This is a genomic window from Delftia sp. ASV31 (genome assembly GCF_016428765.1).
GTDB classification, from domain to species: Bacteria; Pseudomonadota; Gammaproteobacteria; order Burkholderiales; family Burkholderiaceae_C; genus Comamonas; species Comamonas acidovorans.
The window spans coordinates 1-55,378 of record NZ_JAELTK010000037.1; the positions used below are offsets into that span (position 1 = coordinate 1).

A 55,378-nucleotide genomic window follows, 5' to 3' on the forward strand; every position below is an offset into this window, starting at 1 on the left:
TTCAACGTGTAGCCCACGACCGTGGGCTTGCCCGTGGTGCCCGAGGAGGCATGCACGCGCGCCACCTTCTGGCGCGGCACGGCGAACATGCCGAACGGGTAGTTCTCGCGCAGGTCCTTCTTGGTGGTGAAGGGAAAGCGGGCCAGGTCGGACAGCGTGCGCAGGTCGGACGGGTGCACGCCCTTCTCGTCGAACGCGCGGCGGTAGTGCGGCACATGGTCGTAGGCGTGCTGCAGCGACCAGCGCAGGCGCTGCAGCTGCAACGAGGCGATCTCGTCGCGGCTGGCGGTTTCGATGGGGTCGAGTTCGCCGGGGGCGGGGCGCAGGTCTTTGTTCATCGGGGTTCTGGCGTCGTGAGGCAAGGGGTTCAGAATAATTGACCGACCGGACGGTAGGATTATAAGATGCAGCTTTCTTGAGCAACAAGGCTTGTTGTCCGGTACTAACCCTGATAGCGACGCCACATTCCAACCCAGGAGACATCCCATGCCCGCCCACGCCCTCTACGAACGCCACCGCCCCCTGCTCGACGACGCGCTGCAGGCCCTGTCCCGCCGGGGCCACTGGTCGCCCTTCCCCGAGGCGCCCTCGCCCAAGGTGTATGGCGAGACCGCCCAGGCCCAGGGCCATGCCGCCGTGCAGGCGCTGTTCGGCAAGGACTATCCGCTGCAGCAGCCCGGTGAACGCGCCCGCGTGGCCACCGAGCAATCGCCCTATGGCGTGGCCCTGGACATCCGCTACCCCGAGTGCGATGCCCAGGCGCTGGTGGATGCCGCCCAGGCGGCCGAGCCCGCATGGCAGGCGCTGGGACCCCAGGGCCGCACCGGCGTGCTGCTGGAGGCGCTGACGCGCATCCACCAGCGCAGCTTCGAGATCGCGCATGCCGTGATGCTGACCACGGGCCAGGGCGCGATGATGGCCTTCCAGGCCGGCGGCCCCCATGCCCAGGACCGCGCCCTGGAAGCCATTGCCGTGGCCTGGAAGGCCATGGCCGACGTGCCTGCCGAGGCCGTCTGGGAAAAGCCCCAGGGCAAGCATGCGCCCGCCGTGCTGCACAAGCGCTTCGAGATCGTGGGGCGTGGCGTGGCCCTGGTCATCGGCTGCGCCACCTTCCCGACCTGGAACACCTACCCGGGCCTGTTCGCCGCGCTGGCCACGGGCAACCCCGTGATCGTCAAGCCCCACCCCAACGCCGTGCTGCCGGCCGCGCTCACCGTGAGCGTGCTGCGCGATGTGCTGACCGAGCAAGGCCTGGACCCCAACCTCGTGACCCTGGCCGTGAGCGACAAGCCCGAATTGACCCAGGCCCTGGCCACGCATGCGGCCGTGGCCTCCATCGACTTCACGGGCGGCAATGCCTTCGGCCAGTGGCTGCAGTCCAACGCGCCGCAGGCACGCCTGTACGCCGAGATGGCCGGCGTGAACCTGGTGGTGATCGAGTCCACCGATGCCTACGCAGGCATGCTGCGCAATCTGGCCCTGTCACTGTCGCTGTACAGCGGCCAGATGTGCACCACCACGCAGAACCTGCTGGTTCCGGCCGGCGGCATAGAGACTGACCAGGGCCACAAGAGCTTCGAGCAGTTCGGCGCCGATCTGGCCGCCGCCATCGACCAGTTGCTGGCCGATCCCAAGGTGGCCTTCACCGTGCTGGGCGCCATAGGCTCTGCGCAGACCGTGGAGCGCGTGGAACAGGCCGCCACCGTGGGCCGCGCCGTGCGCGCCTCGCAAAAGCTCACCCATCCCGAGTACCCGCAGGCCGAGGTGCGCACGCCCGCGCTGCGCGCGCTGGACGTGGCGGACGCTGCCATCTACGAGCGCGAATGCTTCGGCCCCGTCTCCTACCTGGTGGCCGTGCCCTCGGCCCAGGCCGCGCGCGAGCTGGCCGAGCGCAGCGTGCGCGCGCATGGCGCAATGACGCTGGGCCTGTACTCCACGGATGCGGCCTTTGTCGATGCCGTGGCGGCCTCGGCGCTGCGCTCGCGCGTGGCCCTGTCCATCAACCTCACGCAGGGCGTGATGGTCAACCAGTCGGCAGGCTTCTCGGACTTCCACGCCACGGGCGGCAATCCCGCGGCCAATGCCAGCTACACCACGCTGGCCTTCGTGGCCGACCGCTTCGTGGTCGTGCAGCGCAGGTGGTGATGGACCGGGCCGAGCCTAGGCCTGGCGGGCCTTGCGCGGCTTCTTGCCGTCAGGCACGCTGACCGCGCGCACGCCGCCGAAGAACAGCTGGGACACCATGGTGCCTATGGCGTCATGGTCCAGCGTGCCGCCCGGCTTGAGCCAGGTGAAGGTCCAGTTGATCATGCCGAACAGCAGCATGGCCAGGGGCTTGCCCAGGGCGCTGTCGGCGGGCTCGCCGCGCACCTGGGCAATGGTCTGCGCAAAGGCGGCGACCACGCGGCGCTCCACGTCCAGGATGCGCTGCTGGTCTTCCTCGCGCAGGAAGCGCACGTCCTCGGTCAGCACGCGATGGGCATTCTGGGCCTGGGCGTACTCCTGGCCGAAGCCGCGGATCAGCGCATGCAGGCGCTGCTCGGGATCGGCATGGGCCTGCAGGGTGTCGTTGACCAGGGCTTCGAGGCGCAGCACATGCTCTTCGGCAATGCGCACGGCCAGGTCGTGCTTGTCGATCACATAGTGGTAGAGCGTGGCCTTGGAGACGCCGCAGGCCGCAGCCACCTCGTTCATGGAGGTGCCCGCATAGCCGCGCTGCGCGAACAGCTGGGCGGCGTGGGAGAGGATCATTTCACGCTGGCCATCGTAGCCAGCAGGGTCACGTACGCGTGCCATGCGGCGGCGTCCTTTCGGTAGGTGTCGTTGCCAGGGTCCGCCCGTGCGGCCCGGGCCGGAATTATGGACGGCGCAGCGGCGCGCGCCCCCGCGATTACCAGTTTTCAGGGATATGCAAAGATGCGGGCTTCGCCCACAGTCGGGCGGCCATCCTGCCCCTTTTTACGCCCGCCGCTGCGCACGCCTTTTCCATGCCCGCCCACCTGCTTGTCCCAGAGTCCACGCTTCCGGCCCCGGTGCTGGTGGTGGAGGACGAGCCGCTGATCCGCCAGCGGCTGCAGTCCGTGCTGGGCCAGCTGGGCTACACGCCCGATGCCCTGCTGTTCGCCGGCTCCCTGGCCCAGGCCCGCGCCTGCCTGGCCGAGCCCGTGGCCCTGGCCCTGGTGGACCTGGGCCTGCCCGACGGCAGCGGCATCGACCTGATCGCCGAGATGCGCAGCGCAGACCCGGCCGTGGGCATCCTGGTGATCTCGGCCTGGAGCACGGAGGATGCCATCCTCGCGGCGCTGCGCGCAGGCGCCACCGGCTATGTGCTCAAGGAGCGCGACGACCTGGAAGTGTCGCTGTCCATCCGCAGCGTGCTGCGCGGCGGCGCGCCCATCGACCCCTTCATTGCGCGCCGCGTGATCGCCGAGCTGCAGGGCGCGGCACCGGCCACGCCGGAGAGCAGCGGCACCGAGTCCACGCTGAGCGCGCGCGAAAGCCAGATCCTGCGCCTGGTGGCCGATGGCCTGACCAACCGCGAGATCGCCGAGCAGTTGCACCTGTCGCGCTACACGGTGGAATGCCACATCAAGCACATCTACCGCAAGCTGGCCGTGTCCTCGCGCACGCGCGCCGTCAACACGGCACGCGTGCGCGGATTGCTGGGCTGACGGCCATGGGCGGGTGGCGCCGGTGGTTCGGCCCGGTGCGGCACCTCGCCCTGGGCCAGGCCCTGGGCCTGGGCCAGGGCCTGGCGGTCCTCCTGTGCAGTCCCTGCGCCCTGGCCCAGGCCTGCCTGCCGCAGATCCTGTCCATCCAGTCCGCCAAGGCCGCAGGCCTGGGACCGCCGCCCATCGCCAGCGCGGTACGCGACTGGCACAACGTGACCCTGCCCGACCACTGGCTGGACCGCTGGCCCGGCTACAGCGGCGCCGTCTGGTACCGCATCGACTGGCAGCGCGGCTGCCCTCACCCCGCTGCCACCGCTCCCACCGCCGCCGATCCCGTGGCGCTGGCCCTGCACTCCATGGTCATGGCCGGCGAGGTCTTCGTGAACGGCGACCTGCTGTGGCGCGACCGGCACCTGGTCGAGCCCCTGTCGCGCAGCTGGAACATGCCGCGCTTTTGGCTGCTGCCCGAATCCGCCCTGCATGCGGGCACCAACAGCGTGTGGATACGCGTGCACGGCCTGGCCGAGCAGACGCCCGGCCTGGGCGAGGTGCGCCTGGGCGAGCCCGAGGCGCTGCGCCGGTGGCACGAGCAGACCTGGTGGAACCAGCGCACGCTGTTTGCCATGAACATCGTGGTCTCGCTGGTGCTGGGCGTGCTGTTCGCCTTTGCCTGGCTGCAGCGGCGCGCCAGCAAGGCCTTTGGCTGGTACGCGCTCAATGCCTTCTGCTGGGCGCTGTTCCTGGCCAATATCCTGGCCACCGAGGCCTGGCCCTTCCCCGACACCCTGGCCGTGGCACGCGGCAATTTGCTGGTCTTTTTGCTGTTCGGCCAGAGCTTTTGCCTGTTCACCTGGCGCTTCGGCAGGCTGCACCTGCCCCGGCTGGAAAAGCTGCTGTGGGCGCTGACGCTGGCCGGCATGGCCGCCGCCATCTTCGCGCCCTGGTCGCTGGTGGACGGCGTGCTGCACATCGGCCTGGTGTACTTCGGCATCTGCGTGGCCGTGTCGCTGCACTTTCCGCTGCACGCCTGGCGCACGCGCGAGCCGGGCCACCTGGTCTACGCGGCCTGCCTGCTGGTCTTCCTGTGCGCGGGCCTGCACGACATGCTGGCGCTCAAGAAGGTGATCGGCCCCGCCACGCCCTGGATGCCCTATACCGCGCCGCTGACCATGCTGGCCCTGTCCATGGTGCTGGGCCGGCAGTTCGTGCTCAGCATGCGCCGCATCGAACAGTTCAACCAGGAGCTGACCGACAGCGTGGCGCGTGCCTGCGACGAGCTCGGCGGCACGCTGGCGCGCGAGCATGCGCTGGCGCTCAGCCACTCGCGGCTGCAGGAACGGATGCAGTTGGCGCACGACCTGCACGACAGCCTGGGCGGCTCCCTGGTGCGCTCCATCGCCATGGTGGAGCAGGCCGGCACCCCCATGCACAACCGCCAGTTCCTGTCCGTGCTCAAGCTGCTGCGCGACGACCTGCGCCAGATGATCGACAGCGGCACCAGCGTCTCCGTCACCGTGCCGGACACGCCCCAGGCCTGGATCGCGCCGCTGCGCCACCGCTTTGCCAGCCTGTTCGACGCGCTGGACATGCAGTCCGACTGGCAGGTGCCGGCCGCCTGGCCGCAGCCGCCCGGTGCGCTGCAGTGCCTGGCGCTGACGCGCGTGCTGGAGGAAGCGCTGGCCAATGTGATCAAGCACAGCCGCGCCCAGTGCGTGCAGGTGCAGCTGCAGTGGCCCGAGCCGCATTGGCTGATGCTGCGCATCACCGACGACGGCGCAGGCTTTGCCGTGGCCGCCGTGCAGCAGGCCGGCATGGGCGTGGGCCTGCGCAGCATGCAGGCGCGCCTGCAGCGCCTGGGCGGCCATCTGGACATGGATTCAGAACCCGGCGCCACCGTGCTGGCCGCCTGGCTGCCCGTGCCCGGCGATCCCCTGCCCGACGGCACGGAGCAGGACACCCTCAGCGGGAAAAGCGCCCTATCCCCGCACTGACGCCGGCCGGCGTCAGCACATCGTCGAAATACTCCAGCGTGAGCTGGTTGCCGTCGAACGTGGCCTTGGACAGGCTGCCCGGCGAATCGCCCTCGGGCACGAAGCTGAAGACCTCGCCATCCCAGTGGCTGAGCAGCATGCGCTGCGAACCCAGGCTGACCTGCAGCCCACCGCCGCCCGTCTGCAGGCTGACCTGGGCCGGCCCGTAGAAGCGGTTGGCGTAGCTGCCCACATAGGCGCCCAGCGGCCGGGGCGGGCGGGGAAAGCTGGGCCGGGTCTTGCCCACCAGCTCGCCATGTGGCTGCATGATGGGTGCCAGCCGCTTGGTCCAGATGCTCTCCCAGTCCTGGCGCTGGCGGCCCCATTCGACCTGGTCCAGGAACTGCGAGACCACGATCTCGGGCACGCCGATGGGCATGCCGTTGGTCAGCACCACGATGCCCAGCTTGAGCTCGGGCATGACGGTGAAGCTGGTCGCGCTGCCCGTGCCGAAGGCGCCCGAGTGGCTGTAGGTGGTGCGCCCCGCCTCGGACACGCCCACGTTGAAGCCGAAGCCGTAGTAGCGCGCAGGCTCGCCGCTGCCGGCCGGCGACTGCAGCATCTGCGGCGACAGCGCCGTGCGCAGCGCCTGCGCATCGACCACCTGGCGGCCCTCGAAGCGGCCCTCGTCCAGCAGCATGGTCATCCAGCGCGCCATGTCGCGCACCGTGGAGCTGACGCCGCCGGCAGCCGACTGCGCATCGGGCCGGCGCACCGGCCCCGCCTGCCACACGCCGTTGACGCGCAGGTGGCCGGCCGCGCGGTTGGCGCGCGCCTCGAAATCGGCAAACAGCGAACTGGTCTGCGTCATGCCCAGCGGGCCGTAGACGGCCTGCTGCGACAGCGCCGCCCAGGACTGGCCTGCGATGGCGGCCACGGCCTCGGCGCCCGTGGTCAGGCCGAAGTTGCTGTAGGCGTACTGGGTGCCCACGGGCCGCAGCGGCAGGTAGCGCAGGCGCTCCAGAATCTGGCGCTGGCTGAAGCCCAGCTCCTCCAGCGCATCGCCGGCCTGGCCGGGCAGGCCCGAGCGGTGGGCATACATGTCGCCCACGGTGATGCGCTGGGCGGCATCTGCGTCCTCCAGCGTCCACCAGGGCAGGCCCTGCTGCACGCGCGTGTCCCAGGACACGCGGCGCTGGCCCACCTGCTGCGCCACCACGGTGGCGCCCACGGACTTGGAGACGGAGGCGAGCTGGAACACCGTGTCCGCATCCACGGCCAGCGACGAGCCCAGACGGCGCACGCCCATGCCCTGGGCATAGACCAGGCGGCCTTCATGCACCACGGCCACGGCCACGCCGGGCACGCCCGTGCGCCGCATCTGCGCGCGCACCTGGCCGTCGAGCTGATCGAGCGCACGCTTGACGCGGTCCGTCACGGGCGGATCGATGGGATCGCCCCAGGACACCTCGCCGTTGCATCCGGCCGTGGCCACGGCGCCCAGGGCCGCTCCCAGAAAATGCCGGCGCGCAAGAATCGATGAAGCCATGGGGTCTCCTGTGGTGCTGTCGTGAAGAACAAAAGGAAAAAGAAAAAGGGGCGGTTGTGCCGCCCCCCGTGACGATAGCAAAACGCGACGGGCCGAATCCTGCCCGGCATCAATGCCGCATCAGTGCCGCGTCAGTGCTGCATCAGTGCGGATCCACCGCCGCGATGATGCCGCCGCCCAGGCACACGTCGCCGTCGTAGAGCACGGCCGACTGGCCGGGCGTGACGGCCCATTGCGGCTCGGGAAAATCCAGCCGGAAGCCCTCGGGCGTGGCGCCCGAGATCAGGGCCGGCGAGTCGGGCTGGCGGTAGCGCGTCTTGGAGCCGTAGGCCTTGCCCTCGGCGGGCGCGTGGCCGGCCACCCAGCTGACCTGGTCGGCCAGCAGCGACTGCGACAGCAGCCAGGGATGGTCATGGCCCTGCACCACGCGCAGCGTGTTGGTGTCCAGCTCCTTGCGCGCCACGAACCAGGGATCATGGTCGCCGCCGCCGCGCGGCGCGCCCTTTTCCTTGACGCCGCCGATGCCCAGGCCCGAGCGCTGGCCCAGCGTGTAGAACGACAGGCCCACATGCTTGCCCAGCTTGCGGTTGCGGTCGTCGAGGATGTTGCCGGGCTCCTTGCTGATGTAGCGGTTCAGGAAGTCGCGGAACGGCCGCTCGCCGATGAAGCAGATGCCCGTGGAGTCCTTCTTCTTCGCGTTGGGCAGGCCGATCTCCTCGGCAATGCGGCGCACCTCGGTCTTCTTCAGCTCGCCCACGGGGAACATGGCCTTGGACAGCTGGGCCTGGTTGAGGCGGTGCAGGAAGTAGCTCTGGTCCTTGGCCGGGTCCAGCCCCTTGAGCAGCTCGAACAGCTGCGTGCCGGGGTTCTGGCGCACGCGGGCGTAGTGGCCCGTGGCGATCTTCTCGGCGCCCAGGCGCATGGCGTGGTCCAGGAAGGCCTTGAACTTGATCTCGGCATTGCACAGCACGTCGGGGTTGGGCGTGCGGCCGGCCTGGTATTCGCGCAGGAACTCGGCGAAGACGCGGTCCTTGTACTCGGAGGCGAAGTTCACATGCTCGATCTCGATGCCGACCACGTCGGCCACGGCGGCGGCATCGACGAAATCGACATTGGACGAGCAGTATTCGCTGTCGTCGTCATCTTCCCAGTTCTTCATGAAGATGCCGACCACTTCATGGCCCTGTTGCTTGAGGAGATGGGCCGTGACAGCGGAGTCCACACCGCCCGACAGGCCCACCACGACGCGGTGTTTAGTCATGGCAGCGATTATCCCAGCGCCCTTCAAAGGCTGCGCGCCACGGGCTTTGCAGCCCTGCGCCAGCAGGAATAATGGCCCTCTTGCCCCTAGGAAACGCCCGCATGCGCTACGACCTGACCGATCTGAAGCTGTTCATGGCCATCGCCCAGGCCGGCAATCTCTCGCGTGCCAGCCAGGCGCGGCACCTGACGCCCTCGGCCGCCAGCCAGCGGCTGCGCAACCTGGAGCAGGCCCTGGGCTGCCAGCTGTTCACGCGCGAGCACAAGGGCATGCGGCTGACCGAGGAAGGCCACGCCATGCTCGAGCATGCGCGCGGCGTGTTCGCTGCCATCGACGGCATGGAGGCCGAGGCCGCCCTGCTGGGCTGCAGCCTGCAGGGCAAGGCAACGCTGGCGGCCAACAGCTCCTCGCTGCACGGCTTCATCGGCCCGCACATCGGCGAGTTCCTGACCGCCTTTCCCGAGGTGAACCTGACCCTGGTGGAGCAGACCAGCGAGACGATTGCCGCCAGCGTGGCCGAGGGCGAGGCCGACCTGGGCGTCTACGCGGGCGAGCCCATGGCGGGCGCCGTGGCCTGCGAGACCTTTGCACAGGACCGCCTGGTGGTGATCGCCCCGCCCGGCCATCCGCTGGTGCCCCAGCCGGGCGAGAGGCCAGACGACGGCGACGGCCCTTCCTGCCGCTTCTTCGACACCCTGGCCCATGCCTTCGTGGGCATGGCGCTGACCAGCAGCAACTACGCCTTTCTGCGCGAGCTGGCCAAGCGCCATGGCCGGCCGCTGCGCTGCCGCATCCACGTGGACGATTTCACCTCCATCGTGCGGCTGGTCTCGCAGGGCGTGGGCCTGGCCATCATTCCGCACAGCATCTACCGCAGGCTCGGCACCGCGCATGCGGTGGCCTGCCTGCCGCTGGAGGAAACCTGGGCACGGCGCCCGCTGCAGCTGGTGCGCTCCAGCGAACGGCCGCTGACGCCCACCGCGCAGCGGCTGCGCAGCTTTCTGAAAGGGCTGGCCGACAAGGCGTAGGTTCAGGGCTTGGGCTTGGGCTGGGGCTGGGGCTGGGCTTGGGCCTTGGCCTGCTTGCGCTCCAGGAAGGCATTCATGTGGTGCTGCGGCTCGCCCGTGTTGAAGGCCGCGCCGAACTCGGCCACGCTGTCGGTGATGGCCGAGTCCACGCCCATGCCCTCCCAGCGGCGCAGCAGGCGCTTTTGCTGGCGCAGCGCCTCGATGCCGATCCCGCCCAGCCCCTCGGCAATCTGCGCGATGCGCGCATCGAGCTGGTCGCCGGGCACGCATTCGTTGAGCAGGCCCCAGCGCTCGGCCTGCAGGGCGCCGATGTTCTCACCCGTGAGCAGCAGCCAGCTGGCGCGCGTGCCGCCGATCTGCGCGGGCATCATGGCCGCGTGGATCACCGAGGGAATGCCGACCTTGACCTCGGGCATGCCCACCACGGCATCATCGGCCGCGATGCGCAGGTCGGCCGCCATGGCCAGCTCCAGCCCGCCGCCCAGCGTATGGCCCTGCAGCCTGGCGATCACGGGCACGGGAAAATGCCGCACCGCGTTGCACAGGTCGCGCAGCCCGCTGATGAAGGCGCGTGCCGAGGCGGCGTTGAGCGACGCCATCTCGCGGATGTCGGCCCCCGCCACGAATGCGCGCGTGCCCGATCCGCGCAGCACCAGGCAGTGCAGATCGGGGCGCTCGGCCAGCTCGGCCAATTGCGCGGTCAGCGCGCGGATCACGGGCGTGCCCAGGATGTTCAGCGGCCCGCCGCCGGTGATGGTGAGCACGGCGGTCTGCGGGGTGGGAAAGGTCACTTGTGCATGCACGGCAGATCTCCTCAAAGTTTCTCGAATCCGATGTCGCGGATCAGCTGGGACCAGGCGCGGTTGGAGCGCTCCACCGTCTGCCTGAACTGCGCAGGCTCCTGGAAGTCCACGACGGCGCCCTGCTGCTCTATGGTCTTGATCAGCTCGGGCTTTTGCAAGGTCTTGCGCATGGCTTCGCTGAGCCTGGCAAGAATGGCGGGATCGAGCCTGGCAGGCGCGCCCAGGCCGTACCAGGACATGTCGTTCATGGGCTTGAGCCCGGCCTCGGCATAGGTGGGCACGCCCGGCAGGGCCGGCAGGCGCACGGGGCTGGACACGGCCAGGGCACGCAGCTGGCCGCCTGCGATCAGCGCGCCCGAGGACGGCATGTTGTCGAACACCACATCGAGCTGCCCCGCCATCAGGTCGTTGAGCGCCGGCCCCAGGCCCTTGTAGGGCACATGGGTGAGGGTGGTGCCGGTGGTGCTGCCGAACAGCGCACCGCTCAGGTGGCTGAGCCCGCCATTGCCCGAGGAGCCGTAGTTGAGCTTGCCCGGCGCGGCGCGCGCCGCGTCGCTCACATCCTTGGCGCTCTTGTAGGCCGAGCCTGCGCTGACCACCATCACGCCCGGCACGTTGGCGATGTTGGTGATGGGGGTGAAGTCCTTCACCGGGTCATACGCGGGCTTGGCGTAGACGTTGGGGTTCACGGCATGCGAGCTCTCCACCATCATCACCAGGGTGTAGCCGTCGGCCGGCTGCTTGGCCGCATAGGCCGAGCCCGTGCTGCCGCCCGCGCCGGGGCGGTTTTCCACCACCACGGGCTGGCCCAGCGTCTCGCCCAGGTAGCGGGCCGCCACGCGCGCGATCACATCGGTGGCGCCGCCCACCGCATAGGGCACGACCAGGCGTACGGGCCGGTCGGGATAGCTTCCTGCCCCCGCCGCCCCCGCTGCCCCCGCTGCATATGCCAGCGGCATCCCCGCCAGCGCGGCGGCTGCCACGGCGGCCTTCAGTGCTTTCATGCGTTTCGTCATCCTTGTCTCCTTCTTGGCTTGTCGATGTCTAGGGCTTCAGAGGTCCTGCGGCGCCGCACCGAGCACGGGCGGCGGCGGCACCTGGGCGCCGCTGCCGGCCGGCACCATGGGGTTGCGCACCAGCTTCAGCGTGCCCAGCTGCGGGTGCTCCACCGTCTGCAGCATCTGGCGGTGCCGTACCTGCGGATGGGCGAAGACCTGCTCCATGGTGTTGATGCAGCCCCAGGGCACCTGGGCGGTGTCCAGCGCATCGGTCAGGGCCTGCAGCGGCCAGCGGCCCAGCGCCGCGCGCAGCAGCGGGCGCAGCTGCGCCATGCCGGTCAGGCGCGCGGCATTGGTGGCAAAGCGTGCGTCCAGGTGCCAGTCCGTGCCCAGCACGGAGCACAGGGCGGCGAACTGCCCGTCATTGCCGATGGCCAGGATGAAATGCCCGTCTTCGCAGGCAAACACCTCGTAGGGCGCGCAATTGGGATGGGCGTTGCCCGTGCGGCGCGGGTTCTCGCCGCTGACCAGGTAGTTGGCCGCCTGGTTGGCATTCATGGCCACGGCCACGTCCAGCAGCGCCAGGTCGATGTGCTGGCCGCGCCCCGTGCGCTGGCGCTGCACCACGGCCGCCAGCACGGCGCTGGTGGCATACATGCCCGTCATCAGGTCCACCACGGCCACGCCCGTGCGCAGCGGGCCCGCGCCCTCCTCGCCATCGGCCACGCCCGTGTAGCCCATGAGGCCGCCCAGGCCCTGGAACACATAGTCGTAGCCGGGCTTGTGCGCAAACGGGCCGCTCTGGCCGAAGCCCGTGATCGACAGGTAGATCAGCCCGGGGTTGATGGCGGCCAGCGCCGCGTAGTCCAGGCCGTGGCGTGCCAGCGCGCCGGCCTTGTAGTTTTCCACCAGCACGTCGGCATCGCGGATCTGGCGCAGCAGCCAGGCATGCGAGGCCGGCTCGGTGAAGTCCAGCGCCACCGACTGCTTGCCGCGGTTGCAGGACAGGAAGTAGGCCGACACGGCCTCGCCACCGGGGGCCTGCACGAAGGGTGGCCCCCAGGCGCGCGTGTCGTCGCCCGTGCCGGGACGCTCGATCTTGAGCACCGATGCGCCCAGGTCGGCAAGGTTCTGGGTGCACCAGGGTCCCGCCAGGATGCGGGACAGGTCCACCACGCGCAGGCCGTCGAGGGCGCTGGACAATCCATGGGTTTGTTGCATGGACTCCATGCTCGCGGCATGGCGCGCGGTGGTCCATCGGTCATTGCTTCACGCAGCGTTCGCGGAAACTGCATGCCCCGCGTAGGGGATGGCCTCCTCCACCGTTTCCCAGATGAACCGGCCCGACGGGCTTTGCTGCTCCTCCACCACATGCGCCACCAGCCCCGCCGCCCGCGAGATGACGGCAAAGCCGCGCATCACGGCCGTGGGCACGCCGATCTCGCCCAGCAGGGCGGCCACGGCCCCCGTGGCATTGATGGTGATGGGCCGGCCCACCGCGGCGTCCACGGCGGCGGACAGGGTTTCGAGCGCGCGGATTCTGCTGCCCGCCAGTTCGGGTTCGGCGCGGCCCATGTCCAGCAGCTTGTAGGCGCGCGGGTCCACGGGCTTGTGCAGGTGGTGGCCAAAGCCGGGGACGGGGCTTTTCAACGCCTTGTGGTGCTGGGCGATGGCGCGGGCCTCGGCCTCGGGGTCGGCGGCGGCGGCGATGCGATCGAGCAGCGCGGCGCAGTTCTCCATGGTGCCCACGAAGGAGCTGCCCACGGCCAGCAGGCCGGCCGAGACGGCGCCCTGCAGGTTCTCCGGCGCGCTCATGTAGATGAGGCGCGTGGCGATGGCGCTGGGCGTGAGGCCATGCTCCATGAGCACGATGAGCACCACATCGGCGATGCGCAGGTCCACGGGGCGCGGCGTGCGGCCCAGGATCTGCATCAGCATCACCTCGGTGAAGGTCTTCTTGCCCATCAGGTCCTCGACCAGGTCGGCATCGCGGTAATGCAGGCTGGTGAGGGTGTGGGTGCACAGGCGGGTGACGGGGGGTTGGGGGGTTGCCATGGCCAGGGTCTCCTTGTGATGGTGTGCGGGATCAACGGGGTGCCAGCGCAAGCTCGCGCACGGCCGTCTTGAGCAGCTTGCCCACGGGCGAGCGCGGCAGGCTGGCGTGAAAGTGGATGCGCTTGGGTGTCTGCACGGGGCCCAGGCGCTGGCGCACGAAGGCGATCAGCTCGGCCTCGTCCGGCCGCTGGTCGGGGCGCAGTTCGGCGCGCAATTGCACGGCGGCCTGCACGGCCTCGCCCCAGTGATCGTCGGGGATACCGAAGACCACGCACTCGTGCACGGCCGGATGCTGGCCCAAGGCGTTTTCCACATCCACGGGATAGACGTTGAAGCCGCCCGTGATGACCAGGTCCTTCAGGCGGTCCTTGAGGTGCAGGTAGCCCTGCGCATCGATCAGGCCCCGGTCCCCCGTGTGCAGCCAGCCGTTCACCAGGGTCTCGGCCGTCTTGCCGGGCAGGCGCCAGTAGCCGCTCATCAGCAGATCGCCGCGCGCCACGACCTCGCCCACCTCGCCCCGGGGCAGCAGGCGGCCGTCGGGCGCCATGATGGCCAGGTCGCTGAACCAGGTGGCCCGGCCCACGGAGGTCCACAGGCCTTCGTCCTCGAAGTCCTCGGGCCGCATGGCCGTGAGGATCTGCGGGGCCTCGGTCTGGCCATAGGTGGTGGCCAGCACGGGGCCGAAGAAGGCGCGCACCTGGCGGATTTTCTCGGGCGGCATGGCGGCGCCGCCGTAGATGAGGCGGCGCAGGCCGGGGAAGTCCGCACGGCTGGCGCCCGGCAGCGCCATCAGCATGTAGATCAGGGTGGGCGGCATGAAGCACACGGTGCCGCCGCGCAGGGCAAAGGCGCTGCGCACGGCCTCGGCACCCGCACCGTCGAGCAGCACATGGCAGCCGCCCTGCGCCAGGATGGGCAGCAGGTAGGTGGACGTGCCATGCGTGATGGGCGCGGCCATGACGTAGCGGTCATGCTCATCGAACCCCCAGGCCTGGATCTGGTTGGCAATGCCGGCCATCCAGGCGCGGCAGGGCTGCATCACGCCCTTGGGCAGGCCCGTGGTGCCACCCGTGAACTTGATGGCCTGGATGGCATCGGCGGGCAGGTCGGGTGTCACAGGCAAAGCGCCGGTCTGCGCCTGCTCCAGCGCCGCCGTGCCCTCGCCCAGCACCAGGTGGATGCCCGGCGCCCCTTGCACCAGTGCAGCGCCACCCGCGTCGCACAGCACGATGGAAGGCTCGGTGGCATCGATGATGCGGCGCACCTCGGACTGCGTGCTCTTGGGATTGAGCGGCACCCAGACCTTGCCGCTGGCCATCACCGCCAGCAGGGCGGCGATATGGTCTGCGCTGTTGCCCGCGCAGATGCCCACGCGGCTTTGCACGGCGGGCTCCAGCGCCTGCAGGCCGGCCGCCAGCGCGGCCACCTTGCGGGCCAGCGCGTCATAGCGGATGCAGCCGCCCGGTGCGTCGATGGCGATGCGCTGCGGCCAGCGCTCGGCCGCGCGCCAGAAAAAATCAATGGGTTGCATGGGGGTCGTCTCCTTGTGGTGCGGTTGTGTCGAGCTTTTGCCGAACGTGTGTCGAACTACTGGGCGGTGGCGCCCGAGGCCTTGACCACCTCGCGCCAGCGCTTGATCTCCGACGCCGCAAAGCTGCGCATCTGCGCCGGGGTGCCGGGCTCGGGCGTGGCGGCCATCTCGCCCAGGCGCTGGCGCAGCTCGGGTGCGGCCAGGGCGGTGTTCAGGGCATGGTTCAGGCGCTCGATCACGGCCGGCGGCGTGCCCGCAGGGGCGGCCAGGCCGAACCACGACTGCACGTCGAAGCCCGCATAGCCTGACTCCGCCAACGTGGGCACATCGGGCAGCAGCGCCGAGCGCCGGGCGCTGGTGATGGCGATCGCGCGCAGCTTGCCTGCCTGCACATGGGGCAGGGCCGAGGGCGCGTTGTCGAACATGGAATCCACCTGCCCGCCCAGCAGGTCGGTGATGGCCGGTGCGCTGCCCCGGTAGGGCACGTGCAGCATGCGCAGGCCCGAGAGCTGCCGGAACATCTCGCCCGACAGGTGGATCGACGAGCCGCTGCCCGACGAGGCGAAGCTGATGCCCTGCGCACTCTGCCGGGCATGGCGCACATAGTCGGCCACGTTCTGTATGGGCAGGCGCGGGTTGACCACGAGGATGTTGGGAATCTTGGCGATCAGGCCTATGGGCTCGAAGTCCTTGACCGGGTCATAGCCGAGCCGGGGGTAGAGCGAGGCATTGATGGTGTTGGCAATGGTGTAGACATACAGCGTGTAGCCGTCCGCAGGCGCCCGCGCCACGGCCTCGGCGCCCACATTGCTGTTGGCGCCCGTGCGGTTGTCCACCACCACGCTCTGGCCCAGCTGCTCGCCCATCCGGGCGGCCACCAGGCGTGCGATCACGTCGGTGGCGCCGCCGGCCGCATAGCCCACCACGAGCCGCACGGGCCGGGCCGGCCAGGCCGCCGGCTGCGCCAGCACGGGCGCGGGCGCCAACGCCACGGTCGCGACGGTCGCGGCGGCCATGCCGGCCAGTGCGCAGGTGAAGGAGCAGGCCAGCAGGCGCCGGCGCGCCCACGGATTGAAACGGGCAGGGGTGGTCATGTCTTGTCTCCAGGTGATCGTTCTGATGTCTGCTTGTGTCCGCTTATGTCTGCTTGTGTGGGCTTTCGACGGCCTGCGGCACACTGCGCGCTGCACGCAGGCTCTTTTCTGTCCTGCTTGCAATCACCGGGAAATTCTTTTCCATGCCTTCGCGCAGCACCAATCCAAACGTCCGGCCAGCGGACATTCCAGTCTCCGCCGACGATGCCGGCAGCCGCACGCTGCGCCGTGGCCTGCAGGTGCTGGACGCCGTGCTGGCCGCAGGCCGCGAGGGCCTGCGCGTCGCTGACCTGTGCCGCGCCACGGGGCTGGAGCGCGCCACGGTGTACCGCCTGCTGTCCACCCTGGTGGACAGCGGCTATGTGGCGCACAGGGGGCGCTTCGGCTATGCGGCCGGCCACCGGCTGGCGGCCACGGCCGCCAGCGCAGGCCAGCCCAACATGGCCGTGCGGCTGCAGCCCGTGCTGGAGCGCGTGAGCGCGGGCTGCGCGGACGCGGCCTTTGCCATCGTGCGCGAAGGCGCGGCATCGCACTGCATCGCCCGCCATGTGGGCACGCATCCGGTGCAGATCCTGGTGATCCAGGTGGGCACGCGCCAGCCGCTGGGCGTGGGAGCGGCGGGCCTGGCCCTGCTGGCCGCCCTGCCCGATACCGAGGTGCAGGCCGCGATGGCGGCCAACGCGCCCGTGCTGGAGCAGTACGGCGGCATGACGCCCGAGCGCATGGCCCTGCTGGTGAAGGCCACGCGCCAGCGCGGCTGGTCCGTCATCGGCAACCACGCCACGCGCGGCGTGCTGGCCGTGGGCATGGCGGTGCGCAATGCCGAAGGCGAGCCCGTGGCCGCCGTCAGCGTGGCCTCCACGCTGGAGCGCATGCCCGGCGAGCGCCAGAAGCTGATTGCGCGCTCGATAGGCGAAGCCCTGGCGGCCCTGCTGCCGCGCGGCATCTGAGGCCAAGCCCCGGTCTGCACCGACAATCGGCGCTGCACACCACGAGCGCCGCCCCCATGGAACTGAGACAACTCCGCTACTTCGTCCGCATCGTCGAACTGGGCTCCATGAGCCGCGCCGCCCTGGACCTGGACATGGTCCAGTCCGCGCTGAGCCAGCAGGTCAGCCGCCTGGAAAGCGAGCTGTCCACCCGGCTGTTGCAGCGCACGCCGCGCGGCGTGGTGCCCACCGAGGCGGGCGTGGCCTTCTTCCGCGAGGCCCAGCTCACGCTGCGCCATGCCGAGCAGGCCGTGCGCAGCGCGCAGCAGGCACGGCTGTCGGGCTCGGTCAGCGTGGGCCTGGCGCCCACCACCTCGGCCATGCTGGGCCTGCCCATGATGCAGGCCATGCGCGCGCGCTACCCCGATGTGCGCCTGCACATGGTGGAAGGCATGTCAGGCCACCTGACCGACATGCTCAATGCGCGCGCGCTGGACATGGCCGTGCTGTTCGACGCCCGCCTGCACGGCGGTCAGGCCCGCGCAGGCGGGCGGCGCTGGCAGGTGCACCCGCTGATCGAGGAAGAGCTGTTCCTGATCCGCGCGCGCGGCCACCACCCCGAGCCGCTGCCGCCGCAGATGGCGCTGGCCGACCTGGCCGGCGAATCGCTGATCCTGCCCACGGGCCTGCACGGCCTGCGCAGCACGCTGGACACGGCCTTCTCGCAGGCGCGCTTCACGCCGCATCTGGTGCTGGAGGTGGATTCGCTGTCCATGGTCATGGCGGCCGTGGATGCGGGCCTGGGCAGCACGGTGCAGCCCTGGGCCTCCATGGGCCGCTATGCCGATGCCGCGCAGCGCTTCGAGTGGTCGCGTATCACGGACAAAGATGCCCTGCGCACCAACCTGCTGTGCAGCCTGTCCGAGGATGAGCTGTCGCCCGCCGCCCTGGCCGCGCGCGTGGTGCTGATCGACTGCGTGCGCCAGCTGCTGCGCGGCGGCGCCTGGGCTGGCACGGCCCTCATCCATCACGAAGACTGATACCCCCATGCCGGCGGGCCCCTGCCCGCCGCGCGGCGTTCTCCCTACATTCGCAATCCCCACGATGGCGAATGCAAGGAGAACTCCATGGACCCCGATGTCCTGGTCATAGGCGGCGGCAATGCCGCCCTGTGCGCGGCCCTGATGGCGCGCGAGGCAGGCCGCAGCGTGCTGCTGCTGGAGGCGGCGCCGCGCGACTGGCGCGGCGGCAATTCCGGCCACACGCGCAACCTGCGCTGCATGCACGACGCGCCCCAGGACGTGCTGGTCGAGGCCTACCCCGAAGAGGAGTTCTGGCAGGACCTGCTCAAGGTCACGGGCGGCATCACCAACGAGCACCTGGCGCGCATGGTGATCCGCGCCTCCTCCACCTGCCGCGACTGGATGCGCCGCCACGGCGTGCATTTCCAGCCGCCGCTGTCGGGCGCCCTGCATGTGGCGCGCACCAATGCCTTCTTCATGGGCGGCGGCAAGGCCCTGGTCAATGCCTACTACCGCAGCGCCGAACGGCTGGGTGTGCAGGTGCGCTACGCGTCGCCCGTGGACCGGCTGGAGATCGAGGACGGCGAGTTCAAGGCCGCCTGGGTGGGCGAGCAGCGCATCACCGCAAAGACCTGCGTGCTGGCGGCGGGCGGCTTCGAGTCCAACCGCGAGTGGCTGCGCGAGGCCTGGGGGCAGAACGCGCGCGGCGAGTGGCCGTCCGACAACTTCCTGATCCGCGGCACGGCCTTCAACCGCGGCGTGCTGCTGCGCCACCTGCTCGAAGACCATGGCGCCGACCGCATCGGCGACCCCACCCAGGCCCACATGGTGGCCATCGATGCGCGCGCGCCGCTGTACGACGGCGGCATCTGCACGCGCATCGACTGCGTCTCGCTGGGCGTGGTGGTCAACCGTGAGGCCGAGCGCTTCTACGACGAGGGCGAGGACTTCTGGCCCAAGCGCTATGCCATCTGGGGCCGCCTGGTGGCCCAGCAGCCGGGCCAGACCGCCTGGTCCGTCATCGACGCCAAGGCCATAGGCCGCTTCATGCCGCCGGTCTTCCCGGGCGTGCGCGCCGACTCCCTGCCCGAGCTGGCACGCAAGCTGGGCCTGGACGAGGAACGCTTCATGCAGACCCTGGATGCCTACAACGGCGCCTGCCGCGTCGGCCACTTCGACCACACGGCGCTGGACGACTGCCATACCGAGGGCCTGGCGCCCGCCAAGACCCACTGGGCCCGCCCCATCGACACGGCGCCCTTCTACGGCTACCAGCTGCGCCCCGGCGTGACCTTCACCTACCTGGGCCTGGAGACCGACGACACGGCGGCCGTGCGCTTTGCCGGCCAGCCCAGCACCAACCTGTTCGTGGCCGGCGAAATGATGGCCGGCAACGTGCTGGGCAAGGGCTATACGGCCGGCGTGGGCATGTCCATCGGCACGGCCTTCGGCCGCATCGCGGGCCGCAACGCAGCCCTGGCCGCCACGGGCCACCCCGCCGTGCGCGGCGCAGTGACAGAGAAGGCTTGACCGAGATGCAGACCCTGAACGCCCTGGCCCAAGAAGCCCAGGACCTGGCCGCAGGCCGGGTCATTCCCATCCTGCCGGTCTCCACCGAAACGGCCGCCGAAGGCGAGGTGGCGCGCGCCCTGCAGATCTGCAACGCCTGCCGCTACTGCGAAGGCTTTTGCGCGGTCTTCCCGGCCATGACGCGGCGGCTGGAGTTCGGCAAGGCCGATGTGCACTACCTGGCCAACCTGTGCCACAACTGCGGCGCCTGCCTGCATGCCTGCCAGTACGCGCCGCCGCATGAATTCGCCATCAACATCCCCAAGGCCATGGCCGAGGTGCGCGGCCAGACCTATGCCGACTACGCCTGGCCGCCCGCCCTGGGGCGCCTGTACCAGAGGAACGGGCTCACGCTGTCGCTGGCCCTGGCCGCAGGCCTGTCGCTGTTCCTGGTGCTGGCCGTGGCCCTGCAGGGCGGCCTGGGCCGGCTGTGGGGCGCCGACCTGGGCGCCAACTTCTACAACCTGTTCCCGCACAACCTGCTGGTGGGCATCTTCGCGCCCGTGTTCCTGTTCGTGGTGCTGGCACTGGCCATGGGCGTGCGCCGCTTCTGGAAGGACGTCAAGCCCGCCACCGGCGACGTGGACGTGGGCACGCCGGCGGCGGCCGAGGCCGCGCACGACGTGCTGCGCCTCAAATACCTGGACGGCGGCCACGGCGAGGGCTGCCACAACGAGGACGATGCCTACACCCTGAGCCGCAGGCGCTTTCACCACCTGACCTTCTACGGATTCATGCTGTGCTTTGCGGCCACGGCGCTGGCCACGGTCTACCACTACGTGTTCGGCTGGGCCGCGCCCTACGAATTCCCCAGCCTGCCCAAGCTGCTGGGCGCCGTGGGCGGCACCAGCCTCATGCTGGGCACCGCAGGCCTGTGGCACCTGAACCGCAGGCGCCACCCGCAGCATGGCGACGCGCGCCAGAAACCCATGGACCTGGGCTTCATCGCCCTGCTGTTCCTGGTCGCGGCCAGCGGCATGGCGCTGTGGCTGGGCCGCGGCACGCCGGCCCTGGCCCTGCTGCTGTGCCTGCACCTGGGCGCGGTGATCGCCCTGTTCGCCACCCTGCCCTACGGCAAGTTCGCGCACGGCGTGTTCCGCACGGCGTCCCTGCTGCGCCACAACACCGAAAAGCGCCAGCCCAGCCCCATCGGGCTGGGCGCCGACTAGCCGCATCCGCCCCGATTCCCAGCCAATGACGGAGACAACCCCATGATGAACAAGCGCAACTTCCTGCACGCCACCGCCCTGGCCGCCTCCCTGCTCGCACTGGCCGCCAGTGCGCAGGCCCAGGACTTTCCTCCCAAGAAGCCCGTGTCCCTGGTCGTGGGCTTCGCCGCCGGCGGCGCTGCCGATGCGGCCGCGCGCCTGATCGCCAAGAAGCTGGGCGAGAACATCGGCCAGAGCGTGGTGGTGGAGAACAAGGGCGGCGCGGGCGGCAACATCGCCCACCAGCAGGTGGCCAACGCGGCGGCCGACGGCTCGGTGCTGCTGTTCGGCTCGGTGGGGCCGCTGACCATTGCGCCGCACCTGATGAAGCTGCCCTACGACCCCTTCAAGGACCTGGCGCCCATCTCGGGCGGCGTGAACTTTCCCAACGTGCTGGTGGTGCACAAGGGCGCGGGCGTGAAGACCCTGGCCGAGTTCGTGGCCAAGGCCAGGAAGAACCCGGGCACGGTGGACTACGCCTCGACGGGCGCGGGCTCGGCCTCCCACCTGGCAGGCGAGCTGTTCAACCAGCGCGCGGGCATCGACATGGTGCACGTGCCCTACAAGGGCGGCGCGCCCGCGCTGCAGGACCTGCTGGGCGAGCGCGTGACCAGCTACTTCGCCGCGCCGCCCACGGCCCTGCCCCACATCGAGGCCGGCAAGCTGATCCCGCTGGCCACCACGGGGCTGACACGCCCGGCGTACATGCCCGACATCCCCACGGTGGCCGAAGCCGGCTATCCCGGCTTCGAGGCGCTGAACTGGTATGCCTTCGTGGCACCGGGCAAGACGCCCAAGCCGATGCTGGACCGCTGGAACACCGAGATCGTCAAGGTACTCAATGACCCCGGCGTCAAGGAGGCGCTGAACAAGCACGGCCTCACCCCCCAGCCCACCACGCGCGCCGAGTTCGCGGCCTTCATGAAGAAGGAGTACGAGCAGTGGGGCAGGCTGGTGAAGGAGCGAAAGCTCTCGGCGGAGTGAGCGGCTTGCAGGCGTTCAGAGCTTGATCGGCTTGCGTGCCACGGGCGCTGCAAAGCCCGCGCACAGGCGGTTCCAGACATTGATGCTGCCGATGGCATAGGTCAGCTCCACCATCTCGCGCTCGCTGAAATGCGGGCGCAGCGCCTCGAAGTCCTGCTGCTCGGGATGGGCCTGGCTCAGGCGCGTGCAGCGCTCGGCCCAGTTCAGGGCGGCGCGCTCGCGCCCGTCGTAGAAATCCACCTCGGGCCAGGTGACGATGCTGTTGATGCGCTGCAGGTCCTCGCCCCGGGACAGCAGTTCGCGCGTGTGCATGTCCACGCAGAAGGCGCAGCCGTTGATCTGCGAGACGCGCAGGAACACCAGCTCCAGCAGCTGGATGCCCAGGCTGGACTCGTTCAGCAGCGCGTTGATGCCGGCCTGGGCCTTGTACAGCTCGGGGGCGACGGCCTGGAAGTTCAGGCGCGGCGTGGGGGCGGCAAGAGGACGGGCGCCGGTGGCAGCGGAAGACGAAGCGGTCATGGAAAACACTCCTTGAGGGATGTAGCAGCCGGCCGGAATGGCTGGCCCATACCTTCAAGACGCACGGGGCGTGCGCGTTGTGACAGCGTTGGCGAAATTTTTTCGCAGGCCCCGGCCCCATCGCCCATTCCCGCCCCGGCGGCCCCTCAATCCGCCACGATGCGCCGCTCAGTGGCGATCTTGCGGTACAGGGCGTTCTCGGCCGCGATCTCGCGCGCGAACTCCTCGGGGCGGTTGCCGATCACGCGCGAGCCCGTGTCCTCGATCTGGCGGCGCACCTCGGGGCTGGCCAGCGCGCGCTGGGCGGCCGCATGCAGGCGCGCCACGATCTCGGGCGACAGCCCCTTGGGGCCGTAGATGCCATAGAAGGCGCTGCGGTTGACCGGCTCCAGCCCCAGCTCCTTGAAGGTGGGCACCTGGGGCAACTGGGCCAGGCGCTCTGGCGCGGCCACCGCCAGCGCGGTGAGCCGGCCCGCCTTGATGAAGGGCAGGGCCGAGGGCAGGTTGTCGAAGACGATGGGCACCTGGCCCGCCACCGCATCGTTGAGCGCGGGGCCCGATCCCCGGTAGGGCACATGCGTGAGCGACAGCCCCGAGCGGCTGGACATCAGCTCCATCAGCATGTGGCCTATGGAGCCCGTGCCCGCCGTGCCGTAGGCATGCTTGCCGGGGTTCTTCTTCACCTCCTCCACGAAGGCCGCAAAGCTCTGCGCCTTGAAGCCCGGATGCACGGCCAGCACATTGGGCGTGGCCGCAATGTTGGTGATGGGCGTGAAATCGGTGAGCGGGTTGTAGGGCAGGCGCGGGTTGATGGCCGGATTGGTGGCCGTGGTGGACACGGTGGCCACGCCCAGCGTGTAGCCGTCGGGCTGGGCGCGCGCGGCCTCGTGCGCGCCGATGGCGCCTCCGCCGCCGCCCTTGTTGTCCACCACCAGCGGCTGGCCCAGGGCCTCGGCCATGCGCGGCGCGATCGCGCGCGCCACGATGTCGGTGGTGCCGCCGGCCGCAAACGGCACGATCAGGCGCACCGGGCGCGTGGGATAGGCGCCGGCATCGGCCGCCATGGCGCCCGGTGCGGCGCCTGCGGCCAGCAGCAGGGCGCACAGGCTGCGGCGTGAAGTGAAGTGGCTCATGGAATGTCTCCTGGGAATGGCTGTGTTTTGAACGGACGGTGGAGGTTTCTGTCAGGCCGATGCGCGGCGCACGATGTGCGAGCGGTCCAGCGCGCCGCAGGAGGAGGCACCCAGCATGGCCAGGTTGCGGTCCACCTCGTCGCGCAGCAGGCCGATGGCGTGCAGCACGCCGGCCTCGCCGCCCACGGCGGCGGCATAGTTGAAGGGCCGGCCCACCAGCACCATGCGCGCGCCCAGCGCCACGGCCTTGAGCACATCGGAGCCGCGCCTGAAGCCCCCGTCGATCAGCACGGGATAGTCCGGCCCCAGGGCCGCCACCACGTCCTCAAGAATGCGCATGGCCGACACCGCGCCGTCGAGCTGCCGCCCGCCATGGTTGGACAGCACGATGCCGTCGGCCCCCACGCGCCGCGCCTGCAGCGCGTCCTCCACGCTGAGCACGCCCTTGATGACCAGCGGCCCCTTCCAGCGGCGGCGGATGGCCTCGATGTGGCGCCAGCTCAGGTGGTCGCGTGCCGAAAAATCGCGCATCACGCTGGACGACATGATGGGCGCGCCGCGCGTGGCAAAGGAGTTCTCGAAATGCGGCATGCCGTGGCGCAGCAGCGTGCGCAGGAACGTGCCCGCCACCCAGCCCGGGCGCACCATGCCGTCCCAGGCCAGGCGCAGGCTGGGCTTGAGCGGCGTGGAAAAGCCGGTGCGGATGTTGTTCTCGCGGTTGGCGGAGATCGGTATGTCCACCGTCACCACCAGGGTGCGAAAGCCTGCGCGCTCCACGCGGTCGATCAGCGCGTCGATGCGGGCCTGGTCACCGGGGATATAGGCCTGGAACCAGGTGGCCGGGCTCTCGCGCGCCACCTCCTCCATGGGGATCAGCGAAGTGCCGCTCATCACCGACACAATGCCCGCGCGCTGGGCCGCGCGGGCCAGCACCAGGTCGCCCCGGTAGGTGGACAGCGCATTGATGCCCATGGGCGCAATGCCGAAGGGACTGGCATAGCGCTCGCCGAACAGCTCCACGGCCTGCGAGCGCTGCGACACATCGGCCAGCACGCGCGTGGTCAGGCCCCATTCGCCGAACACCTCGCGGTTGTCGCGCAGCGAGGCGTTGTCCTCTGCCGCCCCGGCGATGTAGCCGAAGATGGGCCGGGGCAGCCTGCGGCGCGCGGCCTCCTCGAAATCATGCAGCGACAGCATGCGGCGCAGCACGGCCGGGGCGCGCGGCGCCGGCAGGGCGGTTGCCGAAGGCGTGGAGGCAGAGGAGGAAGCGATGGCGGCCATGGTGCGGACCTCGGAATGTTCAGGAACCGGCGCCACTGTAGGACGCGCATCCATTGAATGAAAGTGGATTATTTAGAATGCACTTGTTCGCTTTTTGCCAATGACAGCCCCATGTCCACACCCTCGGTCAAGCAGCTCGAAGCCTTCTGGTGGGCCGCCACCTGCAGCAACTTCGCCACGGCCGCGCAGCGCGTGCACCTGTCCGTGTCCTCGCTGTCCAAGCGCATCACGGAACTGGAGTCCGCGCTGGGCCAGCCGCTGTTCGACCGCAGCGGCCACCGCGCCGTGCTTACCGACGCCGGCCAGCGCCTGCTGCCCGCCGCGCTGGAGGTGCTCAACGCCATGGCCGCGCTGGGCCAGGCCCTGGACACGCGCGAGGCGCTGGCCGGGCATTGCCGCTTCGGCGTGGGCGACCTGTCGGCGCTGACCTGGCTGCCGGCCTTCGTGGCCGCCGCGCGCCAGGCCCATCCGCAACTGGTTCTGGAGCCCCATGTGGACGTGGGCGGCGTGCTGGAGCAGCGCCTGGACGACGGCGAGCTGGACTTTGCCGTCATCGCGGGCCGCTCCTCGCGCAGCAGCCTGCTGTCCCGCCCCGTGGGCGCCGCGCGCTTTGCCTGGGCCGTGGCCCCCGGCCTGGCAGGCGCGGGCCGCCTGGGCGCCACGGCCCTGCTGCAGCGCCATGCACTGGTCACCCTGCCCCCGCAGGCCGGCACCACGCGCCTGCTAGACGACTGGCTGCTCGCCCAGGGCGCCAGCGTGCGCGAGCGCATCCTGTGCAACAGCTGGGGCGCCGTGGCCGGCATGCTGCGCGCCGGCGTGGGCGTGGGCTTCCTGCCCACCGGCTGGATCGCCGCCCTGGGCCTGCGCGCCGTCGGGGGCGCCCATCCCAAGGCCGCCCTCGCACCTCTGCACTACGCCTTCCAATGGCGGCGCGGCGACGCCCGCGCCCTGATCCCGGCCATGCAGCAACTGGCGCAGGCGCAGGTGGATTTCACGGTGATGCCGGGGTTGGTGGGCGCAGGGCGATGAAGGCCAATGGATCCAGACGCAATACCCTTGATCGCGTTGATGCGATACAACATGCGTCAAGGCCGGCGCACTCCAGAATCAAAGGGCGAGCGCGGTTGTGACCAAGGGCAGGAGGTGAGCAGCGCCACTGCGCTGGCTGTCGGCAACTCCTGCACAAACAACATGAAAGGAGGAGAGGGTGGATAGTCTTGACGAGGCGGAGGCTCGCCAGATACTGTCAGAACGTCACTATTGCGACGACGCCGAGGCCGACGATTGGAAGTTACTGGACAAGCCACAGGGAGCGTTCAACTTTGAACAGGGCCTGGTAACGGACAGCGGCAAGGGGACAGGCCTTGTGGTCCAGTTGAACTTCTATCGCTCTTCGGATACTGGGCTCATCACCCTGAAGATGAGTGTGTTCCGTCACATGAAGAAGCAGCCCAAGGCAAGGGTTTACCAATTGCAGATCACAACGAAAAGCTACAACCCCGACAATTGGCACGATCAGGCGCATGAGCATCTGGGAGATGCACGAAACCCTGTTCCAGAGTGGAAGTCATGGCGGACTTTCCATGACGTTTTCGCATTTTTCTGTCAACGCACCAACATCGAATTCAGGCCCGCACTTGAGGATCCAGAACAGCTGAGGCTCCAACCATGATCTGCCAGAACCTTCTCAACCTGACCGGGTTTGCGTGCCAGCCCATCAACGAGCAAGGCACGCTTGCAAGGATCAACACGCCCTTCTGTTTTGCCGATGGCGACCCCGTGCCTGTGTATGTGCAGAGTTTCGACAACGACATACATCGGTTTTTCGACGATGGCCAGACCGTCCTGCACTTCATTGGCAGAGGGATGAATTTCTCGTCAGGGCACAAGCTGAGGTTCCTCAGCAACCTGGCGAGCAAACACGGGGCCTCGCTCAATGCCAAGGGCGTCATAGAGATCCTGTCAACGGACTCGTCGTCCGCCGACGCCTTTGCACGGTACATCTCCTGCCTTGTAGCCATCACCCATTGGGAGATGGAGCACCAGGGCGTGGACGCCGATGGATCGGCATTTGCCACGGAGGTAGCACAAGCCCTGCTCCAAAGGTACCCCGGCAAGGAGCTGCAACTTAGGCCCGAATACCTTGGAAGCTCGGGCAAGCGGCATGAGTTGGACTTCAAGATGGAAGGCTCTGGGTATCTGGCCGTCAAGCCAACGCAGCAGTCTGCGGCTCCCGCCCTCTACAAGCTGGTGGACATCACCAACCGGCAAACCAATGACGGCGAAAACATCGTGGTCGTGATCGATGACAGATTCGACAAACAGGCCGCCAAAAACACCCAGCAAGTCTTCAGAAGCATCGTCAGCGACGTGATCCACTTCAGCAAGCTTGTCCCTGCAGACTCTGCAAGCGCTGCGATCGTGCACTGAGCAGGCAAAAGCCCTGAGCCTATGGCAGGGGACTCAAAATCCCCCACTCCACCAACTGCGGCCGCACCTGCACCACCTGCCCCGCGCGCAGGCCGTCCCCGTCGATGGCGCGGAAGGCCTCGGCCATCAGGCCTTCGACGTTCTGGCGCACCATGTGCACCGGAAAGCGCAGGCATTCGGCATAGGGATCCCAGTCATAGCTGCCAAAGCTGCATTGCGCCAGTTCCGCATCGGGCAGTGCGCGCAGGAAGCGGATGGCGCCCTGCAGCGTGATGCCCGATGAGAACAGCAGGGCGCGCGGCAGGCCGCCCAGGCGCTGGTAGAGCGCTGCCATGGCAAGGCGGGCCGCTTCGGGGTCGTAGCCGCAGCAGACGATGTGCTCGTCCGCCACCGGCGTGTGGGGCGCCAGGGTTTCGCGAAAGCCGGCCAGGCGCTGCTCGGTGGCGTACTCCTTGCGGACGCCGCCCAGAAAGCAGATGGCGTCCTGCGGCGCACCTGCCGGGGGCCTGGAGCGCGCCAGCAGCAGGCGTGTGAGTTCGGCCGCACCCCAGCGGTTGTCGCTGGTGACGGAGGGCGCCTTTTTCCCGGGCAGATCCACGTTGACATGGCGCACGCCGGCCTGGCGGCATTCGGCGCTGATGGCGTCGGGCCGGGTGGCGCCCGTGACGATGAGGTGCTCCACGCGAAAGGCGATCAGCGAGCGCACGGTCTCCACCTCCAGCGCGCCGTCGCGCAGCGTGCTGACCACCAGCGGGCACAGGCCGCGCGCATGGGCCATGCGCTCGAAGGCCTGGGACAGCGCGCCGAAGAAGCGGTCCTCGTGCGTGGGAATCACCATGCCGATCAGCCCCGAGCGCTGGCGGCGCAGGCCGCTGGCCTGGCGGTTCACGGCAAAGCTGTGTTCCTGGGCGAGCTGCTGCACGCGGCGCGCGGTCTCCTCGCTGATGCGCCGCGACTGCCAGCTGCCGTTGAGGATGGCGCTGACCGTCGAGGCCGAGGTGCCGGCCAGTTCGGCCAGGTCGTAGATGGTGGAGGTTCGGGGGCGGTTCACGGTGCTCTGCAGGGGTTGGGACGGGAGCGCTCGGCGGCCATCGTAGCCGCTGCGGCAGCGATTCGGGCGGACCGGCACCGGCACGCAGCAGCGGCCCGGGAAATCCCGCATCGGCAATGGAAGTCCATCTGTCTATAGTTTGCGCAATCGATTGTGCAAAACAGAGGGAGGAGCGCCATGTTCCATGGATTCAGCCGGTTCTCGAGGGCACTGTTGGCCTGCACCCTGGCGGCGCTGGCAGGCGCGGCCAGCGCCGAGGATGTGTCGGTGGTGGCCAAGGTCGGGGGCATTCCGTGGTTCAACGCCATGGAGGCCGGCATCCGCAAGGCAGGCCGCGAGCTGGGCATCTCCAGCGGCATGGTCGGCCCCACCGAGGCCGATGCGGCCCAGCAGGTGCGCGCGGTCGAGGACCTGATCGCGCGCCGCAGCAAGGTCATCGCCGTGGTGCCCAACGATGCCAGGGCACTGGAGCCCGTGTTCCGGCGTGCGCGCAGCGCGGGCATCAAGGTGCTCACGCACGAGTCGCCCGACCAGAAGGGCGCCGACTGGAACATCGAGCTGAGCAGCGTCGCGGGCTTTGGCGAGCGCCACATGGACAGCCTGGGCAAGGCCATGGGTGGCGAAGGCAAGTACGTGGTCTTCGTGGGCTCGCTGACCGTGCCGCTGCACAACGCCTGGGCCGATGCGGCCATCGCCCACCAGAAAAAGCAGTGGCCGAAGATGCAGCTGGTGTCCGAGCGCTTCGGCGTGGCCGAGAGCCTGGACGACTCCTACCGCAGCGCCCAGGACCTGATGCGCGCCAACCCTGACCTCAAGGGCTTTCTGGCCTTCGGCAGCCAGGGCCCCATTGGCGCGGGCCGCGCGGTGGCCGATGCGCGCAAAGCCGACCGCATTGCCGTGGTGGGCTCGTTCTCGCCGGGCCAGGGCGCGAAGCTGGTGCGCGACGGCGTGATCCGCGAGGGCTTCATCTGGAACCCCGCGCTGGCCGGCGAGGTGATCGTGCATGTGGGCAAGATGCTGATCGACGGCCGCGAGCCCACGGACGGCATGGAGATACCGGGCCTGGGCACGGTCCAGGTGGACCGCGAGCGCCGCAACATCCAGGGCCAGAGGCTGGAGCCGATCAACCGGCAGACCATAGACCGGCTGGTCGGCCTGGGCCTGTGAGCCGCGCGCTGCCATGGATGCCACCACAACGGCACTGGTCCGCATGCAGGCGGTCACCGTGCGCTTTGGCGACGCCACCGCGCTGCATGCGCTGGACTGGGACGTGATGCCCGGCGAGGTGCACTGCCTGATGGGCAGCAACGGCAGCGGCAAGAGCACGGCGATCAAGGTGCTCAGCGGCGTGCACGCGCCGCAGCCGGGCGCGCGCATCGACATCGGCGGACAGCCGGTGCAGCGGCTGGACCCGGCGCTGGCCAAGTCCCTGGGCATCCAGGTGATCTACCAGGACCTGTCGCTGTTTCCCAACCTGAGCGTGGCCGAGAACATCGCCTTCGACCAGGCCATGGGCCGCTGGTGGGCGCCCGTGCGCCGCAGGCGCCAGCGCGAGGCGGCCCAGGCCGTGATGCGGCGCCTGGGCATTGCGCTGCCGCTGGATGCGCGGGTGGGCGACCTGCCCATTGCGGGCCGCCAGCTTGTGGCTATCTGCCGGGGCATGGCGGCCCGGGCCAGGCTGCTGTTCATGGACGAGCCCACGGCCTCGCTCACGCGTGCCGAGGTCGATGCGCTGCTGGCCGTGGTGCGCCGGCTCCAGGCCGATGGCATGGCCATCGTCTTCGTGAGCCACAAGCTGGATGAGGTCATGGAGATCGCCGACCGCGTCACCGTGCTGCGCGACGGCCGCAAGCTCGGCACCTGGCCCGCCGAACAGTTGTCGGGCCGGCAACTGGCCGCGCTGATGACCGGGCAGGAAGTGGATGAGCGCCTGCATGCGCGCGACATGTCCGCCGCGCCCGCGCTGCTGGAAGTGCGCGGCCTGGGCCGCGACGGCGACTACGAGGACGTGAGCTTCGACGTGCGCGAGGGCGAGATCCTGGGCCTGACCGGGCTGCTGGGCGCGGGCCGCACCGAGCTGGCCCTGGGCCTGTTCGGCATGCGCCGGCCCGACCGCGGCAGCATCCGCCTGGGCGGCCGCACGCTGGCGCTGCGCAGCAACCGCGATGCCATGGCGGCGGGCATTGCCTATGTGCCCGAGGACCGCCAGTCCATCGGCCTGAACCTGCGCCAGTCCGTGCAGGACAACCTGGTGCTGGCCATGCTGCCGCGCCTGTCCGGCCCGCTGGGCTGGCTGCCCGCCCGCCGCCGTGCCGCCACTGCGGCCCAGTGGCGCGACCGCCTGCACATGCGCCTGCCCGCGCTGGACGCACCCGTGCACCAGCTGTCGGGCGGCAATGCCCAGCGCGTGGTGCTGGCGCGCTGGATGGCGACCGCGCCGCGCCTGCTGATCCTCGACTCGCCCACCGTGGGCGTGGACATCGGCAACCGCCAGGGCATCTTCGAGATCGTGCACGGGCTCGCCGCACAGGGCATGGCGGTGATCGTCATTTCGGACGAGGTGGCCGAGGTCCATGCCCACTGCGACCGCGTGCTGCACATGCGCGGCGGGCGCATGGCCGGCGAGTTCGTGCCGGGGGTGCATTCCGAAAGCCAGATCGAGGAGGCCGTCCATGCCTGAACACGCACACGCGCTGCTGCACCACCCCGTGGCCCGGCTGGGCCTGGCCATTGCCGCCATGGCCCTGCTGTTCGGCGCCCTGGCGCCGGGCTTCTGGACACTGGGCAACTGGATGGACGTGGCCGAGGGCGCATCGGTCACCGCCATCATGGCCGTGGGCCTGCTGGTGGTGCTGGTCGCGGGCGGCATCGACATCTCCTTTGCCGCCACGGCCACGGTGGCGCAGTACCTTGCGGCCCTCGCGGCCACACGCCTGGGCTGGCCACCGGCGGCCAGCATCGCGCTGGGCCTGGCCACGGGACTGGCGCTGGGCGCATTCAACGCCCTGCTCATCCACCGCCTGCGCGCCACCTCCATCATCATCACCATCTCCACGCTGAACCTGTACTTCGCGCTGCTGATGCATGGCACGGGCGGCCGGTCCATCTACGACCTGCCGTCGTGGTGGAGCGATTCCGTGGTGCTGGCCCGCTTCGCAAGCGCCGACGGCGCAGACCCCGTGCGCCTGACCCTGCCCATCGCTGTGGCCGGCGCAGCCGCCGTGCTGACGGCGCTGCTGCTGGGCCGCAGCGCGCTGGGGCGGCGCCTGTACGCCTTCGGCGGCAACCCCGAGGCCGCCCACCGCATGGGCATCGGGCTGGGCGCCATCCAGGGCGTGGCCTATGGCTGGCTCGGCATGATGGCGGCCATCGCAGGCCTGGTGCAGGCGCACCGCGTGGGCGAGTCGGTGCCCAACGCCCTGGTCGGCACGGAGCTGTTCGTGCTCGCGGCCGCAGTGCTGGGCGGCGCAAGCCTGTTCGGCGGCACGGGCAGCGTGGGCGGTGTGCTGATGGGCGTGCTGCTGCTGGCCGTGCTGCGCAACGGGCTGAACCTGCTGGGCGTGTCGCCGTATTTCTTCCAGGTGCTGCTGGGCGCCGTGGTGCTGGCCTGCGCCGCCGCAACGGGACTGCGGCGCACGCAGCGAAGAACCCGGCAGCGCAGTGCTGACGCCACTCCTGCAGCGCCCTTGGCGGGGGCCGCGCCATGAACCGCAGCACTGGCGCACCGCTGGGCCTGATCGCGCTGCTGGCGCTGCTGTGCGCCGTGTTCACGCTGCTGCTGCCCGGCAGCTTCGCCACCCTGGGCACGCTGCAATCGGTGCTGCTGCAAATCCCGGAACTGGGCCTGCTGGCACTGGCGCAGATGCTGCCGCTGATCAGTGGCGGCATCAACCTGGCCGTGGTCGCCAGCGCCAACATGGCGGGCCTGGCCATGGCCTGGGTGCTGGTGGGAGGCCTGTCGGCGCTGGGCCTGGACCTGTCGGGCCATGAGGGCCTGCTCATCGCCGCGGCACTGGCCGTGGGCGCCCTCGCCAGCCTGCTGGTGGGGCTGGCCAGCGGCTGGCTGGTGGCGCGCGTCAACGCCCATCCCATCCTCGTCACGCTGGGCACCATGTCGCTGATCAACGGCCTGTGCGTCTGGCTCACGCGCGGCAAGCCCATTGCAGGCTTTCCCGAGACCTTCCAGGCCCTGGGCTCCGCCCAGTGGCTGGGCCTGCCGCTGCCGTTCTGGATCTTCGCGGCCGTGTGCATGCTGGTGGGCCTGTACCTGGGCAGCACACGCCACGGGCTGGCCATCTGCATGGTCGGCTCCAATGCCGAGGCCACGCGCCATGCGGGCATCGATACGCGCCGCGTGCTGATCGGCGTCTACACCCTGTCCACGCTGCTGTGCTGGATCGCGGCGGTGCTGATGATGGCGCGCTTCAACTCGGCCAGTGCGGGCTACGCCCAGTCCTACCTGCTGGTCACGGTGCTTGCGGCCATCCTGGGCGGCACCGATCCCATGGGCGGCTTCGGCCGGGTGTCGGGGCTGTTCGTCGCACTGCTCATCCTGCAGGTGCTGTCCAGCGGGGTGAACCTGCTGGGCGCCAATGCCCAGCTCACGCAGGCCCTGTGGGGCGCCACCATGATCGCCGCCGTGGCGGCGCGCCACCTGCTGGCGCGCTGGCGGGGCCGTGCCCGGGCACCCGCCGAACCCTCCCCTTCACTCTCTCGCAGAGTCCACCCGGAGCCCCTATGAACCCCCTCGGCATCCACGCCCTTGTCTGGGCCGGCGACCTGTCGCCGGCATCCACCCGCCATGTGATCGAGCAGACGCGCCAGGCCGGTTACGACCTGGTCGAGCTGTCCCTGCACGGCCCCCGGCTCATGGACCTGTCGCTCACACGCGACCTGCTGCAGGAGCATGGCCTGGGCGTGGGCTGCTCGCGCGGGCTGATCTTCGAGGCCGATGTCTCCAGCGAAGACCCCGCCGTGGTCGCGCGCGGCCTGGCGCTGCTGCAAGAGGGCGTGGACATCACGGCGCGCCTGGGCGGGCGCTACTTTGGCGGCATCCTCTACGGCGCCATGGCGAAATACGGCCACCCCTGCACGCCGCAAGGCCGGCGCAACGCGATCGAGGCCGTGCGGCGCATTGCCGACTTCGCGGGCGAGCGCGGCGTCACGCTGGGCCTGGAGGTGGTCAACCGCTACGAAAGCAATCTGCTGAACACGGCCGCGCAGGCGCTGGAGTTCATCGACGAAGTCGGCCAGCCCCATGTCTGCGTGCACCTGGACACCTACCACATGAACATCGAGGAATCCGACCTCGCCGCGCCCGTGCTGGCCTGCGGACAGCGGCTGGGCTATGTGCACATCGGCGAGAACCACCGCGGCTACCTGGGCGCGGGCCACATCGACTTCGCGCAGTTCTTCGGTGCCCTCGCGCAGATCGGCTACCAGGGCACCGTCACCTTCGAGAGTTTCTCGTCCGCCATCGTCAACGAGCAGCTGTCGAACGCGCTGGCCATCTGGCGCCCGATGTGGGAAGACGGCATGGACCTGGCCCTGCACGCACGCGGCTTCATGGCCGACGGGCTGGCCAGCGCGCAGCAGGCACGCGCATGACGGCCATCCTGCCGCCCGAGGCCCTGGCGCGTGCGTTTGCGCTGGCACGCTCCGGCCCCCGCCGCCTGCTGGGCCTGGCTGGCCCGCCCGGCGCAGGCAAGAGCACGGTCTGCGCCGCCCTGCTGCAGGCACTGGGCCCGCTGGCGGCGGCCGTGCCCATGGACGGCTTCCACCTGGCGCAGTCCGCGCTGCAGCGCCTGGGCCGCGCGCAGCGCAAGGGCGCACCCGACACCTTCGACTCGGCCGGCTACGTGGCCCTGCTGCGCCGCCTGCACACGCCCGTGGCTGGTGAAACGGTCTACGCCCCCGAATTCCGGCGCGCCATCGAGGAGCCCATTGCAGGCGCCATCGCCATCGCGCCCGGCGTGCCCCTGGTCATCACCGAAGGCAACTACCTGCTGATGGATGAACAGGATGCGCCGGGCACGCACTGGCATGCCGTGCACGCGCTGCTGGACGAGGTCTGGTACGTGGACATGGACGACCGCCTTCGCATCGAACGCCTGACCCGCCGCCACGAACTCCACGGCCGCAGCCCCCAGGCCGCACGCGACTGGGTGGCGCAGGTGGACGAGCCCAATGCGCGCCGCATTGCGGCAACGTGGTGGCGGGCGGATTGGGTGTTGCGCTGGGGGTGAGCGAGGGAGCGAACACGGTTGCGGCAGCCAGGCCTTTCAGGGGGTGCCGGAGCGACCGCCCTCCTCCCGACGCGCCAATGCCACCGCGTCCCGCAAATTCAGCTTCAGCATGGCTTGTCCGCCGATGTAGCCGGCCAGGGCGCTTGTTGCGCGCTGCTCTATGGCATCGGCACTGGTCAGCCCGAGCCGAACCAGGGCCGCGATGTCCTCTTTGTCGTTGTCGGCGAACCGGGCAATCTTGCTTACGGCAAGATCCACGGGAGACAGGACATGCACGCGAATCTGGTCCACACCGAGGTCGATAGGGATGGCGTCATCCAGATAGTCCTCATGCATCAGCGCAAAGCTGGAGTTGTAGTTGGTGTCGAGGTAGACCACCTGCGGGGTGCCGTCCTCCAGCATCACCTCGACCATCAGGTCGTTCGGCAGATGGACGCGCCCGCCGAATTCCGCATCCACATCGGTAGTGACGCGGTCTGCTGTGTAGAGGTGAACGGCCATGCCGCCAGCCAGATAGACATTCAAGGGGCGGCCCAGCGCAAGCCGCTGCTCCAACTGCTTGAACAGCTCCCGCAGGCCTTCTGCCAGCGCCGTATGGGTATGAAAAATCGGGAGCATGGACATGGCCTCAGTGCCCACGCAGCCGAAGGCTGAGCATGTCGCGCAGACGGGGCAGGCTCAGAACCCAACCCCGCCTGACCACATCTTCCGATGGCAGTCTTTCTTCTGGATGCAAGGCGAAATATCGCTCGCTGGCCTGCATCAGGCTCGCAGATTCCTGGGGGAATCGCGAACGGACGATCATGGCGGCCAGGCGAAACACGTTGGCTTCGCGCTGGTCCTGGGCGGGCTGCGCACGCTCCCGGGCGACGAACGAGCAGCGCGATAGCAGCGCCGATTCATCATCTCTGGCCGTCATTGCATCCACCTCCGTTCGCACCATGGCATCAAGATTTCGATGCCATGACTCTAAAGCGAACTCGATCTGCGCGGCAGGCCTTGGGGCTTTCGCGGGCTCAGAACGCCACCACGCCCCCATCCTTGCGCGGGTCCGATCCGCCGATGTAGTGGTCGCCGTCGCGCAGAACCAGTTGCGCGCCGCCGAAGGCGAAGACGCCATGGCCTTCCTCAATCGTGACTTCGTGGCCGCGTGCGCGCAGGGCGGCGACGACCTCGGCGTCGAAGGAGGGTTCCACGGCCACGCCCTTGCCGCCCGTCACGCGCCAGCGCGGTGCGTCGGCGGCGGCCTGGGGGTTCTTGCCGTAGCGCAGCACGCGCAGGGCCATCTGCAGGTGGCCCTGGCTCTGCATGGGGCCGCCCATCACGCCGAAGGCCATCTGGGGCGTGCCGTCGGCGTTCATCGCAAAGGCCGGGATGATGGTGTGCGAGGGGCGCTTGCGCGGCGCGACCTCGTTGGCATGGCCGGCTTGCGTGGTGAAGCCGTGGCCGCGGTTTTGCAGGCTGATGCCGGTGCCCGGCACGACCACGCCCGAACCGAAGCCCATGTAGTTGGACTGGATGAACGAGACCATCATGCCGCTGGCATCGGCCGCCGCCAGGTAGACCGTGCCGCCCGGGCGCGGTGCGCCGTAGGTGGGCGCGCTGGCACGCTCGCGGTCAATGAGCGCCGCGCGTTCGCGCAGGTAGCCGGCGTCCAGCAGATGGGCGGATTCGACGCGCATGTGGTCGCCGTCGGCGTTGTATTCGTGCAGGTCGGCCAGGGCCAGCTTCATGGCCTCGACCTGCAGGTGCACGGACTCCACGCCGTCCAGCGGCTCGGCGCCCACGCCCAGTGCGTCCAGCATGCCCAGCGCCATCAGCGCGGCAATGCCCTGGCCGTTGGGCGGGATCTCGTGGATCACCGAGTCGCCAAAGGTCTGCGACACCGTGCCGACCCAGTCGGCCTGGTGGGCGGCCAGGTCGGCCTCGGTCATGGCGCCGCCGCAGGCCTTGGCGTGCTCGGCCATCGAGCGCGCCAGTGCGCCACGGTAGAAGGACTCGCCCTTGGTGGCGGCGATCTCCTCCAGCGTGCGCGCATGGGCTTCGCTGCGGAAGACCTCGCCCGCCTTGGGGGCCTTGCCATCGGGCAGAAAGCACTCTGCAAAACCGGGCTGGTCGCCGAGCTTGGCGCCGCCCAGCGCCCACAGCGTGGCGATGGTGGGCGAGACCGCAAAGCCGTCGCGCGCATAGCGGATGGCGGGCTGGGCCAATTGCTCGAACGGCAGCTTGCCGAAGCGGCGCGACAGCTCCACCCAGGCCGAGACGGCGCCGGGCACGGTGACGGCGTTCCAGCCCTTCTCGGGGATGCCGCCCAGCGCGGCGAAGTACTCGGGCGTCCAGGCTTCGGGCGAGCGGCCCGAGGCATTGAGGCCGTGCAGCTCCTTGCCATCCCACAGGATGCAGAAGGCATCGCTGCCCAGGCCGCAGCCCGTGGGCTCGACCACGGTCAGCGCCATGGCCGTGGCAATGGCCGCATCCACGGCATTGCCGCCGGCCAGCAGCATGGACAGGCCGGCCTGCGCGGCCAGCGGCTGCGAGGTGGAGACCATGTTGCGGCCCAGCACCGAAGAGCGGTGCGAGGCGTAGGGAAGTGTCCAGTCCTTGATGGTGCTTGTCATGTCTCGATGGGGAAAAGGTTAGTCAAGGGTGATTTTGTTGTCTTTGATGACCTGCGCCCAGCGCGCGCTGTCGGCCTGCACCATGGCCGCGAACTGCGCGGGCGTGCGGGGCGATGCGGCCTCCACGCCCTGCTTGGCCAGGCTGGCCACCACCTCGGGATTCTGGATGGCCTTGTTGAAGGCCTGATTGATCCGCGCCACCAGCTCGGGCTTCATGCCGGCCGGGCCATAGACGCCGAACCAGGTGACCGAAGAATAGCCAGGCAGGCCGGACTCGGCCACCGTGGGCAGGTCGGGCGCCAGCGCGCTGCGCTTGTCGCCGGTCACGGCCAGTGCGCGCAGGCGGCCGCTGGCCACATGGGGCATGCCGGTGGGAATGGAGTCGAACAGCAGGTGCACCTGGCCCGCGGCCAGGTCGGTGATGGACTGGGCCGTGCCCTTGTAGGGCACATGGGTCAGCTGCAGGCCCGCGCGCGCCGCGAAGGCCGCCGCGTTCAGGTGGACGATGGTGCCGTTGCCGCTGCTGGCGTAGTTGAGGGCGCCCGGATGGGCCTTGGCATAGGCGATCAGCTCCTGCACGTTGCGCACGGGCAGCGAGGGCGTGACCAGCAGGATGCTGGCCGCGCCGCCGATCTCGGCAATGGGCGTGAAATCCTTGTCGGCCTTGTAGGCCAGACGGGTCATCAGATGCGGCGAGATGGCATGCGTGCTGCTGGTGGTGAACAGCAGCGTGTAGCCGTCCGGCGAGGCCTTGGCGGCCTCGCCCGCGCCGATGGTGCCGCCCGCGCCGGGGCGGTTGTCGATGACCAGCTGCTGGCCCAGGTCCTGGGACATGCGCTGCGCCACCACGCGCGCCACGAGGTCGGTGGCGCCGCTGGCCGGAAAGGGCACGACCAGGCGCACCGGGTGCGAGGGCCAGGACGCCTGGCCCTGTGCCACGGCGGGCAGGGCGATGGCGCCAGCCAGGGCACAGGCTGCAGCCACGATGGCGCGGCGTGGAAGTAAAACGCTGGGCAATGCCTTCATGGGCACACTCCTGGACAGGGGTTGGACGGCTGCAGCCGCTGCTCCCCAGCAACGCCGCAACAGGCCATCGTAGAACCCTCGCCCCTTTGCCGCCATCAGCAAATTTGCAAACCTGCGTTGCCTCTGCGGCAAATTGATGACAATCGGGGCGACATGCCCGACGCCCGCCACCTTCTTTTGCAGGACACCGCGCTGCGCTACTTCCACGAAGTGGCGCAATGCGGATCGCTGACCGAGGCCTCGGCGCGGCTGCATGTGGCGGCCTCGGCCATCAGCCGCCAGATCGCGGCGCTGGAGGGGCTGCTGGGCACGCCGCTGTTCGAACGCCACCCGCGCGGCATGGTGCTCAATGCGGCCGGGGAGATCCTGGCCGACCATGTGCGCCGCGCCGGCCTGGATGCCGAGCGCGCGCTGGGCGAGATCGAGGCCCTGCAGGGGCTGCGCAGCGGCCGCGTGCGCATCGCAAGCTCCGACGCCTTTGCCAACGAATTCCTGCCGCGCCTGTGCGCAGCGTTCCAGCGCGCGCATGCCGGCATCGTCTTCGAGGTGATGGTGCTGCCCACGCCTGCCGTGCCAGAGGCCGTGCGCAGCGGCACGGCCGACATCGGCCTGTGCTTCAGCCGCGCGCCTGAAAAAGGCATTGCCGTGGCCTGCCGCGTGGCGGCGCCCCTGGTCGCCCTGGTCGCACCCGGCCATGCCTTGGCCCAGGCGCGCCGCCTGTCGCTGGCCCAATTGGTACGCCACCCCCTGGCACTCACACCGGCCGATACTGCCGTGCGCCAGCTGCTGGACGCGGCCTGCAGCCGCCAGGGCCTGATGCTGATGCCCGTGATGGAGAGCAACCACGGCAAGACCCTGCTGAACTTTGCAGCCCAGGGCGCCGCCGTGGCCGTGGCCAGCGAGATCGCCGCGCGCCACATGGTGGCCACAGGCGCACTGGTGGCCGTGGCGCTCAGCGACCGGGGCATGGACCTGCGCGACATCGAGGTGCAGACCCTGGCCGGCCGCACGCTGCCGCATGCGGCGCAGTCCTTCCTGGAAATGCTGCAGCTCAGGCTGCCCACCTCCTGGTAATCCACCTGGAGCCCTGGCATGGAACGCCCAGACACAGAACACGGCAGGCCTGCTGAATTTGCAATGCATTCCAAGGTCTTGGTTACAACAACCAGATAACTCCTGTTTTTCAGCGCCGCCATGGCTCCGAAAATCCGGAAGCGACCAAAAAACCGCTCAAAGCGTCTGAAGCCTCGCTGCAGGAACGCAATGCGCTAGGACTGATCCGGATACATATCGGACGATTCCGAATCACGCTGGCGAACTGCCCGCTTCCGCTCCAAGCGCTTCCTATGATGCGCCCGCATCTCCTTTGAAATCATTGGCATGCGCGGCTTGCTTTGCCGTGCGGCGCATTCAGGACAGGAAACGGCGACGTGATGGGCACAAGGAAACAGGCAGGCCGGAGCCTGCAGGCACGGCAACTACGGTTGCGGTTGCGGCTGCAATTGCTGAAGGCAATGCGGCATGGATGAGCGTCCCGCGCTCACCTTCACGCTGCGCGGCCTCGATGACCGCGACGCCAGGCTGTTCCGCTCCTTCGTGCGGCTGGTGGACCACCGCACGCAGCACCGCTGGGAATGGACGGAATCCTCGGCCGATCTGGTGGTACTGCATGACGGCGTGCACGAGCCGCCGTCCAGCCGGGTGACGCTGCGCGTGGGCCGCCAGCCCCAGAGCACCCGCCCCACGGGGGACTACCTGAGCCTGCCCCTGCGCGCCGACGCGGTGGAGGACTGCCTCAATGCCATGGGCCTGCGCGCCCTGGCCGTGCGCCAGACGGCGTCCGGGCAACGCATGGTGGCGGCACCCCACCCGGCAGCGGCGACCGACATGCTGGTGCAGCTGCTGCGCTGGCCGCCCCAGCGGCTGCTGACAAGCGCGCACCACATGCGCCTGGCAACGTTGATGACGGGCCGGCCCACCACCTTGCAGGCGCTGTGCCGGCGCTCGGGCCTTGCGCCGGAGATCTGCGCGGCCTTCCTGAACCGCCTCGACGCCATCGGCCTGCTGCGCTGGACCGCCACGGCACCCCGCAGCAACGCTGCCCCGGGTCCTGCCCAGGGCATTCTCGGCCGCATCCGCCAGCGGCTTGCCCAATTGACGAGAGCCTCCGTGCATGAGTGAGCTGAAGATCCTGATTTGCGGAACCGCGGGCGCGGGCAAGACCACCGCCATACGCGCCGTCAGCGAGATCGCGCCGGTAAGCACCGACGTGCGCAACACCGATGCGGCAGTGGACAAGGCCCTGACCACCGCCGGCATGGACTACGGAGAACTCACCCTGGACAACGGCGAAAAACTGTACCTGTACGGCACACCGGGCCAGGAGCGCTTCGACTTCATGTGGAACATCCTCTCGCACGGCGCGCTGGGGGTGATCCTGCTGATCGACAACAGCCGGCCCGACCCACTGGGCGACCTGGATACCTACATCAATGCCCTGTCCGCCACGCTGCGCACCACGGCCTGCGTGGTGGCCGTGTGCCGCATGGACCGGCATGGCCGGCCCGACCTCGAAGGATTTGCCCTGCACCTGCAGTCGCGTGGCCTGCTGTGCCCGGTGGTGCCGGCCGATGTGCGCGAGCGCGCGCAGGTGGTGGCACTGATCGAGTTGCTGCTGCTGCAGATCGAAGCCCTGTCGCAGGACAGCCCCCATGAAGAATGACCCCGCCCTGAAGGCGCGCGCCCACCGCGAGGGACTGTTCCTCTCCCTGGTGCTCGACAAGGCCAAGGCCCATCTCGCGCTGGCGCGGCGCAAGGTGCAGGGCGTGGAAGGCGTGCTGGTGGTCTGTAACAGGCGGCCTGCAGCGCGTAGCGCTGCATTGATGGGCCTTCTCAGAACCGCTCGGCGCACAGCGCCTGCCACTGCAGGATCTCGATCTCGCCGCGCTGCACCCGGATGAGGCCCCGCGCCTGCAGGCCCTGCAGCAGCACGTTGGTGGTCTGGCGCGAGATCGACAGCATGCGCGCCAGTTGCTCCTGCGTGATATCCAGGCGCGGCCGGGCCGGCACGTCGTCCAGCCGCTCGCCGTAGCCGCGCGCCATGGCCACCAGGCGGCGCGCCAGCCGCTGGGGCGCGGGCAGCAGGGCCAGATCCTCCAGCGCCGCAAAGGCCGCGCGCATGCGCCCCGACATCAGCACGCCCAGGTCATGCCAGTGCGCGGGGTGCTGCTGCAGCCAGTCCAGCAGCGGCTGGCGCGGCACCTGCAGCACCACGCTGGGCTCCATGGCGTGGGCATCGTGGGTGCGCGGCGAACCGTCGAACAGCGCGATCTCGCCAAACCAGGTGGCCGGTCCCATGCGCGTGAGCAGGGCCTCGCGCACCTGCTCGCTCTGGCCACCCACACCGGAGAAACCGATGCTGCCCCGGACCACGGCGAACAGCCCGCCCTCCAGCGCATCGCCGCGCAGGAACAGGGCCTCGCCCGTCTCCAGGCTGCGCTGCTGCGCCAGCGCCAGCAGCAAATCGGCAAACTGCGGCGCCAGTGCGCTGAACCAGCGGCCGGCGCGCAGCGTGGGCAGGTAGGAAGAGGCGTGGGCAGTTTGCATGAGAGGGGATGTCGGGTGGCTGACAGACACAGCCGGCGGGCCTGCGTATTTTCGCCGCTGACATCGAACACATGCCAGGAGACCTTTCCATGCAAGCCTCACACTCCCTGCCCCGCGCGCTGGCGCGCCCTTCCCGCCTGCTGGCCAGCCTGGCCACAGCCGCTTTGCTGGGCGCCTGCGCCCAAAGCACCCTGCCCGTCTCCGACATGGCCAGGCCCCAGCCGGCCAGCGCCGTCACGCGCGCGGCCCAGCAGGCGGCCTTGGCACAGCAGCCGCTGGACGATGCGCAGGCCATGGAGGACGCCCGGCGCGGCCTGATCGCACCGGCCGACACCCTGGTCGTGCGCAATGCCCAGGGCCGTCCCATCTGGAGCATGCAGTCCTATGCCTTCCTGGAGCAGGACCATGCGCCCGACACCGTGCACCCCGCGCTGTGGCGCCAGGCCCAGCGCAACCGCGTCAGCGGCCTGTTCCAGGTGACCGACAGGCTCTACCAGGTGCGCGGCCTGGACCTGTCGAACATGAGCATCATCGAGGGCGAGACCGGCCTGATCGTGGTCGATCCGCTGATGTACACCGAGACCGCCCAGGCCGCCATGGACCTGTACTTCCAGCACCGCCCGCGCAAGCCCGTGGTGGCCGTCGTCTACTCGCACAGCCATGTGGACCATTTCGGCGGCGTGCGCGGCGTGGTGCGCCAGGAAGAGGTGGATGCGGGCCGCGTGCAGGTCATCGCCCCGGCGGGCTTCATGGCCGAGGCCGTGGGCGAGAACGTGATCGCCGGCCACGCCATGGGCCGGCGCGCGCTCTACCAGTTCGGCATGCTGCTGCCGCGCGATGCCAGGGGACAGGTGGACGCAGGGCTGGGCAAGGCGGGTGCGCCCGGCACCATGGGGCTGATCGCGCCCACGCGCGTGATCGACAAGCCGCGCGAGACCCTGCGCATCGACGGCGTGGACATCGAGTTCGCGCTCACGCCCGGGGCCGAGGCGCCGGCCGAGATGATCATGTACTACCCCCAGCTCAAGGTGCTGAACATGGCCGAGATCGCCGTGCACACCCAGCACAACCTGCTGCCGCTGCGCGGCGCCCAGGTGCGTGACGCGCTGGGCTGGTCCCGCCACCTGAACGACGCCCTGCACACCTATGGCGGCAAGGCCGAGATCCTGATCGCCCAGCACCACTGGCCGGTCTGGGGCCAGCCCCGGCTGCAGCGCATGCTGGCCGGCCAGCGCGACACCTACAAATACCTGCACGACCAGACCGTGCGCCTCATGAACCACGGCTACGTGGGCTCGGAGATCGCCGAGATGCTGAAGATGCCCGAATCCCTGGCCCGCGACGGCGCAACGCATGCCTTCTACGGCCACCTGCGCCACAACATCCGCGCCATCTACCAGCACTACCTGGGCTACTACGAAGGCAACCCGGCCCAGCTGGAAGCGCTGCCGCCCGTGCCCGCCGCGCGCAAGACCGTGGAATACATGGGTGGCGCCGACGCCGTGCTGCGCCGTGCGCAGGCCGACTACGAACGCGGCGAATACCGCTGGGTGGCGCAGATCGCCTCGCAGCTGGTCTTTGCCGACCCGGCCAACCAGGCAGCACGCCGCCTGGCGGCCAATGCCTATGAACAGCTGGGCTACCAGATGGAATCGGCCACGGCCCGCAACGCCTTCCTGCAGGGCGCGGCGGAACTGCGCCAGGGCGTGCCCCAGCTGCCCAGGCCCGGCAGCACCGCGCGCGACCTGGTGCGCAGCCTGCCGCTGGAGATGTTCTTCGACTACCTGGGCGTGCGGCTGGACGCGGGCAAGGCCGCAGGCCAGCGCATCGTGCTCAACTGGACCTTCACCGACACCGGCGAGCAGCGCAGCCTGAACCTGGAGAACAGCGCCCTCACCCAGAGCCCGGGCCTTGCGCCCGCCGCCCATGCCAGCCTGCGCCTGACGCGCGCCACGCTGGACGCCATTGCAGGCCAGGAGACCACGATGGCCGAGGCCATCAAGAGTGGCCAGCTGCGCATCGAGGGCGACGCCTCCAAGGTGACGGCGCTCATGTCCATGCTGGACCGCTTCGACAGCGTGTTCCCCATGGTGGAGCCACGCCCCGAGCGGGCCGCTCAGTAACCGTGCTGGGCGCGGAAGTCGCGCGCCTTGCCGAAGTGCCCGTTGCCGATGAAGGGCACGGGCGGGCGCAGCGCCGACAGCGGCGAGGGATGGTTGCTGGTCAGCACCAGATGGCCCCGGTCGGCCGGAATGAAGGCGCGCTTGGACTGCGCATGGCTGCCCCAGAGCATGAAGACCACGGGGCGCGCGCCCTGGGCGATGTGCCGGATCACCGCATCGGTCAGCAGCTCCCAGCCCTTGCCCGAGTGGCTGGCCGCCTGGCCTTCCTCCACCGTGAGACAGGTGTTGAGCAGCAGCACGCCGTTCCTGGCCCACTTGACCAGGCTGCCGCCCGGGTTGGGAAACGGCGGAAAGGGCACGCCCAGGTCACGCTGCATCTCCTTGAAGATGTTCTGCAGCGAGGGCGGCATGCGAACGCCCGGCGCCACCGAGAACGACAGGCCTTCGGCCTGCCCCCGGCCGTGGTAGGGGTCCTGCCCCAGGATGACCACGCGCACTTCCTCGGGCGGGGTCAGCTCCAGCGCGCGCAGCGGCTGGGGCGGAAAGATCACGGCGCCGGCTTCCAGGCGCTGGTGCAGAAAGGTCAGCAGCTGCTGGCCCGTGGCACCCGCGAAGAAGTCCTCGACCAGGGGCTGCCAGTCGGGCGCAACGGGCCAGTCGGCGGGATCAGCGGATTGGAGTTGGTCGGCTTGCGCCGGGGCGATTGCGTCGTCTTGAAGGGCCATGGCGGATGGGGCACCAGCGCACGCATGGCGCGCGATGGTGGTTCCTCGAAGGTACGAAAGAAACGGGAATGCACCGGCGCGCGGCCGGTGCATTGATGTCCTGAGGATACCCGCAGTCGCACAGCCGCCCGGCGTGTGCGACATGCACGTCAGCGCATCAGCGCGTCCGGCGGCGCCGGCGCATTGCCGCCATGGCCAGCAGCACCGAGGCCGATGTGGCCGCCAGACCCGCGAGGTTCCACACGGGAATGGCTGCAGCAGAGGTCGCCGCCATCACCATGATGCCGCCCGGATCGACCACCACGCCATTGGCCTGCAGGTCATCGTCGCCCAGGCCGCCGTCCTGGACTTCCAGGGTGTAGGTATTGGCCGAGATCACCTTGAAGCCGTCGTTGAAGGCATACCAGTGCGGTGCCGGGTTGGCCGCCGTGGGGCCGTACTTCCAGTACTGGGCACCCGCAGGCAGGGCCTGCGGCATGGTGACGCTGAGCTTCAGCGTCGCGCCTGAGTTGCAGCCCGACGAGCGCAGGTCCAGCACACCCAGCGGATAGGCCGCTGCACCCTGGGGTGGTGCAGCAGGCAGGCTTTGCGCGCGCACCAGCGATGCCGATTGCAGGCTGCAGCCGCTGGCCGGATTGCTGACGGTCAGCGTCGCGCTGCCGCCTTGCAGGGTCGAGATGGTGGTGGCGCCAGCGACAGGGGCGTTGACCGTCAGGGGCTGCGAGGCGGGCCCCGCGCCGCTGCTGGACTGTGCCGCCACGCTGCAGTTGTAGGCCACGCCGGGCGTCAGGCCGTTGACCGCCACCGTCGGATTGCTGGACGTGCCCGTCAGCACCGCGCCGCCGCCTTGCGGGACGCATTGCGCCACATAGCCCGTGACCGTCTGGCCGGGGATGGAGGCCACCGGATCGAAGGTCAGCTGCACGGCCGTGCCCTGCGCGAAAAAGCCCGTATCGGCAGGTGGCTGCAGTGCGCCCGGAACGCTGCCGGACCAGACGCTCATCGCATCCACGCCGAAGAACAGGCTTTGCCGGTTGTCCACCTCGGCAATGCGCAGGCGCACGGTCTGGCCTGCGTAGGCCGACAGGTCGAACTGCAGCGACTGGTAGCCGCTGCCGCTGGCCGAAGGACCGGGCGCCGTGGCCGGCGGCCACTGGAAGACGTTGGCCAGCACACCGGCGCCCAGGCTGTCGGGCGCGGTGGCAGGGTTCATGACGTCGATGCGCACCTGCTGGTTGGGCGCAGCCACCGTGTAGTCAAGCGTGGCCGGCGCCGCAGCGACCTTGGCCGCATTCTGGACATAGACGCGGGCGCTCAGCGTGGCCGGGCTGCCCGCCGGAATGGCGACGTCCTGGTAGAGCACATGGCTGCCGGGGCCGGGCTGGTCGCTCATGAGGGCAAATGCCCCGTCGGGAGGTGCAGGCACGGCCACGGGCGTGATGGCGCCCCTGGCGCCTTGCTGGGCGGCGAAGCCGCCCTTGGAGCCGGCCTGGGACACGGATTGCCAGCCCGTGAAAACCAGGGAACCCGGACCGGAGTTCTGCTCGAAACTGCCGTTGGCCAGCAGTTCGGCGGCTTGCGCCGGGCCCAGGGCCGCAAACACCGCAAGCCCCAGACAGGACTTGCGGGCAACGCCTTTTACGCTGTGCATGATGCTGCCTTGCGCCGATCAGCGTTCGTAGACGGTTTCGGTGGGCGCGCTGTCCTGGGTGTTGCCCATGACCCGGTTGTTGTTGAACGAGGTGATCTTCCCGCCAGCCACAGCGTTGAACGCCTTGTCATTGCCGAACACCGTGGTGTTGGACAGGTAGACCTGGGCGGTCGTGCTCTGGACACTGATGGCGGCGCGGGCTGCATCGCCCTGGACCGGCTGCACATTGCCCAGCAGTTGCGAGCCTTGCACGAGCACAGAGGTGTTGGTGGCTGCAGCGTCCACCCTGACCGCCGCCTGCGCGAAGCCCTGGATCTTGACGTTCTCCACCACCACCTTGCCGGCCTGCAGGATGTTCACTCCGGACAGGCCCTGGTCAACGCCGTTGATGTCCAGGCTCCTGAGCACCACGGTATCCGAAGGGTTTGCAGAGACAGTGATGCCGTTCGTGCCCGACACCAGCACGCCGGCGATGGCACCGCCGCTGCCGTCAATGGTGATGGACTTGGTGATGGTGATCGCACCGAATCCGCCCGGGTCCAGCACATTGATCTCACCCTTGGCGGCCGTCTTGGAGATGGCCCCCGCAAACGTCTTGCAGGGAGCCGTGCGGCTGCAGGGGTTGACGTCATCGCCCACGCCCGAGACCCAGGTGCGCGTGGCCTGTGCCCAGGCGCCGGACGATGCCAGCGCGGCAGATGCGCAAACGATGAGGGCAGCCCAGCCGCGGCTGGACGGGAAAGGGGCACGGGGCATGAACGACATCGGAGTCTCCGTAGGCGATGGGCTGCGGCCATGGTGCCGGATCGGCATTTCATGCGCATTGTCAATAATTATCATGCAAACGAAAAACTTTTAGAAACACTATTTGCACAAAAAAGCCCGCACGCATGGCTGCGGCGGGCTGCTTCGGTGGCGCACCACCGAGGGACCGATCCGGTCTTGGCTTCAGGCAAACAGCTTGGCCAGCGCCTCTCCCGGCTCCTTGGCGCGCATGAAGGCCTCGCCCACCAGGAAGCTGTGGATGCCGGCATCGCGCATGGCCTTGACGTCCTCGCGGCTGCCGATGCCCGACTCGGTGACCAGCAGGCGGTCGGCGGGCACGTTCTTTTGCAGGTCCAGCGTGGTCTGAATGCTGACCTCGAAGCTGCGCAGGTTGCGGTTGTTGATGCCCACCAGCGGCGTCTTGAGCCGCAGGGCGCGGTCCAGCTCGGCGCCGTCATGGACCTCGACCAGCACGGCCATGTCCAGGCTGTGGGCGATCTGTTCCATCTCGGCCATCTGCGCGTCGTCCAGGCAGGCGGCGATCAGCAGCACGCAGTCGGCGCCCATGGCCCGCGATTCGTAGATCTGGTAGGGATCGACCATGAAGTCCTTGCGCAGCACGGGCAGGTGGCAGCTGGCGCGCGCCTGCTTGAGATAGTCCACGCTGCCCTGGAAGAACTGCTTGTCGGTCAGCACCGAGAGGCAGGCGGCGCTGACGCCCTTGCCGTCGCCATCGGCATAGCTTTGCGCGATGTCGGCGGGGATGAAGTCCTCGCGGATCACGCCCTTGCTGGGGCTGGCCTTCTTGATCTCGGCGATCACGCCGGCCTGGCCGGCGGCGATCTTGGCGCGCAGCGCGCCCACGAAGTCGCGCGTGAGCACGCGGCTTTCGGCGTCGCGGCGCATGTCCGCGAAGGGCATGCGCTTCTGGGCGGCGGCCACTTCCTGCACTTTCACGTCGCAGATTTGCTTGAGGATGTCGGACACGTTGCTTTCCTTGGTTTCTTGTATTCGGTGGTCGATGGGGGCTGCGCGGCTCAGGCCGTCAGCCGGGCCGTGTAGGCCACGAGTTCGTTGAGCTTGGCCAGGGCCGCGCCGCTGTCCAGCGCCGCCTGGGCGCGGGCCATGCCGTCCTCGATGCTGGAGGCCACGTTGGCCGCATACAGGGCGGCACCCGCGTTCAGGCAGACGATGTCGCGCGCGGCACTCTTTTCGCCATGGAGCACGCCCAGCAGCATGGCCTTGGATTCCTCGGGATTGTCCACCTTGAAGGCGCGCGTGCCCACCATGCGCAGGCCGAAGTCCTCGGGATGGATCTCGTACTCGCGCACCACGCCGTCCTTGAGCTCGCCCACCAGGGTGCCAGCGCCCAGGCTGATCTCGTCCAGGCCGTCGCGGCCATAGACCACGATGGCGTGCTCGGCGCCCAGGCGCTGCAGCGCGCGCACCTGGATGCCGACCAGGTCCTCGTGGAACACGCCCATGAGGATGTTGGGCGCGCTGGCCGGATTGGTCAGCGGGCCCAGGATGTTGAAGATGGTGCGCACGCCCAGCTCCTTGCGCACGGGCGCCACGTTCTTCATGGCCGGGTGGTGGTTGGGCGCGAACATGAAGCCGATGCCCACGTCGGCGATGCTGCGCGCGATCTGCTCGGGGCTGAGCTGGATGTTGACGCCCAGCGCCTCCATGGCGTCGGCGCTGCCGCTCTTGCTGCTGACGCTGCGCCCGCCGTGCTTGCTGACCTTGCCGCCCGCCGCCGCGATCACGAAGATGGAGCAGGTGGAGATGTTGAAGGTGTTGGCGCCGTCGCCGCCCGTGCCCACGATGTCCACCAGGTGGCGCTTGTCCTCCACATGGACCTTGTTGGAGAACTCGCGCATGACCTCGGCCGCGGCCGTGATCTCGCCGATGGTCTCCTTCTTCACGCGCAGGCCGGTGACGATGGCGGCCGTCATCACGGGCGACAGCTCGCCGCGCATGATCAGGCGCATCAGGTGCAGCATCTCGTCGTGGAAGATTTCGCGGTGCTCGATGGTGCGCTGCAGCGCTTCCTGGGGGGTGATCTGGGTCATTGCGGTGTCTCGGTTGGGTGCCGGCCTGCTCAGGCCTTCTGTTCCAGGAAATTCTTGAGCATGGCGTGGCCATGCTCGGTGAGGATGCTCTCGGGGTGGAATTGCACGCCCTCGATGGCCAGGCTGGTGTGGCGCACGCCCTGGATCTCGCCGTCCTCGCTGGTGGCCGTGATCTCCAGGCATTCGGGCAGGCTGGAGCGCGCAATGGCCAGCGAGTGGTAGCGGTTGACCGTGAACTGCTCGGGCAGGTCGGCGAACACGCCCTTGCGGTCGGTGGTGATGACGCTGGTCTTGCCATGCATCTGCTGGCCCGCGCGCACGATGTCGCCGCCGAAGGCCGCGCCAATGCTCTGGTGGCCCAGGCACACGCCCAGGATGGGCAGGCGGCCCGCGAAGTGCTGGATGGCGGCCACGGAAATGCCGGCTTCGGCCGGCGAGCAGGGGCCGGGCGAGATCACAAGTCGGTCGATCTTCTCGCGCTCGACCAGGGCGATCACCTCGTCCAGCGTGGCCTCGTCATTGCGCACCACGGTGACATCGGCACCCAGCTCGCCGAAGTACTGGACGATGTTGTAGGTGAAGCTGTCGTAGTTGTCGATCATCAGCAGTCTGGTCATACCGGCTCCTGGGTCTCAAAGGGAAAATCGGGTGGCGCGGGCATGCCGCAGCGAAGGCTGGCGCGGGAATGCGCGCAATGCTGCCTGGGTCTGGAAGAGGGAATCTGAGGGCATCTGGGCAATCTCCTGGGTTCTGGGAGCCGCCGTGCCGGGGAGCCATCTGCTGGGTGAGCCTTGCTGCCGTCACGGCGGCAAGGCGCGGTACGCAACCGCAACGACGTGCCGCTTCCTTATTGGAAGCGCCACCACTGTGCAACGATGATCGAAACGGGCGTACCGTTCATGGCTGTCTTGGATCGAGAGTTCAAGTGTCTGGAAGACGGGAATGCAGCAGGCTGCATGGCGAAGCATGCTAACACAGCCCCAATCCATGAACACGCGCTGCCCAACTCAGGGACACCGAGGAAGGGCCGCCCCGCACCGAAGGTGTCGTCCCCCTCGAGAGGGGGAAGCGGCGCAGCCGCTCAGGGGGTGCTCTATTTCAGGAAATCCGGCTGGTCGAACTTCTGCTTCAAAAAGCGCCCGTTGGCCAGCAGCGCCTGCGCATCGCTGGCCGCCACATGGGCCACCACCTGCTGCATCTGCCCGGCCAGCAGCGCCAGCTGCTCGGTCAGCAGTTGCCTGGCCGTCTTGCCGTCCTGCACGGGCTGGGTGACACGGAACAGCGGCGGCAGCGCCGCATAGTGCGACAGCGTGGCGGGCAGGTACTGCAGCACCGTCTCGCGCACGGTGAACAGGCCGTCGTTGAAGACCGGGCCGGCCTCGGCCAGCGAGGGCAGCACCTCGTGCACCGAGCCGCGCACGCTGTCCAGGTGCTTTTGCATCTCGGGCGTGAGCATCGGGCGGGCCTTTTGCACCAGCTCGTCGATGCGTTCGCGGATGTCCTCGGCGCTCCAGTGCTGCTGCAGCGCCCGCTCGAAGCTGGCACCCGCGGGCTGCAGGGCCCAGCCCAGCAGCAGGCCCGCGACGTACAGGCCCAGCGTGATCCAGCCCCAGCCGGCACCGATCACGCCCGCGAACAGCAGCACCGGCCCCAGCAGGGCCAGCGCCAGCCCGGCGAGGTTGCCGTTGCCGTAGAAGAAAAGCTGCAGGCGGCGCATCAGGCAGGTCCGATCGCTGGCGGCGCTGTCACTGGTAGCCCCGGATTTCCTTGAACACCAGCGGCAGCCCGCTCTTGCCGGTGTTGCGCGCATCGAAGGCGCGCCCGCCCGTCAGCGCGGCCAGGGCCTGCATTTCGCCGGACTGCGCCTCGCCAAAGATGATGGGAAAGACGCGCACCAGCGGCGCGCCGCCGTCGCGCGCCATGCGCTGCTCGCGCTCGAATGCGGCCCAGTCGCGGCCGGCCGTGTTGGCGCCATCGGTCAGCAGCACGATGCTGACGAAGCGCTCGGGATCGGCCCGCAGTTCCTGGCGTGCCTGCTGCTGGGCCAGCGTGAGCGCGTCATAGATGGCCGTGCCGCCGTCGGCCACCAGGCTGTCGGCATAGGCCAGCACCTGGGCGCTTGCGGCCTGCAGGTCGCCCGCCGCGAACTGCACGCGCGCGGGCTGGCCGACCAGGCCCGAGAACGGAATCAGCAGCACGCGTTCGCGCGCCTGGAAGGCGGCGTAGCGCTGGCTGGCGGCCGATGCCTCGGCGCCGGACAGCAGCTTGAGCGCCTCCTTCATCTGCGCCAGCCGTGCACCCTTCATGGAGCCGCTCACGTCCAGCACGAAGATGCTGGTGGCCGGGCGGCGCAGATCGCTCTGGTAGGCCGAGAGCACGGCATCGATCACCTCCAGCCGGTTCGGAAAGCTCAACTCCACCACGGGCGCCGTGGGCAGCGCCGGGCTGGCCTGTGCCTCGGGGCTGGCGGGGCGCAGCTGGGCCTGGCGCAGCGGCTGGCCCTGGAAGGCGGGGGCCTTGAACTGGGCGACCAGCCGGTCATAGTCTGCGCGCCGCGCAGCGTTGAGCAGCATCAGCGGATAGTCGGCCGAGATCACGCCGTCGCGCGGGTAGACCAGGGTGAGCCGGTCGGCGGCGGGCAGCTTCTCGTTCAGGCGCAGGATCACGGCCTCGTAGTTGACCAGCGCATCGACGGCGCCGGGCTCGCGCTCGAAGGCCTCGGCCAGCCAGCCGGAGCTGCCGGCGGTGAGCTTCTGACCCGACAGGAAGTCCTTGAGCACCTTGGCATTGACCTCCCTGGCGTCCAGGTCCTCGGTCTTGCCGGCCACGGCAGAGGCCACGGCGAACAGCGCGCTCATGCCGGTGTTGGAGCTGGCCGGATTGGTCATGCCGTAGCGCAGCCGGCCCTGGGCGGCAGCGCGTGCGATGTCGGCCCAGGTGGGCGGTGCCTTGTCCCAGCCCAGCTTTTGCAGCACGGGGGCCTTCACGCCCAGGGCCACGCGCGAGTAGAAAAGCTTTTCGCGCGCCAGCGGCTTGTTCGCCAGCGCCAGCGCGGGATAGGCGCCATTGGGCGGCAGGATGGCGTCGTACTGCTCGCCCGCATTGATGCGCTCGACCATCTCCAGCGTGCCCGCATAGCTGAGCTTGAGCGGCACGCCCGCCGCCGTGGCGGCCTGCTCCAGCGCGGGCGCCACGTCCTTGAGCTCGGAGCCGGCCAGCACGGTGAATGCACCCTGGGGAGCGGCGGACGGATCGGACTTGGCGGCGGCCTGCTGCGCGGGTTCGGGCGACTTGCCGCAGCCGGCCAGGGCCAGCGCAAGGCCCAGCAGCCACCAGGCCGCCAGGCGCCGGAACATGCTCACAGCACCACCTCGCCGGCGGGCGCCTGCAGCGCCTCGCGCACGGCCTCGCGGCGGCTCTTTTCCAGATAGGCGCGGGACTTGTCCACCTCCTGCGACAGCGTGTCCACCGTGGTCTGCATGGAGGCCAGGGCCTTGACCTTGAAGTCGGCCATGGCGTCCATGGTCTGGTAGATGTTGCCGAAGGCCTGCTGAAGTTTGGCGATGTCGATGGTGCTGCCGGCCGCCTGCTCGTGGATCTTCCCGCTTTGCTCGCGCAGCAGCTCGCTGGTGCCGGCGATCAGGTTGCCCGTGGTGGTGTTCAGCGCCGTGATCTGGTCCAGCACCAGCTTCTGGTTGGCCAGCGCCTGCGCCACGATGACAGCCGTGCGCAGGGCGGAGACCGTGGTGGTGGTCGCGCGGTCCACGCCCTTGGCCAGTTCGAGGTTGTTCTTGCGCACCAGGTCCAGCGCCAGGTAGCCCTGCACGTTCACCGCCATCTGGGTGAGCAGGTCGGTGACCTTCTGGCGTGCGTAGAACAGCATGTCCTCGCGCACCACGCGGGCCTTTTCGGGGTCGCTGGCGTCCAGCTGTGCAGCCTTGGCCTCCAGCGCCGCGTCCAGCTTCTTGCCGATGTGGATGTATTTCTCCAGCCGCTCCATCAGGCCCCACAGGTTGGCCTTTTCCTGCTCGATGGCGGCGTTGTCGCGCAGCAGCTCATCCTTGCCGCGCTTGAGGCTGTCGATGATGGCGTTCAGGTGACTCTGGCTGGACTGGAACTTGTCGAAGTAGTCCACCAGCCTGTTGCCCATGGGGATCAGGCCCAGCAGCTTGCGCGGCTTGAACAGGTCGTCCTGGCGCGAGGGGTCCAGCGCCTCCACCTGGCGACGCAGGTCGATCAGGCCCTGGCCGATCTGGCTGCCCTGGTCGAACAGGCCGTTGTTCAGCGTCTTGACGGGGCGCTCCAGCATGCGGTTGGAGACAGCGGCAGCGGCCTGCACCTCCTTGTTGCCCATGCCGTGGATGCGCTCGACCGCGCCCTTGAACGCGGGCGACTGGCTGTCGTTGGCGGTGATGTCGTCGATGAACTGCGCCACCTGCGCGTCCAGCTGCTGCACTTCCTCGGCCTTGAGGCGGACCTTGCCGCTGGCCGACTCGATGGGCACGGGCAGGGCGGGCGCAGGCGGCTCCAGCACGAAATCCTGCGCCTGTGCAGGCACGGCCACAGCGGCGCTGGCCGTGGTGGTCTGGGGGGTGTTGCTCATCGGTTGCTCCTGGAACGTTCGGTCATTTGAAGCGCTGCTCCATGTCCACGATCATTCGCTCCAGCCACTCCTGGCTGGGCGGTTCGATCACATCCACCAGCTGCGCGGGCGCCTGCACGCCCTGCCCGGCCCAGCGCTCGGGCCCGTGCGTGTCGCCGCCGGTGCGAAAGCCGTATTCCTGCGCCAATGCGCGCAGTTGCGGATCGGATTCGAGCAGCTGGCCCACGCGATCGCCTGCAGGCGTGTAGGGCACGAGCACATGCTTGGAATACAGCGTGGGCTGCGGGTAGAGCATCACCATCTCGCCGCTTCTGCGCTGCGGGTGGCGCAGCAGGAACTCCACCAGCTGCGATTCATAGGCCACCAGCAGCGGCGCCTTGCCCATGCCCAGGGCCAGGTAGTCCTCGAAGGGGCCGGCCGACGAGCTTTCCTGGAAGCCCTGGCGCAAAAACAGCGGCCCCACCTGGGGCAGCACGCGCTCCAGGTCGGCCGGGCTTTGCACCACCTGCTGGCCGTTGAGCACATAGCTGGCCAGCGCCAGGTACATGGCCGCGCTGTTGGAGCTGCGCACATCGGTGCTGGCGGGCAGCACGGCCTTGCCGGTGGCAAAGGCGCCGGAGGCCTTCAGGTCACGCCAGCGCGTGCCCTTGCCGGCCATGGCCAGCAGGGCCGGCAGATCGGTCACGTAAAAGAAGTCGCCCTGCTTTTGCGCAACGCCGTTGGCGATCAGGATCTCGGCAATGGGCCGCCAGCTGGCGAACACGATGGGCGTGTAGAACGGCGTGTAGACCGTGCCGGCCCTGGCCGCCGCCTTGAGCTGGGCCGCAGCCGGCGCCCCCGAGGGAAAGCCGAAGTCGTACTGCTTGGGGTCGTAGCTGTTGGCAATGCTGCGCGAGCCGGCCTTTTGCACCGTCACCGTCACGCCGTGGCGCGCCAGCACGTCGCGCACGCGCTCGTCCTGGAAGAAGGCTTCCTTCTCGGAGCCGATCAGGCCGCGTGCCGTCACGGACTGCTGCTGCGTCAGCTGCGCCTGGCGGTCCTGCACCAGGGCCGTGCGCGAGTACCAGATGCCGCCGCCCACGGCCGCCAGCAGCAGCGCCGCCAGCCCCGCCGCCAAAGCACGGCGCGCGTTCATTGAGAGGCTCCGCCCTGGATGACGGCAAGATGAAATTCGGTCATGAACGCGCGGGCCGTTGTCATGTCTTGTTCAAAAAAACTTCTTATACGGAAGTTTTGTGACACAACGACGACACGCGGCCCGGCCCGCGCCGCGACTACCTCAACGCGACTATCTCAGCGCGACTACCTCAGCGCGAGTTGCTCAGTGAAGCTGCGCCCGCCGGGCGTTTCGCGGTGCTGCTGGGTGCGGTGCTCCACCAGCTGGTCCCACGTCTGCATCTGGCGCTCTTGCGTCTTGCGCAGCGCGCCGGTGACCTGCTTGCCGGCTGTCTCGATCAGCGTGGTGATGGTGCGGCTGTCCTGCACCTTGGTCAGGTCATAGTTGCCCGACTGCAGATCCAGCATGCTGCGGTTGCGCGCCTTTTTGGACTCGGCGTTCAGGGACTCGGTCACCACCTGGGCGATCGACTCGCCCTCCCTGCCGCGGGACTGCCGGGTGGTCTTCTGGCCCACCTGGTACTCGGCGCGGCCGATTTCGGTCACGGCGCCGAATTCATTGGTGTTCTCGAAATCACCGCTGAAGCTGGCCTGGAAATCGGCCAGGCCGCTTTGCAGGGACTGCACGGAACGCTCCAGCCCGGCGAGTGCGGCGATGGCGCCCGGTGCGGCGATGGCGCCCGGTGCGGCCGGCGCCTGCGCGTTGTGCAGCTGACTGAAGGCACTCTTGAACATGTCCACC

The 55,378-nt window shown here is 69.2% G+C and carries 51 protein-coding genes and 1 pseudogene; 22 read left to right on the forward strand and 30 right to left on the reverse strand.

From position 1 onward, the window contains the following. On the reverse strand, positions 1-338 hold a 338-nt coding region (locus tag JHD82_RS14850; RefSeq protein WP_374191650.1), incomplete at its 3' end, for a phenylacetate--CoA ligase family protein. A gap of 148 nt (positions 339-486) precedes the next feature. Between JHD82_RS14850 and paaN the strand changes: the two genes are divergently transcribed. Next, positions 487-2,145, forward strand: a complete 1,659-nt coding sequence (paaN, locus tag JHD82_RS14855) for a phenylacetic acid degradation protein PaaN (protein WP_199137168.1) — start codon at positions 487-489, stop codon at positions 2,143-2,145. 15 nt (positions 2,146-2,160) lie between these two features. On the opposite strand, the gene JHD82_RS14860 is transcribed toward paaN, so the two are convergent. After that, positions 2,161-2,796: a TetR/AcrR family transcriptional regulator gene (locus JHD82_RS14860; RefSeq protein ID WP_034389704.1), complete on the reverse strand. Its 636-nt coding sequence runs from the start codon at positions 2,794-2,796 to the stop codon at positions 2,161-2,163. Between the two features lie 191 nt (positions 2,797-2,987). Here JHD82_RS14860 and JHD82_RS14865 point away from each other — a divergent pair, with 191 nt between their 5' ends. Together JHD82_RS14865 and JHD82_RS14870 are read left to right on the forward strand one after the other, a co-directional pair. Continuing rightward, the gene (locus tag JHD82_RS14865) at positions 2,988-3,671 is read left to right on the forward strand and encodes a response regulator transcription factor (RefSeq protein ID WP_013804635.1); all 684 of its coding nucleotides are present in this window, start codon (positions 2,988-2,990) and stop codon (positions 3,669-3,671) included. A gap of 5 nt (positions 3,672-3,676) precedes the next feature. After that, a complete protein-coding gene (locus JHD82_RS14870) occupies positions 3,677-5,662 on the forward strand; it encodes an ATP-binding protein (protein ID WP_199137170.1) in 1,986 nt (661 codons plus the stop codon). On the opposite strand, the gene JHD82_RS14875 is transcribed toward JHD82_RS14870, so the two are convergent. Continuing rightward, positions 5,631-7,190: a serine hydrolase gene (locus tag JHD82_RS14875; RefSeq protein ID WP_199137172.1), complete on the reverse strand. Its 1,560-nt coding sequence runs from the start codon at positions 7,188-7,190 to the stop codon at positions 5,631-5,633. The genes JHD82_RS14870 and JHD82_RS14875 overlap by 32 nt on opposite strands. Before the next feature lie 142 nt (positions 7,191-7,332). Further along, a complete protein-coding gene (gene mnmA, locus JHD82_RS14880; protein WP_199137174.1) occupies positions 7,333-8,451 on the reverse strand; it encodes a tRNA 2-thiouridine(34) synthase MnmA in 1,119 nt (372 codons plus the stop codon). A 101-nt stretch (positions 8,452-8,552) separates the two neighbouring features. Here mnmA and JHD82_RS14885 point away from each other — a divergent pair, with 101 nt between their 5' ends. Next, the gene (locus JHD82_RS14885) at positions 8,553-9,479 is read left to right on the forward strand and encodes a LysR substrate-binding domain-containing protein (protein WP_199137176.1); all 927 of its coding nucleotides are present in this window, start codon (positions 8,553-8,555) and stop codon (positions 9,477-9,479) included. Positions 9,480-9,481: 2 nt separating this feature from the next. Here JHD82_RS14885 and JHD82_RS14890 read toward each other — a convergent pair whose 3' ends face one another. Genes JHD82_RS14890 through JHD82_RS14915 form a run of 6 tightly spaced genes read right to left on the reverse strand, consistent with a single transcriptional unit; the run spans position 9,482 to position 15,960 of the window. Continuing rightward, positions 9,482-10,282: an enoyl-CoA hydratase gene (locus JHD82_RS14890; protein ID WP_199137178.1), complete on the reverse strand. Its 801-nt coding sequence runs from the start codon at positions 10,280-10,282 to the stop codon at positions 9,482-9,484. Positions 10,283-10,293: 11 nt separating this feature from the next. Then, complete coding sequence (locus tag JHD82_RS14895) at positions 10,294-11,298, reverse strand: tripartite tricarboxylate transporter substrate binding protein (protein WP_199137180.1); 1,005 nt, start codon at positions 11,296-11,298, stop codon at positions 10,294-10,296. Positions 11,299-11,334: 36 nt separating this feature from the next. Then, positions 11,335-12,501, reverse strand: coding sequence for a CaiB/BaiF CoA-transferase family protein (locus tag JHD82_RS14900; protein WP_199137182.1), 1,167 nt, complete (start codon positions 12,499-12,501; stop codon positions 11,335-11,337). A gap of 48 nt (positions 12,502-12,549) precedes the next feature. Next, positions 12,550-13,335, reverse strand: coding sequence for a citryl-CoA lyase (locus tag JHD82_RS14905; RefSeq protein ID WP_199137184.1), 786 nt, complete (start codon positions 13,333-13,335; stop codon positions 12,550-12,552). A 31-nt stretch (positions 13,336-13,366) separates the two neighbouring features. Next, entirely contained in the window at positions 13,367-14,866 is a 1,500-nt protein-coding gene (locus tag JHD82_RS14910) for a class I adenylate-forming enzyme family protein (RefSeq protein WP_180318338.1), read from the reverse strand. Positions 14,867-14,922: 56 nt separating this feature from the next. Next, positions 14,923-15,960 (reverse strand): tripartite tricarboxylate transporter substrate binding protein, encoded by a 1,038-nt coding sequence (locus JHD82_RS14915; protein ID WP_016449569.1) that lies wholly within the window; start codon positions 15,958-15,960, stop codon positions 14,923-14,925. A 143-nt stretch (positions 15,961-16,103) separates the two neighbouring features. Here JHD82_RS14915 and JHD82_RS14920 point away from each other — a divergent pair, with 143 nt between their 5' ends. The 5 genes from JHD82_RS14920 to JHD82_RS14940 all read left to right on the forward strand — a co-directional run bounded on the left by JHD82_RS14920 (position 16,104) and on the right by JHD82_RS14940 (position 21,672). Further along, a complete protein-coding gene (locus JHD82_RS14920; protein WP_199137186.1) occupies positions 16,104-16,910 on the forward strand; it encodes an IclR family transcriptional regulator in 807 nt (268 codons plus the stop codon). A 56-nt stretch (positions 16,911-16,966) separates the two neighbouring features. After that, on the forward strand, positions 16,967-17,929 hold the full coding sequence (locus JHD82_RS14925) for a LysR substrate-binding domain-containing protein (protein WP_012202727.1): 963 nt from the start codon (positions 16,967-16,969) through the stop codon (positions 17,927-17,929). Between the two features lie 87 nt (positions 17,930-18,016). Further along, positions 18,017-19,441, forward strand: coding sequence for an FAD-dependent tricarballylate dehydrogenase TcuA (gene tcuA / locus JHD82_RS14930; protein WP_012202726.1), 1,425 nt, complete (start codon positions 18,017-18,019; stop codon positions 19,439-19,441). A gap of 5 nt (positions 19,442-19,446) precedes the next feature. Further along, a complete protein-coding gene (gene tcuB, locus JHD82_RS14935; protein ID WP_199137188.1) occupies positions 19,447-20,649 on the forward strand; it encodes a tricarballylate utilization 4Fe-4S protein TcuB in 1,203 nt (400 codons plus the stop codon). A gap of 42 nt (positions 20,650-20,691) precedes the next feature. Next, complete coding sequence (locus tag JHD82_RS14940; RefSeq protein WP_180288355.1) at positions 20,692-21,672, forward strand: tripartite tricarboxylate transporter substrate binding protein; 981 nt, start codon at positions 20,692-20,694, stop codon at positions 21,670-21,672. 15 nt (positions 21,673-21,687) lie between these two features. Here JHD82_RS14940 and JHD82_RS14945 read toward each other — a convergent pair whose 3' ends face one another. The 3 genes from JHD82_RS14945 to JHD82_RS14955 form a co-directional block, all read right to left on the reverse strand. After that, on the reverse strand, positions 21,688-22,191 hold the full coding sequence (locus JHD82_RS14945) for a carboxymuconolactone decarboxylase family protein (RefSeq protein WP_199137190.1): 504 nt from the start codon (positions 22,189-22,191) through the stop codon (positions 21,688-21,690). Positions 22,192-22,337: 146 nt separating this feature from the next. Then, the gene (locus JHD82_RS14950; protein WP_199137192.1) at positions 22,338-23,324 is read right to left on the reverse strand and encodes a tripartite tricarboxylate transporter substrate binding protein BugE; all 987 of its coding nucleotides are present in this window, start codon (positions 23,322-23,324) and stop codon (positions 22,338-22,340) included. A gap of 51 nt (positions 23,325-23,375) precedes the next feature. After that, entirely contained in the window at positions 23,376-24,605 is a 1,230-nt protein-coding gene (locus JHD82_RS14955; RefSeq protein WP_199137194.1) for an alpha-hydroxy acid oxidase, read from the reverse strand. Positions 24,606-24,716: 111 nt separating this feature from the next. On the opposite strand from JHD82_RS14955, the gene JHD82_RS14960 reads away from it, so the two are divergent. The 3 genes from JHD82_RS14960 (at position 24,717) to JHD82_RS14970 (ending at position 27,035) form a co-directional block, all read left to right on the forward strand. Then, the gene (locus JHD82_RS14960; protein WP_199137196.1) at positions 24,717-25,634 is read left to right on the forward strand and encodes a LysR family transcriptional regulator; all 918 of its coding nucleotides are present in this window, start codon (positions 24,717-24,719) and stop codon (positions 25,632-25,634) included. 178 nt (positions 25,635-25,812) lie between these two features. Next, a complete protein-coding gene (locus tag JHD82_RS14965) occupies positions 25,813-26,277 on the forward strand; it encodes a hypothetical protein (protein WP_016454004.1) in 465 nt (154 codons plus the stop codon). Next, positions 26,274-27,035 (forward strand): DUF1828 domain-containing protein, encoded by a 762-nt coding sequence (locus JHD82_RS14970; RefSeq protein ID WP_199137198.1) that lies wholly within the window; start codon positions 26,274-26,276, stop codon positions 27,033-27,035. The genes JHD82_RS14965 and JHD82_RS14970 overlap by 4 nt, the downstream gene beginning before the upstream one ends. A 19-nt stretch (positions 27,036-27,054) precedes the next feature. Here JHD82_RS14970 and JHD82_RS14975 read toward each other — a convergent pair whose 3' ends face one another. Then, positions 27,055-28,086, reverse strand: a complete 1,032-nt coding sequence (locus JHD82_RS14975) for a LacI family DNA-binding transcriptional regulator (protein WP_307838101.1) — start codon at positions 28,084-28,086, stop codon at positions 27,055-27,057. Positions 28,087-28,263: 177 nt separating this feature from the next. Between JHD82_RS14975 and JHD82_RS14980 the strand changes: the two genes are divergently transcribed. Genes JHD82_RS14980 through JHD82_RS15005 form a run of 6 tightly spaced genes read left to right on the forward strand, consistent with a single transcriptional unit; the run spans position 28,264 to position 34,331 of the window. Beyond that, a complete protein-coding gene (locus JHD82_RS14980; RefSeq protein ID WP_199137202.1) occupies positions 28,264-29,253 on the forward strand; it encodes a substrate-binding domain-containing protein in 990 nt (329 codons plus the stop codon). A 13-nt stretch (positions 29,254-29,266) separates the two neighbouring features. Further along, complete coding sequence (locus tag JHD82_RS14985; RefSeq protein WP_199137203.1) at positions 29,267-30,766, forward strand: sugar ABC transporter ATP-binding protein; 1,500 nt, start codon at positions 29,267-29,269, stop codon at positions 30,764-30,766. Further along, positions 30,759-31,793: an ABC transporter permease gene (locus JHD82_RS14990; protein ID WP_199137206.1), complete on the forward strand. Its 1,035-nt coding sequence runs from the start codon at positions 30,759-30,761 to the stop codon at positions 31,791-31,793. Before JHD82_RS14985 ends, JHD82_RS14990 begins: the two co-directional genes overlap by 8 nt. Then, positions 31,790-32,827: an ABC transporter permease gene (locus JHD82_RS14995; protein WP_199137208.1), complete on the forward strand. Its 1,038-nt coding sequence runs from the start codon at positions 31,790-31,792 to the stop codon at positions 32,825-32,827. The genes JHD82_RS14990 and JHD82_RS14995 overlap by 4 nt, the downstream gene beginning before the upstream one ends. Next, on the forward strand, positions 32,824-33,693 hold the full coding sequence (locus JHD82_RS15000; protein ID WP_199137210.1) for a sugar phosphate isomerase/epimerase: 870 nt from the start codon (positions 32,824-32,826) through the stop codon (positions 33,691-33,693). The genes JHD82_RS14995 and JHD82_RS15000 overlap by 4 nt, the downstream gene beginning before the upstream one ends. Beyond that, a complete protein-coding gene (locus JHD82_RS15005) occupies positions 33,690-34,331 on the forward strand; it encodes a nucleoside/nucleotide kinase family protein (protein ID WP_199137212.1) in 642 nt (213 codons plus the stop codon). The genes JHD82_RS15000 and JHD82_RS15005 overlap by 4 nt, the downstream gene beginning before the upstream one ends. A 36-nt stretch (positions 34,332-34,367) precedes the next feature. Here the strand turns inward: JHD82_RS15005 and JHD82_RS15010 are convergent, their stop codons facing one another. The 4 genes from JHD82_RS15010 to JHD82_RS15025 all read right to left on the reverse strand — a co-directional run bounded on the left by JHD82_RS15010 (position 34,368) and on the right by JHD82_RS15025 (position 37,975). Beyond that, entirely contained in the window at positions 34,368-34,949 is a 582-nt protein-coding gene (locus tag JHD82_RS15010) for a DUF6036 family nucleotidyltransferase (protein WP_233174748.1), read from the reverse strand. Positions 34,950-34,959: 10 nt separating this feature from the next. After that, positions 34,960-35,250: a hypothetical protein gene (locus JHD82_RS15015; protein ID WP_034366457.1), complete on the reverse strand. Its 291-nt coding sequence runs from the start codon at positions 35,248-35,250 to the stop codon at positions 34,960-34,962. A gap of 97 nt (positions 35,251-35,347) precedes the next feature. Next, positions 35,348-36,949 (reverse strand): gamma-glutamyltransferase family protein, encoded by a 1,602-nt coding sequence (locus JHD82_RS15020; protein WP_199137214.1) that lies wholly within the window; start codon positions 36,947-36,949, stop codon positions 35,348-35,350. An 18-nt stretch (positions 36,950-36,967) separates the two neighbouring features. Then, positions 36,968-37,975 (reverse strand): tripartite tricarboxylate transporter substrate binding protein, encoded by a 1,008-nt coding sequence (locus tag JHD82_RS15025; protein ID WP_012202711.1) that lies wholly within the window; start codon positions 37,973-37,975, stop codon positions 36,968-36,970. A gap of 153 nt (positions 37,976-38,128) precedes the next feature. On the opposite strand from JHD82_RS15025, the gene JHD82_RS15030 reads away from it, so the two are divergent. The 3 genes from JHD82_RS15030 (at position 38,129) to JHD82_RS15040 (ending at position 40,697) form a co-directional block, all read left to right on the forward strand. After that, on the forward strand, positions 38,129-39,049 hold the full coding sequence (locus JHD82_RS15030; protein ID WP_034366405.1) for a LysR family transcriptional regulator: 921 nt from the start codon (positions 38,129-38,131) through the stop codon (positions 39,047-39,049). A gap of 447 nt (positions 39,050-39,496) precedes the next feature. Further along, positions 39,497-40,156: a hypothetical protein gene (locus JHD82_RS15035; protein WP_199137216.1), complete on the forward strand. Its 660-nt coding sequence runs from the start codon at positions 39,497-39,499 to the stop codon at positions 40,154-40,156. Then, positions 40,149-40,697 carry an ATP/GTP-binding protein gene (locus tag JHD82_RS15040; RefSeq protein WP_199137218.1) on the forward strand — a complete coding sequence of 183 codons (549 nt, stop codon included), beginning with the start codon at positions 40,149-40,151 and terminating at the stop codon, positions 40,695-40,697. Before JHD82_RS15035 ends, JHD82_RS15040 begins: the two co-directional genes overlap by 8 nt. A gap of 170 nt (positions 40,698-40,867) precedes the next feature. Here the strand turns inward: JHD82_RS15040 and JHD82_RS15045 are convergent, their stop codons facing one another. Next, entirely contained in the window at positions 40,868-41,581 is a 714-nt protein-coding gene (locus JHD82_RS15045) for a Crp/Fnr family transcriptional regulator (RefSeq protein ID WP_199137220.1), read from the reverse strand. A gap of 89 nt (positions 41,582-41,670) precedes the next feature. On the opposite strand from JHD82_RS15045, the gene JHD82_RS15050 reads away from it, so the two are divergent. Then, a complete protein-coding gene (locus JHD82_RS15050; RefSeq protein ID WP_199137222.1) occupies positions 41,671-43,704 on the forward strand; it encodes an alkyl/aryl-sulfatase in 2,034 nt (677 codons plus the stop codon). Here the strand turns inward: JHD82_RS15050 and JHD82_RS15055 are convergent. The 11 genes and pseudogenes from JHD82_RS15055 to JHD82_RS15105 form a co-directional block, all read right to left on the reverse strand. Then, positions 43,698-44,429, reverse strand: a complete 732-nt coding sequence (locus JHD82_RS15055; protein ID WP_043780562.1) for a uracil-DNA glycosylase — start codon at positions 44,427-44,429, stop codon at positions 43,698-43,700. The two genes, JHD82_RS15050 and JHD82_RS15055, sit on opposite strands and share 7 nt — an antisense overlap. A 157-nt stretch (positions 44,430-44,586) precedes the next feature. After that, positions 44,587-46,080: a fibronectin type III domain-containing protein gene (locus tag JHD82_RS15060; protein WP_199137224.1), complete on the reverse strand. Its 1,494-nt coding sequence runs from the start codon at positions 46,078-46,080 to the stop codon at positions 44,587-44,589. Positions 46,081-46,098: 18 nt separating this feature from the next. Continuing rightward, positions 46,099-46,845: a hypothetical protein gene (locus JHD82_RS15065; RefSeq protein WP_199137226.1), complete on the reverse strand. Its 747-nt coding sequence runs from the start codon at positions 46,843-46,845 to the stop codon at positions 46,099-46,101. 183 nt (positions 46,846-47,028) lie between these two features. Further along, positions 47,029-47,832 (reverse strand): indole-3-glycerol phosphate synthase TrpC, encoded by an 804-nt coding sequence (gene trpC, locus JHD82_RS15070; protein WP_012202702.1) that lies wholly within the window; start codon positions 47,830-47,832, stop codon positions 47,029-47,031. Positions 47,833-47,882: 50 nt separating this feature from the next. Then, a complete protein-coding gene (gene trpD / locus JHD82_RS15075; protein WP_013804671.1) occupies positions 47,883-48,917 on the reverse strand; it encodes an anthranilate phosphoribosyltransferase in 1,035 nt (344 codons plus the stop codon). A gap of 29 nt (positions 48,918-48,946) precedes the next feature. Further along, positions 48,947-49,534 carry an aminodeoxychorismate/anthranilate synthase component II gene (locus tag JHD82_RS15080; protein ID WP_012202700.1) on the reverse strand — a complete coding sequence of 196 codons (588 nt, stop codon included), beginning with the start codon at positions 49,532-49,534 and terminating at the stop codon, positions 48,947-48,949. Positions 49,535-50,010: 476 nt separating this feature from the next. Continuing rightward, the gene (locus JHD82_RS15085; RefSeq protein WP_123694597.1) at positions 50,011-50,634 is read right to left on the reverse strand and encodes a hypothetical protein; all 624 of its coding nucleotides are present in this window, start codon (positions 50,632-50,634) and stop codon (positions 50,011-50,013) included. A 28-nt stretch (positions 50,635-50,662) separates the two neighbouring features. Beyond that, positions 50,663-52,273, reverse strand: coding sequence for a VWA domain-containing protein (locus JHD82_RS15090; protein WP_199137232.1), 1,611 nt, complete (start codon positions 52,271-52,273; stop codon positions 50,663-50,665). Positions 52,274-52,275: 2 nt separating this feature from the next. Then, positions 52,276-53,520 carry a toxic anion resistance protein gene (locus tag JHD82_RS15095; RefSeq protein WP_199137228.1) on the reverse strand — a complete coding sequence of 415 codons (1,245 nt, stop codon included), beginning with the start codon at positions 53,518-53,520 and terminating at the stop codon, positions 52,276-52,278. A 22-nt stretch (positions 53,521-53,542) separates the two neighbouring features. After that, entirely contained in the window at positions 53,543-54,655 is a 1,113-nt protein-coding gene (locus JHD82_RS15100; RefSeq protein ID WP_199137230.1) for a hypothetical protein, read from the reverse strand. A 167-nt stretch (positions 54,656-54,822) separates the two neighbouring features. After that, positions 54,823-55,378 (reverse strand): annotated as a pseudogene (locus JHD82_RS15105) (hypothetical protein); the annotation flags it as partial.

Excerpts from the sequence above, each read along its gene's own strand:
- mnmA (WP_199137174.1), bottom strand. The coding sequence starts at position 8,451 with ATGACTAAACACCGCGTCGTGGTGGGCCTGTCGGGCGGTGTGGACTCC.
- JHD82_RS14960 (WP_199137196.1), top strand. The coding sequence starts at position 24,717 with ATGTCCACACCCTCGGTCAAGCAGCTCGAAGCCTTCTGGTGGGCCGCC.
- JHD82_RS15040 (WP_199137218.1), top strand. The coding sequence starts at position 40,149 with ATGAGTGAGCTGAAGATCCTGATTTGCGGAACCGCGGGCGCGGGCAAG.
- JHD82_RS15095 (WP_199137228.1), bottom strand. The coding sequence starts at position 53,520 with ATGAGCAACACCCCCCAGACCACCACGGCCAGCGCCGCTGTGGCCGTG.
- JHD82_RS15080 (WP_012202700.1), bottom strand. The coding sequence starts at position 49,534 with ATGACCAGACTGCTGATGATCGACAACTACGACAGCTTCACCTACAAC.
- JHD82_RS15035 (WP_199137216.1), top strand. The coding sequence starts at position 39,497 with ATGGATGAGCGTCCCGCGCTCACCTTCACGCTGCGCGGCCTCGATGAC.
- JHD82_RS14925 (WP_012202727.1), top strand. The coding sequence starts at position 16,967 with ATGGAACTGAGACAACTCCGCTACTTCGTCCGCATCGTCGAACTGGGC.
- tcuB (WP_199137188.1), top strand. The coding sequence starts at position 19,447 with ATGCAGACCCTGAACGCCCTGGCCCAAGAAGCCCAGGACCTGGCCGCA.
- JHD82_RS14910 (WP_180318338.1), bottom strand. The coding sequence starts at position 14,866 with ATGCAACCCATTGATTTTTTCTGGCGCGCGGCCGAGCGCTGGCCGCAG.
- JHD82_RS14995 (WP_199137208.1), top strand. The coding sequence starts at position 31,790 with ATGAACCGCAGCACTGGCGCACCGCTGGGCCTGATCGCGCTGCTGGCG.
- JHD82_RS14980 (WP_199137202.1), top strand. The coding sequence starts at position 28,264 with ATGTTCCATGGATTCAGCCGGTTCTCGAGGGCACTGTTGGCCTGCACC.
- JHD82_RS14860 (WP_034389704.1), bottom strand. The coding sequence starts at position 2,796 with ATGGCACGCGTACGTGACCCTGCTGGCTACGATGGCCAGCGTGAAATG.
- JHD82_RS15055 (WP_043780562.1), bottom strand. The coding sequence starts at position 44,429 with ATGGCCCTTCAAGACGACGCAATCGCCCCGGCGCAAGCCGACCAACTC.
- JHD82_RS14915 (WP_016449569.1), bottom strand. The coding sequence starts at position 15,960 with ATGACCACCCCTGCCCGTTTCAATCCGTGGGCGCGCCGGCGCCTGCTG.
- JHD82_RS14870 (WP_199137170.1), top strand. The coding sequence starts at position 3,677 with ATGGGCGGGTGGCGCCGGTGGTTCGGCCCGGTGCGGCACCTCGCCCTG.
- JHD82_RS14985 (WP_199137203.1), top strand. The coding sequence starts at position 29,267 with ATGGATGCCACCACAACGGCACTGGTCCGCATGCAGGCGGTCACCGTG.
- tcuA (WP_012202726.1), top strand. The coding sequence starts at position 18,017 with ATGGACCCCGATGTCCTGGTCATAGGCGGCGGCAATGCCGCCCTGTGC.
- JHD82_RS15050 (WP_199137222.1), top strand. The coding sequence starts at position 41,671 with ATGCAAGCCTCACACTCCCTGCCCCGCGCGCTGGCGCGCCCTTCCCGC.
- JHD82_RS15045 (WP_199137220.1), bottom strand. The coding sequence starts at position 41,581 with ATGCAAACTGCCCACGCCTCTTCCTACCTGCCCACGCTGCGCGCCGGC.
- trpD (WP_013804671.1), bottom strand. The coding sequence starts at position 48,917 with ATGACCCAGATCACCCCCCAGGAAGCGCTGCAGCGCACCATCGAGCAC.
- JHD82_RS15100 (WP_199137230.1), bottom strand. The coding sequence starts at position 54,655 with ATGAACGCGCGCCGTGCTTTGGCGGCGGGGCTGGCGGCGCTGCTGCTG.
- JHD82_RS15065 (WP_199137226.1), bottom strand. The coding sequence starts at position 46,845 with ATGTCGTTCATGCCCCGTGCCCCTTTCCCGTCCAGCCGCGGCTGGGCT.
- JHD82_RS14875 (WP_199137172.1), bottom strand. The coding sequence starts at position 7,190 with ATGGCTTCATCGATTCTTGCGCGCCGGCATTTTCTGGGAGCGGCCCTG.
- JHD82_RS14940 (WP_180288355.1), top strand. The coding sequence starts at position 20,692 with ATGATGAACAAGCGCAACTTCCTGCACGCCACCGCCCTGGCCGCCTCC.
- JHD82_RS14945 (WP_199137190.1), bottom strand. The coding sequence starts at position 22,191 with ATGACCGCTTCGTCTTCCGCTGCCACCGGCGCCCGTCCTCTTGCCGCC.
- JHD82_RS15030 (WP_034366405.1), top strand. The coding sequence starts at position 38,129 with ATGCCCGACGCCCGCCACCTTCTTTTGCAGGACACCGCGCTGCGCTAC.
- JHD82_RS14905 (WP_199137184.1), bottom strand. The coding sequence starts at position 13,335 with ATGGCAACCCCCCAACCCCCCGTCACCCGCCTGTGCACCCACACCCTC.
- JHD82_RS15060 (WP_199137224.1), bottom strand. The coding sequence starts at position 46,080 with ATGCACAGCGTAAAAGGCGTTGCCCGCAAGTCCTGTCTGGGGCTTGCG.
- JHD82_RS14895 (WP_199137180.1), bottom strand. The coding sequence starts at position 11,298 with ATGACGAAACGCATGAAAGCACTGAAGGCCGCCGTGGCAGCCGCCGCG.
- JHD82_RS15015 (WP_034366457.1), bottom strand. The coding sequence starts at position 35,250 with ATGACGGCCAGAGATGATGAATCGGCGCTGCTATCGCGCTGCTCGTTC.
- JHD82_RS14900 (WP_199137182.1), bottom strand. The coding sequence starts at position 12,501 with ATGCAACAAACCCATGGATTGTCCAGCGCCCTCGACGGCCTGCGCGTG.
- JHD82_RS14885 (WP_199137176.1), top strand. The coding sequence starts at position 8,553 with ATGCGCTACGACCTGACCGATCTGAAGCTGTTCATGGCCATCGCCCAG.
- JHD82_RS14970 (WP_199137198.1), top strand. The coding sequence starts at position 26,274 with ATGATCTGCCAGAACCTTCTCAACCTGACCGGGTTTGCGTGCCAGCCC.
- JHD82_RS15020 (WP_199137214.1), bottom strand. The coding sequence starts at position 36,949 with ATGACAAGCACCATCAAGGACTGGACACTTCCCTACGCCTCGCACCGC.
- JHD82_RS14950 (WP_199137192.1), bottom strand. The coding sequence starts at position 23,324 with ATGAGCCACTTCACTTCACGCCGCAGCCTGTGCGCCCTGCTGCTGGCC.
- JHD82_RS15010 (WP_233174748.1), bottom strand. The coding sequence starts at position 34,949 with ATGCTCCCGATTTTTCATACCCATACGGCGCTGGCAGAAGGCCTGCGG.
- JHD82_RS15025 (WP_012202711.1), bottom strand. The coding sequence starts at position 37,975 with ATGAAGGCATTGCCCAGCGTTTTACTTCCACGCCGCGCCATCGTGGCT.
- JHD82_RS15005 (WP_199137212.1), top strand. The coding sequence starts at position 33,690 with ATGACGGCCATCCTGCCGCCCGAGGCCCTGGCGCGTGCGTTTGCGCTG.
- JHD82_RS14955 (WP_199137194.1), bottom strand. The coding sequence starts at position 24,605 with ATGGCCGCCATCGCTTCCTCCTCTGCCTCCACGCCTTCGGCAACCGCC.
- JHD82_RS15090 (WP_199137232.1), bottom strand. The coding sequence starts at position 52,273 with ATGTTCCGGCGCCTGGCGGCCTGGTGGCTGCTGGGCCTTGCGCTGGCC.
- JHD82_RS14920 (WP_199137186.1), top strand. The coding sequence starts at position 16,104 with ATGCCTTCGCGCAGCACCAATCCAAACGTCCGGCCAGCGGACATTCCA.
- JHD82_RS14865 (WP_013804635.1), top strand. The coding sequence starts at position 2,988 with ATGCCCGCCCACCTGCTTGTCCCAGAGTCCACGCTTCCGGCCCCGGTG.
- JHD82_RS15000 (WP_199137210.1), top strand. The coding sequence starts at position 32,824 with ATGAACCCCCTCGGCATCCACGCCCTTGTCTGGGCCGGCGACCTGTCG.
- JHD82_RS15085 (WP_123694597.1), bottom strand. The coding sequence starts at position 50,634 with ATGCGCCGCCTGCAGCTTTTCTTCTACGGCAACGGCAACCTCGCCGGG.
- JHD82_RS14990 (WP_199137206.1), top strand. The coding sequence starts at position 30,759 with ATGCCTGAACACGCACACGCGCTGCTGCACCACCCCGTGGCCCGGCTG.
- paaN (WP_199137168.1), top strand. The coding sequence starts at position 487 with ATGCCCGCCCACGCCCTCTACGAACGCCACCGCCCCCTGCTCGACGAC.